This window comes from Streptomyces sp. NPDC004838 (genome assembly GCF_053600955.1).
The window spans coordinates 1-57,477 of record NZ_JBSGAW010000023.1 but is presented as its reverse complement, the minus strand read 5'-3'; the positions used below and the strand labels follow the sequence as shown (position 1 = coordinate 57,477).

Below are 57,477 nucleotides of genomic sequence, written 5' to 3'. Positions count from 1 at the left end.
CCGGCATCCTCTCACCGGGGTGCACCCCGGTGATCGGCAACGGTGTCGTGGTCGACCCGGCCGTCCTGCTCTCCGAGCTGAGTGGGCTCAACGACCGCGGAGTCGACACGTCCAAGCTGCTGATCAGTGGAAACGCTCATCTGATCACCCCGTACAACGTCACGCTCGACAAGGTGACGGAACGGTTCCTCGGGAAGCGCAAGATCGGTACGACGGGCCGTGGCATCGGCCCGACCTACGCCGACAAGATCAACCGTGTGGGTATCCGCGTCCAGGACCTGTACGACGAGTCGATCCTCGAGCAGAAGGTCGAGGCGGCGCTGGAGGCCAAGAACCAGCTCCTCGCCAAGGTCTTCAACCGCCGGGCGATCGAGACGGGCCGGATCGTCGACGAGATGCTCCAGTACGCGGAGCAGCTCCGGCCGTTCGTCGCCGACACCACGCTGGTCCTGAACAAGGCCATCGACGACGGCAAGGTCGTCCTCTTCGAGGGCGGCCAGGGCACGCTGCTCGACGTGGACCACGGCACGTACCCCTTCGTCACCTCCTCGAACCCGACGGCGGGCGGCGCGTGCACCGGCGCGGGCGTCGGCCCGACCAAGATCACGCGGGTCATCGGCATCCTCAAGGCGTACACGACCCGCGTCGGAGCCGGTCCCTTCCCCACCGAGCTGTTCGACGAGGACGGCGAGGCGCTGCGCCGCATCGGCGGCGAGCGGGGTGTGACCACCGGCCGTGACCGCCGCTGCGGCTGGTTCGACGCGGTGATCGCGCGGTACGCGACCCGTGTCAACGGCCTCACGGACTTCTTCCTCACCAAGCTGGACGTGCTGACCGGCTGGGAGCAGATCCCGGTCTGCGTCGCGTACGAGATCGACGGCAAGCGCGTCGAGGAGCTGCCGTACTCCCAGACCGACTTCCACCACGCGAAGCCGGTCTACGAGATGCTGCCGGGCTGGTCCGAGGACATCACCAAGGCCCAGACCTTCGAGGACCTGCCGAAGAACGCGCGGGACTACGTGAAGGCGCTGGAGGAGATGTCGGGCGCGCCGATCTCGGCGATCGGGGTCGGTCCGGGCCGTACGGAGACGATCCAGATCAACTCGTTCCTGTAGGAACCCAGGCGGTGGGTGCGCCCGAGCGGTCGGTCCGATTCGCCGCGCTCGGGCGCACCGCTGTTCGGGCGCACCGCTGTTAGGGCGGGGGCGCTCAGGTGGGGTGCCCGCTGAGCGGGGCGGCCGGTGCGGGACGGCCGGTTCCGGTTCCGGTCTCGGCCGGTTCCGGTCTCGGGCCCGGCCGGTCTCGGCTGCCGGGGCCGTCGGGAGGTGCGGCGGCCGCCACAGCCGGACCGACGCGCCTCCCGGCCCCACCGGGCCCTTCAGACCGGCAGCTCGACCCCGTCGTCCCGGAGGTCCCGCCCGTCATGGGAGGCCGCGGTCGCCCCCGCGGCCGTATGCGCGCCCGTGCCCGCGTCCGTACGCTCGTGTCCCGAGGATCCGTCCTGCCCCCCGTGACCACTGGGCCCGTCGTACCGCGCTTCCGCTTCCGCTTCCGCGAACTGCGTCCGGTACAGCTCCGCGTACCGCCCGTCCGCCGCGAGCAGCCCCTCGTGCGTACCGCGTTCCACGATCCGGCCGCCCTCCACGACGAGGATCAGGTCGGCGGCGCGGACGGTGGAGAGCCGGTGGGCGATGACCACGGCGGTGCGCCCCTCCAGCGCCTCGGCGAGGGCCGCCTGCACAGCGGCCTCCGAGGTGTTGTCGAGGTGGGCGGTCGCCTCGTCCAGGATGACGACGCGCTGGCGGGCGAGGAGCAGCCGCGCGATGGTCATACGCTGGCGCTCACCGCCCGAGAGCCGGTAGCCGCGTTCGCCGACGACGGTGTCGAGCCCATCGGGCAGCGACCGCACCAGCTCGGCGAGCCGGGCCCGGCGCAGCACGTCCCACAGCTCGTCCTCCGTGGCCTCGGGCCGGGCGAGCAGCAGATTCTCGCGTACGGACTCGTGGAACAGGTGCCCGTCCTGCGTGACCATGCCGAGCGTGGCGCGCAGCGAGCGGGCGGACAGGTCCCGTACATCGACTCCGCCGACGCGGACCGCGCCCTCGTCCACGTCGTACAGCCGCGGCAGCAGGCTCGCGATGGTCGACTTGCCCGCGCCGGACGAGCCGACGAGGGCGATGGTCTGCCCGGCCTCGGCGCGGAAGGAGATCCCGCGCAGGACGTCGTCACCGCCCCGCTCGTCGAGCGAGGCGACCTCCTCCAGCGAGGCGAGGGAGACCTTCTCGGCGGACGGGTAGCCGAAGCGGACGCCGTCGAACTCGACGGACACGGGTCCTTCGGGCACCTCACGGGCGTTCGGCTTCTCGTCGATGAGCGGCTCGAGGTCCAGGATCTCGAAGACGCGCTCGAAGCTGACGAGGGCGCTCATCACCTCGACCCGTGCCCCGGCGAGTGCGGTGAGCGGCGCGTACAGCCGGGTCAGCAGAAGCGCGAGCGCGACGACGGCGCCGGGCTCCAGGCTGCCGCGCAGGGCGTAGTAGCCGCCGAGGCCGTAGACCAGGGCGAGCGCGAGCGCGGAGACCAGGGTGAGGGCGGTGATGAAGGCGGACTGCGCCATCGCCATCCGTACGCCGATGTCCCGCACCCTGCTCGCGCGCGCCGCGAACTCCACCGACTCCTCGTCCGGCCGCCCGAAGAGCTTGACCAGCGTGGCTCCGGGGGCGGAGAAGCGTTCCGTCATCCGGGTGCCCATCGAGGCGTTGAGCCGTGCCGCCTCCCGCTGGAGCCCCGCCATCCGCGCGCCCATCCGGCGGGCGGGCACGACGAACACCGGCAGCAGGACCAGCGCGAGCAGCGTGATCTGCCAGGAGAGCGTGAGCATCACGGCGAGCGTCAGCAGCAGCGTGACCAGATTGCTCACCACACCGGAGAGGGTGTTGCTGAACGCGCGCTGCGCGCCGACGACGTCGTTGTTGAGCCGGCTGACGAGCGCGCCGGTACGGGTGCGTGTGAAGAACGCGACGGGCATCCGCTGCACATGGTCGAAGACCGCGCGCCGGAGATCGAGGATCAGGCCCTCGCCGAGGTTCGCCGACAGCCACCGCTGGAGCAGGCCGAGCCCCGCTTCGGCGACGGCGATCACCGCGATCAGCAGGGCGATCCTGATGACCGTGCCCGATGCCCCGCCGGACACGATCGTGTCGACGACCCGTCCGGCGAGGATCGGTGTGGCCACGGCGAGCAGTGCCGTGAGAACGCTCAGAAGGAGGAACTGGGTGATACGGCGACGGTGGGGCCGGGCGAACGCGGCGATACGGCGCACGGTCGCGCGGGCGAAGGGCCGCCGGTCCTGCTGGGCGGTCATGGCGGAGTGAAGCTGGCTCCAGGCGGTGGTCTCCATGCTCATGCGGAGGACCATATGACCTCAAGTTATCTTGAGGTCAAGCGCGGCTGTCTCTTGAGGCCGAGCCCGGCCTGAAAGCTGCCTGAACGCCGTCCGAACGCCGTCCGAAGACCGCAGGAAGACCGCAGGAAGACCGCAGGAAGGCCGCAGGAAGGCCGCAGGAAGGCCGTTCCGAAGACCTTGAAGATCTACCGGCCGTCAGCCGGGCCCGACACAATCACCCGTATGACGATCACCACGGGCGTGCCGCCCACGCGCAGCACCCCCGTCGCCCTCGCCCGCGGGTTCCTGACGGGTGGTGTGATCGGGACGTCGCTGGCCGCTCTCATCGTCGGCGGCGTCGTGGAGAGCGTGCCGCTGTTCGTCACGGGGCTGGGCCTGCCCGCGGTCTACGGCCTGCTCCTCTTCCTGGCCGGTGCGCCGCGGCGGGCACGGGAGGCGGCCGTCGTACCCCGCACGGCGCTCGCGATGATCGAGAGCCTGCACGCCATCGGGGGTGAGTCGAGCGATGTGCCGGTGCGGTTCGACCTCACCGTCGCGCCGGACGGCGGGACGGCGTACCGCGTCGAGATCACGCAGGACATCAACCTCGTCGACCTGCCCGACTACCGGCCGCGCGGCATCGTGGTGGTCCAGTACCCGCCGGACCGGCCGTGGCGGGTGAGAATCGTGAAACGGCCGACACCCGAATGGGAGGACCGGGCGGCCGGGGCCCGCATCGACTCGGTGCCCGGGCCGGCCATGGCGAGCGAGCCTCCCGAGGGCTGTGCCTTCGGCTTCGTCGGGCTCCTCGGCCTGCTGCTCGGCGCGGCGGGGGTGGTCCTGCTGTTCCGCGCCGACCTGTCCGGGCAGGACGCCACCGCGCGGCCTCCCTCATCCGTCGGGCCCTCCGTCGGACCTTCCGTCTCCGCCACGTCGTCGACCACGGTCGTGACGTCGGCGTTCGGTACGGTCTCCCTCGGCCCGGACCAGTCGTTCCTCGACAAGGGCGCGCTGCGTCGGGCCGTCGACTCGCTCACCGAGGGCCAGGGCACGCGCCCCGCCCTCACCGTCGTCGTGCAGGAGCGTCTGCTGTCGGTCGTGTTCGCTCCCATCGGTTCGCAGGCCGGACGGTTCGACCCGGGTTCCCTGCCCTACGAACGGTTCCCCGCCCTGGTCGAGGAGGCCACGACCACGCTCGGTGTCCGCTCCCCGCAGAGCTGGCAGATCACCGCCGAGGACCTCACCGGCTCCCTCACCATCAGGGTCGGCGTGACCGGCCCCGACGGCGCGGCCTCACTCGAGGCGGACGGCAAGGGCAAGGTGGTGCGGCGCACCCCGGCGCACTGACGCTGACGCTGACCGACACCGAGACCGACACCGACACCGAGACCGACACCGACACCGAGACCGACGCCGACCATCGGACGCGGACGGTACCCGCGCGTCATCAGCTGCCCGACGGCGTGAAGGCCGGGGCCGCGAGGCGGTTCGGAATTGCTGCTGAGGCTCCGCCCCCAAGAGACGACAGGAGGAAAGCGCTTGGACTGGCATGGATTTCTGGTGCTGTGGTGCGGGGTGTTCGCGGTCGTGGCGCTGATCGGATACGGCCGGTCGCTGGCCGGGATGACGCGGGCCCAGCGGACGGTCCGCGTCATGGGGCGGATCGAGCGGGTCCGGGAGCCGAAGCACGGAAGCTCCCAGAGGTACGGGATACCCGTGGTCGTCTCCTTCCGTGACCCGTCCACCGGGCAGGAGTTCACCGTGACGAACGACGGTGAGCACGACGAGAGGGTCACCACAGCCTGGACGGGCCGGGAGATCGGCGTCCTCTACCCGCGCGGCAGACCTCATGCCTTCCGGTTCACCAGCGACCTCTGGGGCGGCCGGTACGGACTCGGCCGGCCGAACTTCGCGGTCTTCCTGATCTACACCGGGCTGGTGGTCATCGCCGCGATCGACTGGGGCTGGCCATGGGCCCTGCTCGGCTTCGGGGTGCCCTGGACCGTCCTGGGGGTGCGCTACCTGCCCCAGAACGCACGCGACATGAGCCGCCGCATCGAAGCGCTGACCTCCGCGGCCCCCGTCCGGGGCCGTGTCATCGCCGTACTCAAGGACGTCACCACCGACGAGGACGGCGACACCCGCACCGGCCACACCCCGGTCGTCGCCTTCTCCACCCACGAGGGCACGGCCGTCACCGCGTACTGCGCCTCGGGTCTGCCGGACCCCGTCGGCTCGTACGGCCGGGACGTCGCGATCCACTACACGCCCGACGACCCGGCCGTCTTCACCCCGGACCTCGCGGCCGAACACCGTTCCCGGAGATTCGACATCGTCTTCGGTGTTCTGGCCCTGCTCATCGGAGTGACGGCGGTCGCCGTGGGAGCGGTCGCCCTGTGACGTCCGGTCACCACCACGGCCACCACCACGGCCACCACCACGGCCACGGCGACGGACACGTCAGAACAGTTTGGCGTACCGCAGGGGCGCGCCGCCCGAGCCGACGAGTTCGCGGACGATGGTGAAGTCGTCCGGCATCTCCAGGCGGCTCCACTGGCCGGGCGAGCACTTCCCCGGATCGCCGGAGACGACTCGGGTCGGGCTGAGTTCGAGAGGCGGGCCCGAAGCGCGCAGCGTGGCCGACCACGTGCAGTCGTACGAGGCGCCGGTACCGGTCAGCTCCATGACCGTGGAGCCCTGTGGACCCTGGGTGATGGTCATGACGCGGGTGTTGGCGCCGTCGGCGGTGTCGAAGCTCGCGCGCCAGGTGCCGATGTACTCGTCGGGCACGCCTCCGACTTCGCCCGCCGGGGAGTTCGAGGGGGAGTTCGAGGGGGACTTCGAGGGGGACTTCGAGGGAGGCGGCGATTCGGAGGTCCCCGGAGTGGTCGGAGTGGTCGGAGCCGAGACCGCCGACGTGTTCGGGCCGGGCTTCGGATCGTCGGCCCGGTCGGCGTCCCCGCCGCCGCTGAGGGCGCGGAGCGTGACGCCCGCCAGGACCGCGAGGAGCAGGACGCCGATCCCGATGAGGGCGGCCTTCCGCCCACCGCCGCCCGTGCGCTCGGGTTCCGGCACGGCCGGGTGCGGGTACGGGGGCGGCGCTGCCGGGGTGTAGGGGGCGGGCAGCGGCTGGTATGGCGGCGGCGAGGTGTAGCTGCCGTACGGAGCGGGCGGGGGCTGCATCAGGGTCGGGGGCACGGCATGGCCGGCCTGCGGATGGGCGGGCGGGACCGGCGCGGGTGCGGGTCCTGTTGTCGGCGCGGGTGCCGGTGCGGGTACGGGCGGTGCGGAGGCCGTGGGGGTGGGCGGCAGGACCTGCGTCGGCGGCTCGGGCGGGGCCGGCGCGGGGCGGCCGGGTGTGGGGATGGTCGGCGCGGAGGCGGCCAGCGGGGGGTGGCTCTGTGCGGGGTGGCTCTGTGCGGCGGGCGCGGGCGGTGGGGCCGCGTGCTCGACCTCCAGCAACCGGACCGCGTGCCGTCCCAGTTGAGCGATGAGCGCACCCGGCAGCCAGGGCTCATGGCTCGGCTCCGTGGCGGTGCGCTCCAGGACCTCGGCCAGCTCCGGCCGGTCCGCCGGGGCCTTGCGCAGACATTCCCGTACGAGATCGGTCAGGCCCGCGGGGAGACCCGCCAGATCCGGTTCCTCCTCCGCGATCCGGAACATCAGCGCGTGGCCCGCGGTCTCCGTCGAGCCGAAGGGGAGCCGTCCGGTCGCCGCGTAGGCGAGGACCGAGCCCAGACAGAAGACGTCGGCCGCGGGGGTGACGGACTCCCCGCGGATCTGCTCGGGGGCCATGAAGCCGGGTGAGCCGATGACCGCTCCCGTCCGGGTGAGCCCGCCGTCCGTGGTCGTCTCCAGGGCCCGCGCGATGCCGAAGTCGATGACACGCGGGCCGTCGATGGTGATCAGGATGTTGGACGGCTTGAGATCACGGTGGATGAGCCCCGCGGTGTGGATGGAGGTGAGCGCGTGCGCGAGGCCCGAGCCGAGGATCCGTACCGAACGCTCGGGGAGCGGGCCGTGGTCCCCGGACACGACCGCGTTCAGCGAGGGCCCGGCGACATAACCGGTCGCGACCCAGGGCACGGCCGCCTCGGTGTCGGCGTCCAGGACGGGCGCGGTCCACTCGCCGCCGACCCGCCGCGCCGCGTGCACCTCCAGCCGGAAGCGCTCGCGGAACGTCTCGTGGGCGGCGAGTTCCCGCCGTACGAGTTTGACGGCGACCGTACGGCCCCGTTCGCTGCGCGCCAGATAGACCTGACCCATGCCGCCCGCGCCCAGACGCGCGAGCAGCCGGTACGCGCCGATGTGCCGCGGATCCCCAGGCACCAACTGATCCATCGCCGTACGTCCCCCCGACCCCGGACGACCCATGTTGTCGAACGCATCGAGGATAGGCGGAGTGGGCGGAGACACGCGCGGATCGTCCACCCGGAACCGGGTCCGGACCGCATGCCCACAGGATCATGCCCACCGGATGCCGACCGCGTCGCTCCGGGGTCCCGCCTCCGCCACCGGCCCGGCCTGGCACCCGGCGGGGCCGATACAGGCCCCGCCCGCCCCCGCCCGCCCCGGCCCTCCCTCACTCCGAATCGGCGGATCCGATCGTGTCCAGGGCCTTGGACAGCCGCTCCAGCGCTTCCGCCGTCTCCGCGAGCCGCTTTGGCCCGAGCGTCTCGGTCAGCCGGGCCGCCAGTTCCGCGTGACCGGGCTCGATCCGGGAGATCGCCTCCCGGCCCTCGTCGGTGGGGCGGAGCAGCTTGGCGCGCCGGTGCGCGGGATTGGGCTCGTACGCCGCCAGGCCCCGCTCGACGAGCAGATCCGCGATCCGCTGCACGCTCTGGCGGGTGATGCCCATGTCCCTGGCGATCCCGGCGACGGGAAGGGGCGTACGCAGTACGGCTCCGAGCACCTGCCACCAGGCGGCGGTGAGCCCGGCGGGCTTGGCCAGCACCTCGGAGACCGCGAGGAACTGGCCGTTCAGCCGGAAGACGGCGAGCGCCGTCCGGCTGAGCAACTCCTGCTCCTCGCGGCTCATGACGCGGCCGCGCCTTCGGTGTTCCCCGCGCCCCCCGCAGCCTCCCCGCCATCCGCGCCATCTCCGCCATCCTCGCCTTCGAGGACCGCGAACGCGGACACGTCCGAGTCGTGGAACAGCCGGTACCAGGCGTCCAGCTTCGCGCCCTCGTACACGCCGAGCCGGGCGAAGACCTCGCGGGCGAACGCGACCGGCTCGGTGGGGCCGGCCGTGATCAGATCGCCGTCCGTGACGGCGTCGGCCTCGCGGTAGCGGTCGCCGCCCTTGTAGCCGGTGGCGGCGAGATAGAAGGAGACCGCCCCGGTGTGGTCGCGGTCGTCCAGCAGTCCCTCGCGTGCCAGTCCGGCCGTCGCGCCGCAGATGCCGGCGACGGGCACGCCCGCGCCGAGGAAGGCGCGAGCCTTCGCGGCGAAGGGCGCGAGACCGTCGCCCGTGTCCCACGCGGTCGCGCCCGTGAGGATCAGCAGCGCGCTGTCCTCGGGGCGGAGGTCGGCGAGCGCCATGTCGGGCTGGACACGGAGGCCGCCCATGGTGGTGACCGGATCGGTGGTCAGGCCGACCGTGCGGACCGTGAAGCCGTTCTGCGTCAGATGGGCGGTGGTGTGGCCCGTCTCCCAGTCCGCGTAGGTGTCGTACACGGCGAGATGAACGGTCCTGCTGGTCGTGGCGGTCATCGTGCCCTCCTCGGCTGCCCGGCGACTATGACAGAAGGCTGTCATAATGACAGCCTTCTGTCAACTGAGTCCGGCTTTACAGAACGCCGCAGGAAGCTCGCCGAGGCCAGACAGGATGGTCATATCGGGCTCGGTCATGAGTACATACGCTGTGACGCATGACCCCTCAAGCTGTTGACCCGCAGGCCGGCGCCGCTGTGAAGGCCGCGGACCGTGCGCATGTCTTCCACTCCTGGTCCGCCCAGGGCCTGATCGACCCGCTCGCCGTCGCCGGCGCCGAGGGTTCGTACTTCTGGGACTACGACGGGAAGCGCTACCTCGACTTCACCAGCGGTCTCGTCTACACCAACATCGGGTACCAGCACCCGAAGGTCGTCGCCGCGATCCAGGAGCAGGCCGGGAAGCTGGCGACCTTCGCGCCCGCGTTCGCGGTCGAGTCCCGCTCCGAGGCGGCCCGGCTGATCGCCGAGCGGACGCCCGGCGACCTCGACAAGATCTTCTTCACCAACGGCGGCGCCGAGGCCATCGAGAACGCCATCCGGATGGCCCGGCTGCACACGGGCCGCCCGAAGGTGCTCTCCGCGTACCGCTCGTACCACGGCGGCACCTCCACCGCGATCAACGTCACCGGCGACCCGCGGCGCTGGGCCTCGGACAGCGGCACGGCCGGGGTCGTGCACTTCTGGGGGCCGTTCCTCTACCGCTCGCCCTTCTACGCCTCGACCGAGGCCGAGGAAGCCGCCCGCGCGCTCCAGCACCTCGAGGACACCATCGCCTTCGAGGGCCCCGGCACCATCGCCGCGATCGTGCTGGAGACCATTCCCGGCACGGCCGGCATCATGGTGCCGCCGCCCGGCTATCTCGCGGGCGTACGGGAGATCTGCGACCGGTACGGGATCGTGTTCGTCCTCGACGAGGTCATGGCCGGATTCGGGCGTACCGGAAAGTGGTTCGCCTCCGAGCACTTCGACGTCGTGCCCGATCTGATCACCTTCGCCAAGGGCGTCAACTCCGGTTATGTGCCGCTCGGGGGTGTCGCGATCTCGGCGGAGATCGCGGCGACCTTCGACACACGGCCGTACCCCGGCGGACTCACCTACTCCGGCCATCCCCTCGCCTGCGCCGCGGCCGTCGCCACGATCGGCGTCATGGAGGAGGAGAAGGTCATCGAGCACGCGGCCCGCATCGGCGAGACGGTCATCGGCCCCGGCCTCCGCGAACTGGCCGAACGCCACCCGAGCGTCGGCGAGGTCCGGGGCATGGGAGCCTTCTGGGCGCTGGACCTGGTCCGCGACCGCGAGACCCATGAGCCCCTGGTCCCGTACAACGCCTCCGGCGAGGCCAACACGGCGATGGCGTCCTTCGCCGCGGCCTGCAAGGCCCACGGCCTGTGGCCCTTCGTCAACATGAACCGCACCCATGTCGTCCCGCCGTGCAACATCAGCGAGGCGGACGCGAAGGAGGGCCTGGCGGCGCTGGACGCGGCGCTGGGAGTCGCGGACGGGTTCGCGGCGTAGGCGCGCGACCGACCACGTGGGCTGGGCGGGCCCTGTCGGCGGGGCCCGCCCGTACGGCCGGTCACGCGGGCGGTAACGCGACTGGTCACGCGGCCGGTTCTCCCGTACGAGCGCCGTACGCCCTCCGTGACATCGGCTCCGGCGTCGACATCGGCTCCGGCGTGGCCGTGCCGACGGGTGTCCCTCGGCCGTTCCTCACAGCCCGCGGCCGGGACTCACGCCACGGTTGGGCCCGAGCGGTCCGGCCGATCGGTTCGGCCGACCGGGCTGTTCACGTGGTGCGATCAGACCCCGGGGCGTGGAGTGATCGACCACGGGCCTTCGCCGCGGACGGCCAGCAGACGCGGGCCGCTCTTCAGCCGGACGGTCTGCCGGAACGGGGCGACGGCGCTGGTGAGGATGTGGTCGACATCGCCGAAGTGCCCTTCGTCGTACCAGACGTCGTCGGGGTCCAGGGCCATGGACCGCATCGAGAGGATCCCGCCGATGTCGTGGGAGCCGCGCTGTGAGCCCTTGAACTCCACCTCGAGATCCATGGCCGGACCTGTGTGCGCGAACACCTCGTAGGAGTCGCCGTGGACGGTCGCGGTACCCAGAAGGCGCGCCGCCGACACCGGGCGGACGGTGACCGCCCAGTCGTGGTCCGCCAGGATCTTCAGCCGCAGAGGGTAACCCCGCGGGACGACGGCGGCCGCTCGCCCGTGGAAGTCCGGTGCCATGGAACTGGTGAGCATGTCGCCCGACTCGTGCTTCCTGGTGAGCTGGTACGTGGTCATCCAGGCGTCGCCCCGTTGCGATATCTCCAGGATCACCGGGCCGGGCGGGAGGGGGGCCTCGATGGTGATCTTGGCGTCCTGGTGGCCACGGACCGTGTGCGGCTGGAAGCCGGGGAAGCGGGCGAAGGGGCCGGGGAGTTCGTCCGGCTGAGGGCCGGGCGCGGCGGGCGTCGAGTAGCCGGGGCCGGGATGAGGCGCCTGTGGGTGATGTGCGTACGGCTGGGCGGGTGGCGCGAAGGGGGGCCGCTCCTGGGCCCGGACTCCGGGTTCGACTATGCCGTGCCCCGGGGCGAAGGTCCGGCCCGGCGCGGACGCGGGTGGCTGAAAGGCGACCGGTGCCGGCGCGGGCGGCGGCTGGAACACCGGTGGCTGGGCACCCTGGGCAGGAGGATACGGAACCGGTGCCGGCGCGGGCGGTTCCGCCGGTGCCGACGGCTGTGGGGCGTGCCGGTGGCTGAAGTCCGCCCCCAGCTCCTCGTACCCGGCGTACCCCTGCCCCACCGCCCGGAATTTCCACGCCCCGTCACGCCGGTAGAACTCCCCGAGTGTGTAAACGACTTCGTCAGCCGCGTCCTTCACGTCGTACTGCACGACCGGCGCCCCGTCCGGCCCCAGCGCCTGGATGTACAGCCCGGGAAAGGACCCGAAAGGGATCTCGCCGCTCACCGCGATGATCATCACCTTCTGGATCTCAGGCTCCACGGCGGCCAGCGCGACCTCCACCCACACGCCGAGCTGCCCATTGCCCGACGCCTTCCCGATGTACCGGACCGCGCCCGACGGATGCGGGGTCGCCTTGTAGTTCACCGCGTCCTTCCGCCCCGGACGCGACCTGCCTCCCGCGTCGAGGAGCCCCACCACGAGATCGATGCCCGCCGGTGCCGCGGGCGTCGGCGGATGCGCCACCACCACCTTCAGCGTGGTCGTCGGGACAGGTGTGTTGGCGCCTCTGGGGATGTTCGTCATGCGGCACATGCTGGCATCGAAGCCATAGCGAGGTCGACGGTTGGGGTCTTCAGCACACGGACCGGTACGGGACCCCCGGAAGATGGGTCTCCCACTCCGTACGGTCGAGCCCGCCCCCCGCCCGTACACAGACCTTCTTCGCCGTGCCGCCGGGATCCAGGGAGTAGGAACGGAACGCGACATACGGAGTCGTGACGCGCAGTTCACCGCCGTCCGGAGCGAACGCCAGCGCCAGCACCGGGCCGTCGGCGGACGGGAGGGAGGCGCCGCGGGAGCGGGGGGCGTCGGTCCGCCAGAGCCGTAGGCCGCCGTCGGCGTCCCCGTACGCCAGCGTGCGCCCGTCCCGTGAGAACGCGAGCGCCGGTGCGCGCCAGTCGCTCCGCCGGGCGTCCGTGTTCCTCGGGTTCTTGGGAACGAGGACCGCGAGGAGCTTTCGGCCCCGGCCGTCCCAGAGAGTGGTCCGGCCGTCGTGGTCGCTCATCGCGAGATGGCGGCCGTCGGGGCCGAACGCCACCGACGAGGGCTGGTTTTCGCCGCGCATGACCCGGGTGGCGTCACCGGTTCGCGGATCGATGAGCTGCCGGTGGTCCGTCAGGATGCGGCCGTCCGGGGCGGTCGCGAGGACACGACCGCTGACGCCGGGCCGAAGCGTCGACCAGGCGGGTTCGTACCCGTCGGGTCCATCCGGTCCATCCGAACCGTCCCGTCCGCCCTGCTCGTTCCGGCCGCCGTTCCCTCCCCGCCTGTCCAGGCGCAGTGAGTCGATGGACTTGCGTTCCATCGTCGCGCGCGACACGGCGACCGAGTCGCCACCGGCCGCGACAGCGATCCCGCCGTCGAAATCGGGCGGCAGCGGTACGGAATCGGTCACCCTGGAACGAAGGTCGCGCACGGCCAGCGCGCCCGCCGCATCCGGGTGGGCGAAGGCCCGGCTGTCGGGGCTGAAGGCCATCAGGAGGCACTCGGAGCCGCAGTCGAGGGCGCGGCGGGGTCCGCCGAGCGTGGCGAACAGCTCTCCGTCGCCGCCCCGCAGCTGATACGTTTCACCGCGCCTGGTCGCGAGTACGCCGCCGTCCGGGCTGAACGCGGCCCCGGCGAACGGCTCCCGTTCCCACCGCCGGGGCGTCTCGGTGTCGAAGGCGATGGTCCATACGGTCGTGCCGGGCGCCTGGCCCTCCACGTACCGGATCGTGCCGGCCGACAGATCCAGCCGTGGATCACCGAAGTTCCTGTGCGCGGTGGGAACCCGGAGCACGCTCACGGGAGCGGACAGCCCGCGCGACAGCCGCCAGAGCCGGATCTCGTCGGCCGAGACGGTCGCGGCATGGGTGCCGTCGTCGCTGAACGACACATACGGATACTCCCCGGCGGGGATTCGGGGCCGCTCCTGCCCGGACCGTACGTCCCAGATCCGCACGCCGTCGCCGGTGCTGACCGCGAGGGCCTGCTGACCGGGCAGGAACCGGATCTCGTCCGAGGCGCAGACGTCGGCCTCCGCGGCCCAGGAGGCGGGCAGTTCGCGGCGCTTGTGGATGTCCCAGAGCCGCAGCGGCCCCTGATCCGGGCAGAAGACGAGCAGCCGGTCGTCCGGCGAGATCTGGAACCTCTTGATCTCCCTCGGCTCCCTGCCGGTGCTGAGCAGCGGCCGTCCCGTACGGGTGTCCCACAACTGCACCGGAAGGCCGTCCCGGTGGGTGCCGAACAACCGCCCGCCGGGACCGAACCAGCCGTAGTCGTCACCTTTCTCGGTCGGGGTGGGCCCTTGGGGCCCGAAGGGCGCTCCGGTCGGCTTCCCGGCCGCCAGGTCCCAGATCCGTATCCCGTCGGGTGCCCGGAACGCGGCCTTCAGGGAGTCGGGTTCGAGGTCCATGATGTTCACCGCGTGCTTGCCGAGACCGGGGAGGTCCGGGAGCCCGCGGTGACCGGGAATGTCCCACCGCTTCGTACGGTCCGGCCCGACCTCGACCATCGTGCGGCCGTCTGTGCTCAGCCGCCGCCAGGTGTCGTTCGCGTCCACGTCCGACTCGGTCAGGGGCGGCGCGTACACGTCCACGTTCGACTGTGCCGCGGCGGCGAACAGGGACTCTCGGGTCTCGGCCGTCTCGGCGAGCTTCCACGCGGCGAGGCTCAGCCGCATCGCGGTACGCGGATCGGACGCGCGCAAGGTGCCCGCGACTTCGGCGATCCGGCGGGCCTCGGCCTCGACGGCACGGCGGTCGCTGACACGGCTCTGCTGCCAGGCGGTGAGCCCCGCGACGGCGGCGAGACAGAGGAGTACGGAGAGGGTGACGGTGAGGACACGCAGCCGACGGGCCGTGCGGGCGGCGGCGCGGGACTCGCGCTCATGGGCACGGAGGGAAGCGGCGAGGAAGTCGCGCTCCTGGGAGGTGAGCCCGATGGGTGGGCCGCTGCCGCGGGGGCCCGATCCGGACCGGGAACCGGAACCCGGCCCCAACGAGGCATCAGGGGACGCACCTGCGGCCGAACCGGACGACGCACGGAACAACGAACGAAATGCCCCAAGAACCGACCCGGACGACGCACGGAACGATGAACGGAACGCCCCGAACACCGAACCGTCAACCACACCGAACACCGAACCGCGAACCGCACCGAAGACCGAACCGAACACCGCACTGCCAACCGCACCCAACGACGCACCATCAACCGCACCGAAGGGCATACCGAAGGACATACCGAACGCTTCCCTGGCCGCCTCCAACTGCCCACCGCGATAGAGCGCCCCCGTGTCCCGCCCCAGTTCCTCCCACGTCCGGGCGGCGTCCGTCAGCCGCCGGTGGAGCCGCAGCAGATCGCGGTCGTCCGCGATCCAGCGGCGCAGCCGGGGCCAACCGGTGATCAGGGCTTCGTGGGCGAGGTTCACGGACGTGTCGTCGACGGTCAGCAGCCGGGCGTGTACGAGCCGTTCCAGGACGTGCGCGTACGCGTCGGACAGCACCAGTTCGGCGCGTTCGGCGGGCCGGCGGGTGTCCTCGCTCCCGTCACCGGGCGAGATGAGCCGCAGCAGCACGGCACGGGCCGCGTCGGCCTCGTGCTCCGTGAAAGTGGCGAAGACCTCCTCGGCGGTGTGCGCGATGGCGCCCTGCACCCCGCCGATGGTCTCGTACGCCTCCTCGGTCAGCGTCCGTCCGCGCCGCCTGCGCCAGACCTCCAGTAGGGCGTGCGACATCAGCGGAAGCCCGCCCGGTTCGTCGGCGACCTCGGCGACGATACGGGCGGTGAGCGTGCGCTCCACGATCAGCCGCTCGGCGGTGGCGGGCCCGACGACCGCTTCCCGTAGCTGTTCCCTGGTCATCGGCCCGACGAGGAGGACGGAGTCCTTCAACGCGCCGGCCAGCGCCGGGTGCTCGGCGCACCGCCCGTAGAAATCGGCGCGTACGGCGATCACGACCCCGGCGGGTTCGGTGAGCATCAGCTTGATGAACGCGGCTCGTTCGGCCGGATCGCGGCAGAGGGTGAACAACTCCTCGAACTGGTCGACCAGGACGAGCGCGCCTTCGGTGAACATCCCCTTGTGCGTACGGGCAGGAGTGGGGCCGGGAGTGAGCAGCCGGATCACCGATGGCCCCCCGTCCCCCTCCACCGGAACCGGACCCGTCCCCTGAGCCCCCTTCGTCCCGACTCCCTTCGTCCCGCCCCCCTTCGCCTTCGCCGGGCCGAGCCCTTCCCTCACAGCGGGGACGAGTCCGGCCCGCAGGAGGGACGACTTCCCGCTGCCGGACGCGCCGACGAGCGCGACGAAGGGGCGTCGCCGGATCAGTTCGACGAGTTCGGCGACCAGTTCGTCCCGCCCGAAGAAGTGGTCGCTGTCTTCGGGGCCGTACCGGGCGAGACCGGGATACGGCCCCTGCTCCGCCCGGTCCGGAAGGGGTTCGCGGGTTTCGGCGGTCTCGCGCCAGCGCTTCTCCCAGCGAGCGGCGTCCTCCGCGTCCCCGCCGCAGGCGGCCACGTACGCGAGGGCGACCGGCAGCGAGGGGAGCTTCTCGCCGGCCGCGGCGGCGGAGAGAGTGGGCGCGGAGTACGACGAGGCGCGTGCCATCACACGGTAGGTGGGCCCGCCCGCCGCCCGCCGGAACGCCCGCAGTTCGTACGCGAACCGCTGCACGGGCCCGGCGTCCGGGTCCAACGGTTTCTCGTGCCGCCCCATCGTCGCCTCCCCTTGACCCTTTCCCTCCCTCCGCGTCGAGGGTAGTGAATTGATTGGCAGGGCGTTTGGGGCCTGCCCATCAATGCGGCGGCCGATGGACTCGCTTGATGATCGCCCCCATGCCGCCGCGCGCGCCGTCCGCGCAGGCGCCCCCCGTACAAGAGCCCTCCGCACCGGGGCCCGGCACCCGTGAGCGCCTCATATGGACCCTTTCCGTCGCGAGACTCCCCGCACGGGTGCCGCGGATGCCTTCGGCACCGTCTTCCTCCGGGCCGGTCGCGCGGCGATGGCACCTGTCGGCCGTACTCCTCCCACCGGCCGTGCTGATGCTGGTGCTCGGACTGTGGGGGATCAGGCGCGAGGGAACGCTGTGGGGCGACGAGGCGGTCACATACGAGATGGCCCAGCGCACGGTCCCGGAGATCTGGCGCACTCTCGGCTCGGTGGACGCCGTCCACGGTCTCTACTACCTCTTCATGCACGGCCTGTTCAGGGTCTGGGAACCCGGCCTCGTTCCCCTCCGCCTCCCGTCCGTCCTCGCGATGTGCGCCACGGCCATGGGGGTGGCGATGATCGGCCGGCGACTGGCCGGTCCGCGCGCCGGCCTGCTGGCGGGCCTGGTTCTCCCGCTGCTGCCGGTCGTGCAGCGGTACGCGCAGGAGGGGCGGTCGTACGCGCTGGTGTGCGGACTCGTGACCTGGGGGACATGGCTGCTGCTGAAGCGGTCGTGGGCGGCGTACGCGGTGGTCATGCTGACGGCGTGTCTGCTGCACGAGTTCGCGGTGCTGATGGTGGTGGCGCACGGGCTGACGGTGTGGCGCGACCGTCCGCGCGGCTGGCTGCCGGCCGCGCTCTGCGTCGTCGTGGGCGTGGCTCCGCTGGCGCTCTTCAGCACGACCCAGTCCTCCCAGGTCGAGTGGATCGGCCGTCCCGGAGTTCCCGAGTTCGCCGCGTTCCTCCTGTTCGCCCTCCTGGGCTGGGCATGCGCTCGCACCCCGGCCGGCTCACGGGTCGGCGGGGTCGCGCTCCCTCTCCTCGTACTCCCCATGGGTCTGCTGATAGCCGTCTCCCTGATCCACCCCCTCTTCGTCGACCGCTATGTCCTCCCGTACATCACCGGTCTCGCCCTCCTCATCGGCGCGGCCCTCGACCAGTACTGGTCCCGCCTCCTCGCGATCACGACGGCAGCCGCCGCGCTGATCACCCTCGTCGCCTACGGGCCCCACCTCCGCTCCCCGGACAGCCGCAAGAACGACGTCGGCGCGGTGGCCGCGGCCGTCGCCGAGATCTCCCGCCCCGGTGACGGCCTCCTCTTCACCCCCACCCGCCGCCGCGTCTGGACCCTGGCCCACCCGGCTCCCTTCCGCCCCCTCACCGACCTCTCCCTGGCCCGTTCCCCCCGCGGTTCCAACACCCTCTTCGGTACGGAAGCGTCCCCGTCGGAGATCCGTTCCCGCATGCTGTCCTCCGGCGTCGGCTGGCTCATCGCCATCCAGGACCGCGAGGGCGAGCCACTGGACGCGGTGGAGATCGAGTCCGTGAAGCGTCGGATACTCGACACCGAGTTCGTCCTCTGCGAGGAACGGCTGGTGGGCCAGGCCCGAATCGGCCTCTACGCCCGAACGGCCACGACCACCTGCCCCTGACCCATACCGCCGCCGGCTTTCCTGCCCCCACCCATCCGGCCCCGATTTTCACGCCCCCACGCCCCTTGCGGCAGCGGGCAACCCGCACCCGACAAGCCCCCACACCACCCGCGGCAGCGGGCAACCCGCATCCCACGAGTTCCCGCACCACGTGCGCCTGCCTGGCCCCGAGGGACTCGAGTTTCGCAACTCCGGGAATCCCCGGGGGCGTGCCGTTCTTGTCCGGCCCTGGGAGGGGGTGTGCAGGGTCGTCCCCGCAGGGGATCGGCGGCAAGTCCGGGGTTCGTGACCAAAGCGCCTGTATGCCGCCGACCCCGAGGAGTCGAGCCCGGAGGACCCCCGGACCCGCACCGGACAAGACCCCGCACCCCTTGCGGCAGCAAGCAACCCGCACCGAACGAGCCCCCGCACCACGTGCGCCTGCCTGGCCCCGAGGGACTCGAGTTTCGCGTCTCCGGCGAACCCTGGGGGCGGGGCGTTCTTGTCCGCCTGTGGGAGGGGGTGTGCAGGGTCGTCCCCGCAGGGGATCGGCGGCAAGTTCGGGGTTCCTGACCAAGGTGCCTGTATGCCGCCGACCCCGAGGAGTCGAGCCCGGAGGGCCCCCGGACCCGCACCGGACAAGACCCCGCACCCCTTGCGGCAGCAAGCAACCCGCACCGGGCCAGCGCCCGCGCCCTTGCGGCAGCAAGCAACCCGCACTCGACAAGTGCCCACGCCCCTTGCGGCAGCAGGCCACCCGAACCGAACAAGCCCCCGCACCCCCCGCGCCCGCAAGCAACCCGCACCCCCCCCGCGCGGCCAAGCGCCCCGCGCCCCGCGCCCCGCGCCCCGCACTCACCCCCCTCCCACCTCCACCTCCAAGTACCGCCTCCCCCGCGCCCCGCGATACCGCAGGCACTCCCACCCCGAGGCCGAGTCGAGGGCCCTCACGCACTCGGCCAGGCGAGTCTCCTCCTCATGCGCCGCCCCACTGCCCGCCGGCCCCACCCAGTCGACGCGAACCGCGCCCTCCCGGTCCGCCACCCGGACTCGGTACCCCGTCGCCACCCGCAGGCCCTCCTCGTCCACGGCGGACGCCGGAACCCCCGCCGCCTCCAGCGTCAGGGCGACCGCCCGTACCATCCGGTTCCGCTCCCACTCCGCCGGCACGGAGCCCGTCAGCCGCCGAATCTGCAAGAGCCCGGCGAAGGCCGCACGGACCTCGGCGGCCCGAGCGGCACGGCCGGCCTCATCCATCGGCGCCCCGCCCACCCGCACTTCGTCCCCCGTGGCCGCCTCGAAGACGTCGCCCACACTCAACTCCCTTTCCACAGATCGCCCGTATCCGGGCGCACGGGGTACGTTCCTGCTGGCCTATCGTGTCCGCAACCCCCGGCGAAGGAGACCCCATCGATGCCCGGTCCCGGCAACACCTCTGTCACCCGCAGCACACTGCGGCAGCAGATCGCGGACGCGTTGCGTGACGAGGTGCTGGCCGGTCGCCTCCAGCCCGGACAGGAATTCACGGTCAAGCAGATCGCCGAGCAGTACGGAGTCTCCACGACGCCGGTACGCGAGGCACTGGTCGACCTCTCGGCACAGGGGCTGCTCGACTCCGACCAGCACCGTGGCTTTAGGGTGCATCAATTCTCGGTGGACGACTACCGGGAGATGGTGGAGACGCGGTCGCTGGTCATCGACGGCATCATCCAGCACGCGGAACGCCAGGGCCGTACGCGGGTGAACGCCAAGGCGGTGGTACCGGTCCGCCGCCGCGCCGAAGAGGCGGCGCGCGCGGCACGCTGTGGCGATCTGGACATTCTCATCGGCTATGACCTGCGCTTCTGGCGTGAACTCGGTGCCATTGTCTCCAACCGGTACATCTCCAACTTCCTGCATCAACTACGAGTGCAGAGCTGGGTTTTCGCGGTCCCGCACCTCCGGGCGGACCCGCGGGCGCGCGACTGGCTGTTCACCGGATACGAGGAACTGATCGACGCGGTGGTGCTCGGCGACATGGCCGCGGCCCGGACGGTGATCCTGGCGTACTACGGGAAGTCGATGGCATGGGCGGATCGGCTGAACCCATGAGCGGGGACCAGCCCTCCAATCCCCCCTGAGTACGCCCCAGGACACGGAACCCCGGACGTCCCACCGCCTCGACCGGACCCCGCGTCCGGGTATGACGCCGATCTCTCCGCCTGCATGGCGGAGTTGAAGCAGCTGGCGAAGGAACTCATGGCGCAGGGCGCCCCAGTGATCGCCTGGAGGGAAGAACGAAAGGCGGCCCGGTCACGCGGCCGCGCCCCGAGGTGGGCCGTCCAACCGCCGACCAACCGCTGGCTGATCGCCGGCCAACCGCCGGCTGATCGCCGACTACCCGCCCAGGACGCCCGTGCGGTAGATCGTGCCGGAGCAGGCGTTCGGGATCGTGGTTTCCGCGCTGGGGGCTCCCGGCTCGGCCGTGTGGGTCACCGAGACGCTGCCGTCGGTGCCGGTCTCGGTGGTTTCGAGCTGGGGCTGGACGTTGTTGGGGGCCGATCCGCCCGAGGCGCTGGCGCTGCCCGAAGTGCCGGGCGAGTCGGTGGGGTCGGGGGAGGGACCACCGGTCGGGCAGGTCTCCTTCGGGACCCAGGCGAACCGCACCTCGTACACCGAGTCCGGCTTCAGCAGGAGCGCCGCGGCTTCCTGCGAGGGGTCGGGAAGGCCGGTGGCCGCGTCGCCGGCCGTGTGGTCGACCACCTTGATCTTGGACTCGTCGGCCGCGCCCTTCACCGCGAAACCGATCGTGCCCCGGCCGCTGACCGCGCATTCGGTCGCGGACACGTTGGCGACCCGGAAGGTTCCGTAGACCTTGCCCTCGGAGTCGGGCTGGCCCGCCTGCGCGGAGGTGACGCCGAGCTGCTCGGCAGCGCATTTCGGGGAGTCGGTGGCGACGATGCCGGGCGGGACGGCCGTTCCGCCCGTGCCGTTGCCGCCGGTACCCGTGCCGGACGGGCCGCCGGGCGAGTCGCTCGGCTTGCCGGGGCCCTCGCCCTCCTCGCCGCTCTCCTTGGAGCCGCCCGAGTCGCCGTGGCCGCCGGAGGAGCCCTGCTCCTCGTCCGTGCCGCCCTCTGAGTGCTTGCCGTGGCCCGCGGACACGGATGCGGGGTCGTTGGCGCCGCCGTCGGAGTTCGCCACATGGACGAAGGCGGGGACTCCGGTTCCCATCAGCAGCACCGCGGCGACCGCGCCGATCAGTATCTGCCTCTTACGGGCCTTCCGCGCCGGGACCGCCCTGCGCAGATGGTCGAGGGCGCCGTCGGCGGGCCGCAGGTCCTCCACGGCGCCCTGGAACAATCGGCGCAGTTCCAGTTCGTCCGGGGCCAGTCCGTCGCCGTCCCCGTCGTCGGACTCGTCCGGCCGGTCCGACCCTCCGGGAAAGCCCGGTCCGCTCGGTCCGCCTGTCCCGCCTGCTCCTGCGGGCCCTCCCGGCGTACCCGGTCCGTCCGACCCGTCGACGCGGCCGTTCCACTCGTTCTCCGGCCCGTTGTTCACAATTCCGTTCCCAGTCCGGTCGTCAAACGGCCCGTCCGGCTCGTACCGCTCACGCCTGTGTTCGTGCCCGTTCATGACGTGGCCTCCATCGCGACGCGCAGCGCCGCGATGCCCCGGGAACCGTACGCCTTCACCGAGCCGAGGGATATGCCCAGGGTCTGGGCGACCTGCGCCTCGGTCATGTCCGCGAAGTAACGCAGTACCAGCACCTCGCGCTGGCGGCGCTGGAGTCCGCGCATCGCCTTGATCAGGGCGTCCCGCTCCAGTTGCTCGTACGCCCCCTCCTCGGCGCTCGCCATGTCCGGCATCGGCTTGGAGAGCAGCTTGAGCCCGAGGATGCGGCGGCGGAGCGCGGACCGGGAGAGATTGACCACGGTCTGCCGCAGATAGGCGAGGGTCTTCTCCGGGTCGCGTACGCGGTTGCGCGCCGAGTGGACGCGGATGAACGCCTCCTGGACGACGTCCTCGCAGGAGGCCGTGTCGTCGAGGAGGAGCGCGGCGAGACCGAGCAGTGACCGGTAGTGGGCCCGGTAGGTCTCGGTGAGGTGATCGACGGTGGTGCCCGAAGCCATGGTGTTCTCAGCGCCCTCGCGCTGAGACGGGAACTGGGCCGTCCGGGGCGTGGGCATGGGTGCGATCACCGGCAGGCCGCCGACCGGGCGGGTCTTGCGGACGGGGCGTACCGAAGCACCCGACGCCGATGCCGGTGCCGACACCGGTTCCGGCCCCGGCCGGGTTCTCGATGCCGGAACAGGTCCGGGAATCGAGAACGGAGCCAGGAAGCCCGCACCGCCGCGGCGCGTCGAAGCGCTGCGGGACGGGGCCGCTCCTGCGATGTCGAGTACCTCTGCCACGCCTGTTGGACACGCTTCCCCCCGTCAGGGTTGTACGCGCACGCCACCACTTTTGTGGGTGATTCGTCTGCAGCCATGCGTACTCGCTCTTCCCCAATGCCCCATTGATGACGGCGCCGTACAGAGGCGTCCGCAAAGACGCTTCCCGACCGACTGGCGGTTGCAGACCAGGGGGAAGGGAAATGACGATCATCCTCGCACCCCAGCTCAAATGGTTTGGACCTGCGACTCGCTCACGAGGCGTTCACAGATCCTACAAAGTGCAGGAGGCATCCACACAAGACCGATCACTGAATCGGCTCAAGAAATCCGATCATGGAACAGTCGGCGAGTGCACACGGTGACTCTATGGCCAAGGGACCCATGAGGTGGAGCGGGGAGAGCCGAGGGGGCGGGCGGAGGTTCCGGAGGGGCCCGAGGTACGAGAAGGGCCGGAGGTTCTGGAGGGGCAGGGGGCCGGACCGAGGTCCACCGGGGGCCGGACCCAGGTCCACGTCGGCAAGGGCCCGGACCGGAATGCCCGCGCCGTGGCGGGCCCGCCTGGGCCGTCGCGGGCCCGGACCGTCCGACGGCAGTGTCAGGCCCGGACCGTCCGACGGCGGTGTCAGGCCCGGACCGGTCCGGCGGGAGGCAGCCGCGCGGTTCGCTCACGCCGGGCGTACCGCCCGCTGCCGCCTGCTCCCGGCCGGCCTACAGCCGGAGTTCCGCGGCGACCGCCTCCGCGATCTGCGCGGAGTTCAGCGCGGCCCCCTTGCGGAGGTTGTCGCCGCAGACGAACAGTTCCAGCGCGCACGGGTCGTCCGGGGCCCGCCGGACCCGCCCCACCCAGGTCGGATCCGTTCCGACGACGTCCGCGGGGGTGGGAAAGTCGCCCACGGCCGGATCGTCGTAGAGGACGACGCCGGGTGAGGTCGCCAGGATCTCGTGCGCGCGCTCCACCGAGACCTCGCTCTCGAAGCGCGCGTGCACCGCGAGGGAGTGCGCCGTCAGCACCGGCACCCGTACGCAGGTCGCCGCGACCCGCAGTCCCGGCAGGCCGAGGATCTTACGGGTCTCGGCCCGCAGCCCCAGTTCCTCGGACGACCAGCCGCCGTCCTCCAGCGTCCCCGCCCACGGCACCACGTTGAGCGCGATCGGCGCGGCGAAGGGCCCGAGCCCGTCTCCTGCGGTGTCGCCCACCGCACGGCGTACGTCACCGGGGCCGACGCCCAGTTCCGTACCCGCGACCAGGGACATCTGGGCCCGCAGCGTGGCGACGGCGTCCCGTCCCGCGCCGCTGACGGCCTGGTAGGAGGAGACGACCAGTTCCCGCAGCCCGAATTCGGCGTGCAGCGCGCCCACCGCCGGGATCATGGCGAGGGTGGTGTCGTGCGGGCTCGCGATGATGCCGCGCGGACGGACCCGTACGGCATGGGGGTTGACCTCCGGCACGACCAGCGGGACGTCCGCGTCGAGCCGGAAGGCGGCGGAGTTGTCCACGACCACCGCGCCCTTGGCCGCGGCGATCGGCGCCCACTGCGCGGACACCTCCGCGGGCACCAGGAAGAGCGCGACGTCGACGCCCGCCAGCGCCTCCTCGTCCAGCGCGACGACCTCGCACTCCTCCCCGCGCACGGCCAGCTTGCGGCCGGCCGAGCGCCGGGAGGCGACGAGCCGTATGTCGCCCCAGACGTTCTCGTGCTGGGACAGGATCTGGAGCATCACCGCGCCGACGGCTCCGGTCGCTCCGACGACCGCGAGCGCCGGCTTGCGGGTCATCGCCCGGTGCCGCCGTACACGACCGCCTCGTCGGAGTCGCTGTCGAGACCGAAGCGGGTGTGCACGGCGCGCACGGCCTCGGCGACGTCGTCCGCGCGGGTGACGACCGAGATACGGATCTCGGATGTCGAGATCAGCTCGATGTTCACCCCCGCGTCCGAGAGCGCCTCGAAGAAGGAGGCGGTGACACCGGGGTTGGTCTTCATGCCCGCGCCGACCAGCGAGATCTTGCCGATCCGGTCGTCGTAGCGCAGCGATTCGAAGCCGATCTGATCCTTCGCGCCCTCCAGCGCGTCGATCGCCCTCGTACCGTCCGTCTTGGGAAGGGTGAAGGAGATGTCGGTCAGCGCGGTCGTCGCGGCCGAGACGTTCTGGACGACCATGTCGATGTTGATCTGGGCGTCCGCGATCGTACGGAAGATGGCCGCGGCCTCGCCCGGCTTGTCCGGCACCCCGACAACCGTGACCTTGGCCTCGGAGACGTCATGGGCGACTCCGGAGATGATGGCGTGCTCCACCTGCTGGTCTCCCTGCGGCTCGTTGCTGACCCAGGTTCCGCGCAGTCCGGAGAAGGACGAGCGGACATGGATCGGGATGTTGTATCGGCGTGCGTACTCGACGCAGCGGTGCAGCAGCACCTTGGAGCCGGAGGACGCCAGCTCCAGCATGTCCTCGAAGGAGATCCAGTCGATCTTCCGGGCCAGCGGCACGACGCGGGGGTCCGCGGTGAAGACGCCGTCCACATCGGTGTAGATCTCGCAGACCTCGGCGTCCAGCGCGGCGGCGAGGGCGACTGCGGTGGTGTCGGAGCCGCCGCGGCCGAGGGTGGTGATGTCCTTCTTGTCCTGGGACACACCCTGGAAGCCGGCGACGATGGCGATGTTGCCCTCGTCGAGCGCCGTACGGATCCGGCCCGGCGTCACATCGATGATGCGCGCTTTGTTGTGGACCGAGTCGGTGATCACGCCTGCCTGGCTGCCCGTGAAGGACTGGGCCTCGTGGCCCAGGTTTTTGATCGCCATGGCCAGCAGTGCCATGGAGATGCGCTCTCCAGCGGTCAGCAGCATGTCGAACTCACGCCCGGCAGGGATGGGGGAAACCTGCTCGGCGAGATCGATCAGCTCATCCGTCGTATCGCCCATCGCGGATACCACGACGACCACCTGGTGGCCGTTCTTCTTGGCGTCCACGATCCGCTTGGCGACACGCTTGATGCCATCGGCATCGGCGACGGAGGAGCCTCCGTACTTCTGCACGACAAGGCCCACGTGCGCTCCTCGCTCGGTTCTCCACCGCAGCCATGTACTGCGGTCGGCTCATTTTAACGAGCGGCCGGGTTCCGTCCCCGTGCAGTCACATGGTGAGATGCGCTGTTCAGGAAGTGATCACGGCCACTACCGGATCGACTACTGCCCAGGGAGCGCCCGCCTACGCGGTTTGTGCGCGGCGTCACACGCGGAGCGGGCGCCGTGAGGCCCGGCCTCGACCGCCGCCGTGCGGCCGTACAGAGGGTACGACGCGGTCCGATGGACGGGCGCTGCTTGAGCGCCCGACCGGCCGCCGTACGGCCGTACACGCCGCGGGTCACATCGTCGTACGCAGCCCCAGCGGCACGGCGATCTCCTCCGCCATCACCTTCCCCGCCTCCTCCGCGAGCAGGTCGTCCGCCAGGTCCTCGTCCGTGTCCAGCCCGTCCAGCGCCGGGAGCGGCTGGTCGAGCCGGACATGCGAGACGAGTGACTGAAGGGCACGCAGAGTCGCCGACGCGGTCGAACCCCAGTTGGAGAAGTACGAGAACTGCCACCACCACAGCGCCTCGGTGGTCCGCCCGGCGCGGTAGTGGGCGAGGCCGTGCCGCAGATCGGTGATCATGTCGGCGAGGTTGTCGGAGATACGGAAGGCGACCGGCGCCTTCCGCGGCTCGTACGGGTCGAAGACCTCGGAGAAGACGTCCACCGGGTCCAGCAGCGCCGCGAAGCGCTCCCGCAGGTCGTCCACGTCCGGCTCGGGGCCCATGTCCGGTTCGTACCGCTCGTCCGGAAGGATGTCCTCGTGCGCGCCCAGACGGCCGCCGGTGAGCAGCAGTTGGGAGACCTCCAGCAGCAGGAACGGCACCGCGCTGTCCGGCTCGTCGCCCTTCGCGACCTCGGTGGTCGCGACGATGAAGGACTCGATCGAGTCGGCGATCTGGACCGCGAAATCGGCCGGGTCCCGGTTCACTGCGTGCAGCATGGCGTCAGACATCGAGAAGTCGTCTCCCCTCGAAGGCACGCCCCAGCGTGACCTCGTCGGCGTATTCCAAGTCTCCCCCCACGGGCAGACCGCTGGCCAGCCGGGTGACCCGCAGGCCCATCGGCTTGATCATGCGCGCGAGATACGTGGCGGTGGCCTCGCCCTCCAGATTGGGGTCCGTGGCGAGAATCAGCTCCGTGACCGTGCCGTCCGCCAGGCGCGCGAGCAGTTCACGGACGCGCAGGTCGTCGGGGCCGATGCCCTCGATGGGGCTGATGGCACCGCCGAGCACGTGGTAGCGGCCACGGAACTCCCTGGTCCGCTCGACCGCGACCACGTCCTTCGACTCCTCCACCACACAGATGACGGAGGGGTCGCGGCGCTGATCGCGGCAGATGTTGCACTGTTCCTGCTGGGCGACGTTTCCGCAGACCGAGCAGAAGCGGACCTTGTCCTTCACCTCGAGGAGGGCGTGGGCCAGGCGGCGGACGTCGGCCGGCTCGGCCTGCAGGATGTGGAAGGCGATCCGCTGCGCGCTCTTGGGACCGACGCCGGGCAGCCTGCCCAGTTCGTCGATGAGGTCCTGAACCACGCCTTCGTACAACGGACTGCCTTCCCTCTGCGTGTAAGGCCGTGTGCACGGCCGCCTTCCCGGCCGGCGGCTGAGCGAGCCGACCGCGAGACCGGCTCCGAGACCCGTTCCCGTTCCGGCTCCGCGACCCGTTCCGGCTTCGGTTCCGAGACCCGTTCCGGCTCCGGCTCCGGAACCGAGACCGGGGCTGGCTCCGACACCGCTTCCGAGACTGCCACGGCTGCCACAGCTCGTACGGTAGTGGGTGAGCCGCCGTCTCAGAAGGGCAGGCCGGGCATACCGCCCAGGCCCTGGGCCAGCGGGCCCAGTTTCTGCTGCTGGAGCTGCTGCGCGTTCTCGTTCGCGGCCTGCACGGCGGCGACGACCAGGTCGGCGAGGGTCTCGGTGTCCTCGGGGTCGACGGCCTTGGGGTCGATGACCAGTCCGCGCAGCTCGCCGGAGCCGGTCACCGTGGCCTTCACCAGTCCACCGCCCGCCTGACCTGCGACTTCGGTCTGCGCCAGTTCCTCCTGAGCCCGGGCGAGATCCTGCTGCATCTTCTGGGCCTGCTGGAGCAGCTGCTGCATATTGGGCTGGCCACCACCGGGAATCACGGTCACTCCTGGCACTTCGACGACGGTTGTTTCGGTATGCCGAGCCTACGTGTTCACCGGGCCGCCCGCCCCACCCTGAGGCGACAACTCTTTCGAGGGACTAAGCTGCGGGTCCTCTACCTGATCAAGACGTACTTGTGGACGGAAATACTGGGATTTCCACCACACGGCCCACCATTCGGCGGTAGGAAGAGCATGCGCATCGGTGCAAATCAGCCAGCACGCGGTGCACCCAGGTGTACGTACGCACCGCCAGCACTACCTGTCACGCAGCACGCATCGTGTGCCACGGAACCCGTTTCCTGGTCCCTGCACGAGGCAACCTGCGCGACGCACCCTGCACCACGCACACGATGCATGACGCACCGGACGCACCGAGCACGACGTACCACGCGCCACGCACCACGTTTCACACCGAGTCGAAGAGGAGTGCCCCGGTGAGCCAGCCGGAGATGCAGCCCGGGGGGCCGGCCCGGGAGGAGCGCGGTGAGGTGCCGCGCGGTGATCTGACCGGAGGGCAGTTCCCGCTCGGCGACTGGGGAGAACCGGCCGAACGCCTCGACGAGCTGTACCGCTGGGTCGAGACGTCCGCGCTGCGCACGGTGGACTGGTACCTGGCGGATCGCGTCTGGAAGCGGCGTACGGGCCGGATACTACGGCTCGGCACGGCCCTGGGCACCATCGCCGGCGCCACCCTCCCGCTCCTCGATCTCACCGGTCTCGCGGACGGCGCGGCGGGGTGGGGATATCTGTCGCTGCTGCTGGGCGCGGCGTGTCTGGCGTGCGACCGGTACTTCGGTGTGACGTCCGGCTGGATGCGGAACATGGCGACGGCGCAAGCGGTGCAGCGCAGGTTGCAGGCGCTGCAATTCGACTGGGCGTCGGAGAGCGTACGGGAGATCCTTGGCCCCACCGAGGGCACCGCGAGCGAGGCGGCCGAGCGGTGTCTGCGGGTGCTGAGGCAGTTCTCCGAGGATGTGCAGGAACTGGTGCGGTCGGAGACGGCCGACTGGATGCGGGCGTTCCACGGGGGCCTGGACGCGCTGGTCCTCCAGGCGACGCCGCTGCCGTCGGCCGGCGGTCACGCACGGGGTTCCGAACCGGGTTTTCCGGGCAGCCGTACGTCGCTGCCGCCGGGCACGCGCCCGAACATGCCCCGGCAGCGGCCGCCGGAGCCGCCGAGGTAGTCGAGGCAGTCAGCGGCAGGCCGCGGTGGCCAGTGGCAGGCCGCGCCGACCGGGGCTGACCCGGGGGCGTCGGCCGGGCTGATCCAGGGGCGCCGCGCCCCGCACGGCCACGGCCGCGCCGGCACAACGCTCGGCCCGGACGTTCAAAGACGGCGAGGCGAAGGCGGCGGGGCGAAGAGGGCGAGGTGAAGCCGCCGCCCGCGCAGGGGAGCGCACCGGCGGCCGGGGCGTCCGAAGGCGGCGGGCGAAGGCGGCGAGGCCCCGCGGGAGCCCGGCCGCCGTCCCTTCTTGGATCGCGTCAGCCTTGGACCGCGTCAGCTGAAGACGATCATCGACCCCTGCCCGAGGCTGCGCGTCGCCGCGGCGTGCAGTCCCAGCCATACGTACCGCTCGCGTGCGAAGGGGCTCTCGTCGTGCGGCATCGGCCCCGCCGGCTCCTCCAGGGACGTCGGCCGCTCCGGTGCCTGCGGCGCGGCGGGCGGATTCGCGTGATCGATCCCGATCGTCGGCGCGACGAACTCCAGTTCCCGCAGCAGCCCCTGTGTCGAACCCAGCGGCCCCCCGCCCGCGAGCAGTTCATCGTTGAACAGCGGCGACGGGAAGTCGACCGGGACATACGCCCCGGCGTGGTCGTAGTGCCAGACCAGATGGGACTGCTGGGCGGTCCCCTCGAACATCTCCAGCAACTGCTCGTAGTCCCCGCCCAGTTCATCGACGGGCGTCACCGCGAGCCCGCACAGCTGGAGCAGATACGCCCGTCGCAGAAAGTGCAGGGCGTCGTAGTCGAACACGGCCACCGGAGCGACTTCTCCGGATAGTCCGGGCATATAGGCGAATACGGGTACGGTCGGCAGTCCGGCGTCCGTCAGGGCCTTGTCGTAGGAGGCGATCTCTTCGGCGAAGGGATTGTCGGGGCTGTGGCACAACACATCGACGAGGGGGACCAGCCACAGGTCACAGGCCAAGGGAAGGCTCGCTCTCCAACGGGATCGGACACGGTCGTAACGGCGGTCGGAACAGCGTAGTTGCACGTCCCCGCGGGTCGAACGGTGCGTGGGTACCGCCGGGTACGGGGTGCGGGCTCCACCGTCGCACACGAAGCCGCGTCATGGCACCGCGCCGCCGTCGGGCCGCGAGCGGGCCCAGGGCCGACGCGGGGCCGGCCAGGGGGCCGCTTGCGGGGCCGAGGCCGGTGTGGGAGGTCGGCGCGAGGCCGGTACGCGGTGCGGGGCCGGTAGGGGCGGTACGGGGTCGGTCAGGGCAGCGCGGAGGTCGGTACGGGGTTCGGCAGGGGCAGCGCGGTGCGGGGCAGGTTCGCGCCGCGGTTTCATGCCCTGGTAATCACGCCCCAGTAATCACGCCCCGGTTTCACGCCCCGGTCCGGGCGAGGCCGCCAGGACCGGGTTCGGGTCCGGCTCAAGACCCAGTGCGCGATCCTTCGCCGTCTCCACCTCGCGCCGGAACAGACGGAACCACATGAACAGGATGAACGCGACGCCCGCGAACCACTCCCCGCTGTAGCCGAGGTTCTGGAACGCCTTGAGGTCCAGCCCGCTGCCCTCCGGGAGGGCGGCGGGCACCGCCACCAGACCGGTGTCGGCCTTGCTGAGGGTGACCCAGGCGTCGTACACGTCGTCCGGGACGACGTTGACCAGCGTGGCCGCGCTGATCATGCCCAGCTGCCCGCTCGGGAGGCCGCCCGATGTGTGCACGCCGTCCGTGCCCGTCGTCTCGGACGCCTGGAGCGCGCCCGTCACCGTGACCTCGCCCTCGGGGGCCGTGGGCGAGGGCTTGCCATCGGCCAGCCAGCCACGGACCACGGGGAGCGTACGGCCGCCGTCGGTCTTCAGCAGCGTCAGCACATAGGAGCCGCGCTTGCCGTCCACCTCGCGGTCGGGGACGAGGAACTGCTCGCCGTACCGGCCGGTGGCCGTCGCCGTCCGGCCGGACGTCTCCTTGTCGACGGGCAGCAGCTCGTCCAGCGGCACCGCTCGCCGCTCCTCGGCGCTGGGTTCCCGCTCGGCCGCTTTCTGGGTGTCGACGCGGTCCTCGAACCTCCCGAGCTGCCATGTCCCCATGAAGACGCACAAAGGGATCGCCAGCACGACGAAGACGTTGATACCCCACCAGCGGGGCGTCAGCAGGAACCGGTACACCCCTCCACGGTACGGAACGCGTCCCGGCTACCGGGTCCCGGCCCCCTCTCCCGCCGCCGCCGGAGGCCCGACGGGCGCGCCCTGCGGCGTCCCGAGGTGCGCCGCGGCGAAGGCGATCTCCTTGGCGACCTGCTTGATCCGCTCCTCCACCACCAGCGAGCCGTGGCCCGCGTCGTACCGGTACACCTCGTGGACCGCACCGCGCGCCGCCAGGCGGTCCACATAGTTCTCCACCTGGCGGATCGGGCAGCGCGGGTCGTTGACGCCCGCCGAGATGTAGACGGGTGCCCGGACCGCGTCCACATACGTCAGGGGCGACGACGCCTCGAACCGCTCCGGCACCTCCTCCGGGGTGCCGCCCAGGAGGGTGCGGTCCATCGCCTTCAGCGCCTCGATCTCGTCGTGATACGCCGTCACATAGTCCGCGACCGGGACCGCCGCGAGCCCCAGCGCCCACGCCTCGGGCTGGGTGCCGAGGCCGAGGAGCGTCAGATAGCCGCCCCATGAGCCGCCCGCCAGGACCAGCTTTTCCGGATCGGCGAGACCGGAGTCCACCGCCCAGGCGCGGACCGCCGCGATGTCCTCCAGCTCGATCAGCCCCACCCGGTGCTTGAGCGCGTCCGTCCACGCCCTCCCGTACCCCGTGGAGCCGCGATAGTTGACCCGGACCACCGCGTAACCGTGGTCGAGCCAGGCCGCGGGGCCGGCGGCGAAGGCGTCGCTGTCGTGCCAGGTCGGGCCGCCGTGGATCTCGAAGACGGTCGGCAGCGGACCCGTCGTCCCGGCCGGGCGCTGCACGAGCGCGTGGATCGGCCCCCCGGGCCCCTCCACCCACGCGTCCTCCACCGGCACGGACTCCGGCGCCTTCAAACCGGGCGGGTCGAGCACCACCCCGCCCGCCGTCGACCGCACCTGCGGCGGCAGCGCGGCCGACGACCAGAGGTACTCCACCTCCCCGCCGGGCCTGGCGGTGGCGCCCGACACCGAACCGGGCGGTGTCGCGATCCGCACCAGCGCGCCGGTCGCCAGGTCGTACCGCCACAGCTCGCCGCGCGCCTTGAAGCTGTGCGCGACCAGCAGCCCCGAACCGTCCGGATACCACTCCGCGTTCACATCGCCCGGCAGGTCGATCGCCAGAGCTGTCTCGTCACCCGAGACGACATCCCAGATCATCGGCTCCCAGCGGCCCCGGCGCTGATGTCCCACGAGCAGCCGGGTGTCCCCTTCCACGGGCGCGAATCCGAGGACTTCGAGCCCCAGCTCCTTCGTGCCCCCCTCGGTGTCGTCCAGCTCCGCGACCGTGCTGCCGTCGAGACGGACGACGCGGAGCGCGGAGTGCATCGCGTCGCCGTGCTCGGTGTGCTCGATCGCGATCAGCGTGCCGTCGTGCGACAGATCGCCGACACCCGCGGACTGCCGGTGCCGATAGATCTCGACCGGTCCGGCTCCCACGCCCGGTCCGGCTCCCGCACCCGTACTGGCTCCCACGCCCGCACCGGCCCCCGCACCCGCACCGGAACCCGTACCGGCCCCCGCACCCGCACCGGAACCCGCACCCGCTCCGACCACGTGGATCGTCGTCCCGTCCTCCTCGGTGGACCGGCCGACGACCGACACACCGTGCCGGCCGATCGCGAGGCCCGCCGGATACGAGGGCTCCAGCCCTTCGGCGGCGGGCACGTCCTCCCCGCCGTCGAAGGGCTGCCGCATCCATATCCCGAACTCGTCCCCGTCCGTGTCCGAGAACCACCAGATCGACGCTCCGTCGGGCGACAGCACCCCGTCCGTCGTGCCGTTCGGCCGGTCGGTGATCTGCCGCTGGCCGCCGGTCGCGCGATCCCATGCGTACAGCTCGTACGTCCCCGTGGCGTTCGACACGAAGAGCGAGCGGTCGGGCGCGTCCTCCGCCCAGTCGGGGAGGGAGACGCGCGGCGCACGGAAGCGCTTCTCCCAGTCGGGCATCGAGTCGGTGATCTCAGTCATGACCCCATTCTGCTCCGGGCCCGCGACAATCCGTTCGCATCGTCCTCAGCCTGTGGATAACTTCGGGTGCATGGACTCCTCACCACCCTCCGACTGGCGTGACGCCAATCGTTCCAACTGGGACGAACGCGTCCCCATCCATGTCGCGAGCGACTTCTACGACCTCGGCTCCTTCCGTGCGGGGAAGGACTCCCTGCGCGACTTCGAGATCGCCGAGGTGGGCGATGTCAGCGGGCGTACGCTGCTCCACCTCCAGTGCCATATCGGCCTGGACACCCTCTCCTGGGCCCGGCGCGGCGCCTCGCAGGTCGTGGGGCTGGACTTCTCCGAACCGGCCGTCGACGCGGCCAGGTCGCTCGCCGCGGATCTCGGGCTCGGGCCGGAGCGGGCCGCGTTCGTCGCCGCCGATGTGTACGACGCGGCCGAAGCCGTGCCGGACCCCTCGTACGACATCGTCTACACGGGTGTCGGCGCGCTGAACTGGCTTCCGGACATGACCCGATGGGCCGAGACCGCCGCCTCGCTCGTCGCGCCCGGCGGGTTTCTGTACCTCGCCGAGTTCCACCCGCTGACCGACGCCCTCGACGACGAGACCGGCTCACGGGTCGTCCACGACTACTTCTCGCGTGCGCCATGGGTGGAGGAGATGTCCGGCAGCTACGCGGACCTGAACGCCGAGACCGTCAACAACCGGACCGTGGAGTGGCAGCATCCGATCGGCGAGGTCGTCTCCGCGCTCGCCGGGGCGGGGCTGCGGCTGGAGTTCCTGCACGAGCACGATGTCTCGTTGTTCGACCGGTTCGAGCAGCTCTCGCGGTCCGGCGACGGCTACTACCGCTTCCCGGCGGACCGGCCGAGGATTCCGTTGATGTACTCGCTGAAGGCGTCCAAGGGCTGAGCCCGGCGGTGCGGGGGCAGGGGGCGGGGGAGGGCCGGGCCCGTTCTCAGCCGCTCTTCGGCCGGCTCTCCGGTGCCGCCGGCAGCCGCACGACTGCCAGACCCCCGTCCAGATCCACCGTGGAGCGATGAGGCGGCGCGCCGTCCTCGTCGTCGTCCTTGAGCACCAGCGCGCTCTGCCGCTCCTTCAGCTCGTTCTGCTTGCCCGCCGAGAACGTCGCGTGCAACTGCTCGAACCCGGTCGCGGACACCTGCCCTCTCCGCTTGCCGCGGCCCGTCGCGCGTAGCAGGTGATCGGCGAAGGCCACCACCGTCAGCAAGATCACGAGACCGGGGAGAGTCATGAAGACGATGAACTCCATTCCCGCAGTCTCCGCTACGGCCGGTCCGTTCGGCCAGTGTCCGGCGCGTATCACGATCCCGGCCGTTCGCCGCCGGGCCGGTTCCGGCGACGCGGCGGTCTTCGGCTCACAGACCTCTGAGGCTCACGGACCTCCGAGATGCATCACGGACCTTCGAGGCGTACGGCGACGGCCGCCGCGTAGCCGGGATCGACCGGCAGATCGGTGAGCGACCAGCCCGTGTCAGCGGCGGGCCGGGGGCCGGCCCCCACATAGACATGGGACAGATCGCCGCCGATTCCGGCACCGGTCGCCTTCAGCAGGGACTCCTTCCGGGTCCAGCAGCGAGTGAAGGCGAGGGCCCGGTCGGCGGTCGGCAGCGCGGCCAGCTCCGTACGCTCCCGTGGGTGGAGCTGGGACGAGACGTCGGTGATGGTCCCGGCGCCGGGTACGGCTTCGACGTCCACGCCGACAGGGGCCGGGGCCAGGGCGATCACCACCATGCCGTCGGCGATGCGGCTGGTGTGCGAGAGCGAGAAGTGCACCGCGTCTCCGGGGACGACGGGCCGGCCGTGCGGGCCGCCGCAGTGGACGCACGGGTCGCGTTCCAGCGTGACCGCTTCGGGGGACTGTCCGAGACGGTCGCCGAGGAGTCGGCGCAGGGCCACATGGGCGACGGCGAAGGCGTCCCGGTCGGCGGGCCGGCGAAAGGCGTCGAGGCGCGCGGACTCCTCGGCGTCGAGCAGGTGGCGGTGCGCGAGCGCGTCCTCGGCGAGAACGCCGACCCGGCCGGTCCACACCACCTCTACACCGGGGGGCGGGGAACCCGGCGAGGCGCCGCTCTCGGAGCCGGAGCCGGAACCGGAGCCGGGGTCGTGACCGGTGGCGGGGCCGGAGCCGGACGCATGGCCGACGGCGGTGGATCCGGGATCGGGCCGGAGCCCGGAGCCGGACACATGGCCGGGGGTGCGGTCGGGGCCGGAGCCCCCGGGAGCCTCGGTCGCCATGGTTGCCCTTTTCGTGGGGGAGGGTACGGGCGTCGGATCCGGACGTACGGCCCAAGGGTAGCCGGGGGTCCCGCGGCTCGCCGGGCCTACCGGGACCGGGCGCGACAAGGGCCCGCCCTGGCGGGGACGGGCCCTTGCGCGAACGTCAGGCGACGGCTCGTCAACCTGCCCCTGAGCCGGACGGGTTGACGAGTCGGTTGGCGAGCCGGTCGGCCGCTTGGCGGACGATCAGATGTTGACGCCGAAGTCCTGCGCGATGCCGCGCAGGCCGGATGCATAACCCTGGCCCACCGCGCGGAACTTCCACTCCGCGCCATTGCGGTACAGCTCGCCGAAGACCATCGCGGTCTCGGTCGAGGCGTCCTCGCTCAGGTCGTAGCGCGCCAGCTCGGCGCCGCCGGCCTGGTTGACCACGCGGATGAACGCGTTCCGCACCTGGCCGAAGGACTGGCCGCGGCTCTCGCCCTCGTGGATGGAGACCGGGAACACGATCTTCTCGACCTCGGCGGGCACGCCCGCGAGATTGACCTTGACCTGCTCGTCGTCGCCCTCACCCTCGCCCGTGAGGTTGTCGCCGGTGTGCTCGACGGAGCCTTCGGGGCTCTTCAGGTTGTTGAAGAAGACGAAGTGCTGGTCGCTGAGCACCTTGCCGTTGCCGTCCACCAGCAGGGCGCTGGCGTCCAGGTCGAAGTCGGTCCCGGTGGTGCTGCGAACATCCCAGCCCAGGCCGACGACGACCGCGGAAAGGCCCGGGGCCTCCTTGGTGAGCGAGACGTTGCCGCCCTTGGAAAGGCTGACACCCATGGAAATCCCCTGCGCAATCCGGCGCGGGCCGCGCCTCTTGACGATTCCTTTGCCCACTGAGGTCAACGAGGCACCCGTGGCTCCGGTTCCCGCACCGGGGCACTCCATTGCCTAAGTTTTGACTTATATAAGCGGCGATTGCATAATGGTGGCGTGCACGCATTCGACGTTCTGGGAGATCCGGTACGACGCCGGATATTGGAGCTGCTCGCCGAGGGCGAGCAGCCGTCGGGCGCGGTGAGCGCGGTGATCCAGAGAGAGTTCGGGATCTCACAGCCCGCCGTCTCGCAGCATCTTCGAGTGCTGCGGGAGTCGGGGTTCGCCTCTGTACGGGCCGAGGGCGCCCGGCGGCTCTACGCGGTCGACGCCGAGCCCCTGCGTGAGGTGGATCGATGGCTGGAACGGTTCCGGGGCTTCTGGGAACAACGCCTGGACGCGCTCGGCACCGAACTGGCACGCGGCAAGCGCGAGCGCCGCGCGCAAGAGCCGCGCGAACGGCCACGACACCGTTCACAGCAGGACGGGCCGGAGCCACCACGGCGACCGGTGTAGAGCCCACGGGAACGACCTCGATCACACGAACGACCCCAACCTGACGAACGGACCTGATCACACGAACGGGCCCGACCACGAACGGCCCCGGCTGCGCGAGCGCCCCGGCCACACGGACAGCAACGACACGCGGCAGCGGCAGAGGAGCAGCGATGAGTGAGTTCGTCGACCAGATCAATGACATCCACCGCCAGGTCGGCACCCGACCCGTGGGGGACGAGGAGGCCCACACCATTCTGTTGCGGCGTACCTACGACGCGACCGCCGAGGACGTGTGGGACGCCTGCACGGACCCGGCGCGGATCAGCCGCTGGTTTCTGCCGGTCAGCGGCGATCTCCGGCTCGGCGGGAGCTACCAGCTGGAGGGCAACGCGGGCGGCGAGATCCTGCACTGCGAGCCGCCGAAGCGGCTCAGGGTGAGCTGGCTCTTCGGCCCGAACCCCGGTTTCAGCGAGGTCGAGGTGCGGCTGACGCCCGAGGGCGACGGCCGGACCGTGTTCGAGCTGGAGCATGTCGCGGTCGTACCGCCCGAGATGTGGGACCAGTTCGGACCGGGCGCGGTGGGTGTCGGCTGGGACCTCACGGTGCTCGGCCTCGGCCTGCATCTGCGAGGCGGCTCGATCGACGATCCGGCGAAGTGGCAGGTCTCCGATGAAGCGCGCGAGTGCATGACCCTGAGCAGCGAGAAGTGGGGAGCGGCGTACGCGGCGTCCGGCGCGCCGGACGATGTCGTCGCGGCGGCCGTGTCCGGGACGACCGCCTTCTATGTGCCGGCGAAGGAGACGGGCCAGACGGACCAAGGCGAGGAGTGAGGAGTAGGGAAGAACGGGAAGGGGTCGAGGGGCCCGAGGGGGCCGGGGCGGAGGCGGCGGGCGGCCCGGCTTTCAGGCCAGGCGGCCTGGCGCTTCCGCCCCGGGCGGCCAGGCGGCCTGGCGCTTCCGCCCCGGCCTTCCGGACCGACCGGTCCCCCCTCTCAGGGCCGCCCGCGAGGCCGCTCCAGAAGCTGCGCGGTGACGAAGCCGACGACCGCGCACACGGTGATGAGCGGCATCTGATTCACCGCGTCGGGCCCGAGGAGCAGAGCGGCGAGTACGGCGCTGGTGACCGGCAGCCGGGTGACCACCGCGGTCGCGGCAGCCATCCCGAGCGCCAGTCCCGGTGTCGTACCGAGCCCCGGCAGCCCCGAAAAGGCGATGCCGATCGCCGCCCCCAGCAGCACCGACGGAAAGATCGGGCCGCCCCGCATGCTGCCCAGGCTGATGCCCCAGGCGAGCCCTTTGCAGAGGATGAGCACGACCAGGGACACGACCGACCAGGCGTGCGGGTCCGCGGCGAGCGCTCCCAGCGTCGTCTGCCCCGACAGCGCGGCTTCGGCCGGGGAGCGGCCGGTGATCAGGGCGTACGCGGAGATGAGGACGCCCACGGCGACCGCGCACACCACGGTACGCAGCGCCGGTCGCCGCTCGGCCCAGGACGCCGTCGGACCGCCGAGGCGGTGCGCGGCAGACAGGACCACCCCGATGAGCACGGCCGCCGGAATCCCCCACAGGAAGTCGCCGGCGTCCGGCCCGGTGTTCGGCGGAACGGTGGGCAGCGAGAGCGCTCCGACGGAGAAGCCCGTCCACTGTCCGAAGCCGGTGAAGACCAGTGCGCCCACGCCGCTGGCCAGCAGACTGGGCAGCAGCAGGATGACCAGCTGCGGCCCCGCGAGGCCCGCCGCCTCGACCATCATCACGGCGGCCACCAGGGGCCCGCCGAGGATGGTGGAGATCGCGGTGGTGGAGCCGGCGGTGCCGAGGACCATCGCCGCCTCGGGCTTGTCGGCGCGCTTCGCGGACCGTACGGCGAGCAGGGCGAGCCCGCCGCCCATGGCCATGAGCGGCGCCTCGGGGCCCAGCACCACACCCAGTGGCAGTGTCGCGAGGGCGGCGAGGACCACGCCCGGCAGCTCCTTTGGGCTGGTGGGCGGGCCGCCGAGCCCCTGCACGGGCAGATGGCCGCCACCGCCGGGGGCGCGGGTGACGATCGGCGCGAGCAGCAGACCGGCCAGCAGCAGAGCGGGCAAGGGCCACCACCACGGTGGTACGTCGTAGCCGACGGCCTCGGGCAGGGTCTCCCACACGCTGTGCTGGAGCCAGTGCTGGAGGCTCACGAAGAGGAAGCAGGCGAGCGCGATGGGCACGCCGATGACGGCCGAGAGCAGGAGCAGCTTGACGTAGCCGCGGCTGCGGAGGACGTCGCGGAGGGGAGCGGCGCTCGCGGTACCGGGAACGACCGCCGACTGAGTCTCCGTTCCGGTTTCGGTTCCGGTTCCGCTTCTGGCCTGGGGGTCGGGTCCGGCGCCGGGCTCACTCATTCGGCGCCGCCGATTCCGCCTTTGCTCCAGGATCGTCCGACAGTGCCCATATGCCCGGGACTTCGGGTCGCGTACGGCCCCTCGGCGATCTGGTTCCTGTTCCTGTTCCGGTTCCGTTTCCTGTCCTGTTCTGTGGGGGACTCGCGGCGGCGGAGGAACTGGGCGTACGCATGCCCCCATGCAAAGCCCGCGAGGGAGTGCCTGCGCGTGGACGGGACCGAATGGGTGAGGGCGGCCCGGCCCGCTCGCACCGACCACCCGTACGGGGCAACGCGGCTCGCACGCCCCGCCCGGCACGGGTTCGCTGGCTTCAGCGAGCGGGGTCACGTACCGCGCATCACAGCGGCCGGTCCATGGCGGCTGTTCGCGGCGGCGCGGAGGTGGCGGTCATGGCGGATGCGACAGACGGCGGATTCGGCAGTGAGGACAGCGCGGACGGGACGGGTGGACCGGGTGGACCGGACGGCCCTGGCCGTACGGCCGGTCCGGACGCGGGCACGGAGGGGAACGACGCGGGCACGGAGGGGAACAGGGAGAAGCGCACGGAGGGGAACACGGCGAGGGACAGGGAGAACGGCGCAGAGCTGGAGCGGCTCCGCTCCCGCGTCGCCGCGCTGGAGGGCGTCCCGCGCCCGGCCCGCCAACGGGCCCGAGCCATCTGCTCCGCGCTGCTCATCGTCATCGGCTGCGTACTCGCCCCGCTGAGCGTCGTCGCCGCCTGGGCCTCCCAGGAAGTGGCGAACACCGACCGCTATGTCTCCACGGTCGCGCCACTCGCCTCCAACCCGGACGTCCAGTCGGCCGTCGCGAACCGGGCGACGAACGCCCTGATGCAGCACATCGATCTGAACTCCCTGCTGTCGGGCGTGGCCCCCGCCGACCGTCCCCGGCTGGCGGAGGCACTCGGCAGACTGGGCGGCACGCTGGAGAACTCGGTCAGAAGCTTCGTCCACGACAGAGCGCAGGACGTGGTCGCGTCCGACGCCTTCAAGAGCATCTGGACCGAGGCCAACCGGAAGGCCCACGCCTCCGTGGACAAGGCCCTGACCGGCAGCGGCGGGGGTGCGGTCAAGCTCACGAACGACGCCGTCCAGATCGACCTCGCCCCGGTCATCGACCAGGTCAAACAACGACTGGTGGCCGACGGCCTCACAGTGGCCGGGAAGATCCCCGAAATCCACACCCAGTTCACGGTGATCCGCTCCGAGGACGTCGGCAAGGTCAAGACCGGCTTCCGGATCCTCCAGCTCGCCGGCTTCTGGCTCCCCGTACTGGCGCTGCTCCTCGTGGCGGGCGGAATCCTGCTCTCCGTCAACCGCCGCCGGACGTTCGTCACCTCGGCGCTGGGCGTCGCCTTCGCCACCGCGCTGCTCGGCCTGGCGCTCACCGTGTTCCGGGCGATCTACCTCGACGCCCTGCCGGCCGACGTCTCCTCGCCCGCCGCCGGGGCGGTGTACGACGCGATGGTCCGGCTGATGCGGACGACGGTACGGATGGTGGTGGTGCTCGGGGTGGTGGTCGCGCTCGCCGCGTGGCTGACCGGGAGGGGCGAACGGGCCGTCTTCGTACGACAGCTGTGGCATTCGGGCATCTCGGCGGTCCGGTCGACGGCGGACCGCGCGGGTATGCGGACCGGGCCCGTCGGACCGTGGGTCCACCGGTACCGGCCATGGATCACCTGGGTGCTGGTGGCCGCGGCTCTTCTGACGTATCTGCTGTGGAGCTTTCCCACCGCCTGGGTCGTGGTCGGTCTGGCGCTGACACTCCTCTTCGCCCTGGCCGTCGTCGACTTCCTGGACGAGAGTCCCGGCGGCGGAGGGAAGCCGGGGGCGGGCGAGGTGGCGGGCCCGGACCAGGACCGGGGCCCGGACAAGGGCCCGGACAAGGGGCCGGACCAGGGCCCGAGAACGGGCAGGGCGCCGGGGACGGCGAGCGGTCCGGTGGAACGGGGGCATCACTCGAACGGGTGATCACCGATGGCGGAGCCACGAGACGGGACCGAGGCTCAAGACACCGTCCGTATCAGGCGTACGGGATGACGAGAAGGGAAGTCCCCATGACCCAGGCATCGCAGCCGATCGGGACTCCGCAGCACAGGACCGCAACCGGCCCCGGCACGGACCGGAACAGCGGCTGGGCGGTGGGAGGGGTCGTCTTCGCGGGCGTCCTGATGCTGTGCAACGGCGTACTCGCCATTCTGCAGGGCATCGCCGCGATCGCCGAGAACGATGTGTACGGCATCGTCGGCAACTACGTCTACCGGATCAGCCTCACAGGCTGGGGCTGGATCCATCTGGCCATCGGTGTCTGTCTGGTGGTCACCGGCTTGGGCGTGCTGAAGAACATGGCCTGGGCGCGGTACACGGGCATCCTGATCGCGGCCATCGGCCTCGTCATGCAGTTCCTGTTCCTTCCGTATCTGCCGATCTGGTCGGTGATCATGATCGCCATCAACGGTTTCATCATCTGGGCCCTGGCGGTCTACCGGCCGGAGAGCAAGGAGCCGCTGTTCTGAGGCGCACTCCTATCCAGGGGGCCGGTCCACGACGGTGGATCGGTCCCCTTCGCTCTGTGCCGTCAGATCCGATCGGGCAGTTCGACGCGGAGGACGTTGGGGTCGGTGAGCGTGTACTGGGCGGCGCTCGCGATGGAGACGGTGGAGCCGTGGCGGGCCAGCGAGGTGGGGTTCTGGAGGCCGTCCCGCTCGGTCAGCAGACGGGTACGGGTGCCGTCGTCGCGTACGAGGTCGATACGACTGTCGGTCACCCCGGCCACGAGGAAGGTGTTTCCGCGCCCGGTGAACAGCAGATCGTCGATTTCGCCGAGCCCCTCGGCCACCGTCCGCGGCTTCCCCGCGGCGGCCGTGGACGCGTCGGCGGCGAGGGGGAAGCGCAGGACGGTACCGCGGTCGTGATTGGTGACCCAGAGGGAACCGTTGTGCACCTTGATGCCGTTGACGCCCAGGAAACCTCCGTCCGGGCCCGCTGCCGGGTCGAGCGCGGGGTCCTCGCTCCAGCGCACGGCCGTACCGCCGGACAGGGGCGCGCGCCAGATCGTGCCGCCGACGGAGTCGGTGGCGTACAGCTGCCGTGAACGGGGGTCGAGCGCGAGGCCGTTGGGCAGTCCGTCGGCGGGCAGCGGAGTGATGCGGCGGGGGGTGCCGGAGCCGGGGGAGAGCCGCCAGATGCCGGTGAGTTCGGGGGTGCCGGTGGCGTACAGGAAGTACAGAGTGCCGTCGTCGGCACGGACGATGCCACCGAGGAAGGGCTCCCCGAATGCCGGTGTCTCGGCTTCCGGGGGCGGCGCGGGAACGGTGGCGAGGACGCGCACGGTTCCGTCCGGCGCTATCCGGGCGATTTGGCGGGCCGTGGCGAAGGTGACGAGAACGGATCCGTCGGGGTCGGCCGTGATGTTCTCCGGCTGCTGCCCGGAGTCGATGTCGAGCTGGGCGACCACGCGCGGGGCGACTTCCAGCGGGCATTCCTCGGCCGTGTCGGTGCCAGTGCCAGTGCCAGTGCCGATGCCGGTTTCGGGTGCCGTGCCGGCGGACGAATTGGCAGCGACGGCCAGTCCGTTGCCTCGGACGGATTCGTCGGCGACGGCTCCGGACTGGGCACCGGACAGCCCGGTGATCGCGAAGACGGCGAACACGGCGACGGCGGCCCTTCTCCGCGAGAACCCGGATAGGGGCTTGGGCGAGGAGTTCGACATGTCGTATCTCCTGAGGGGGAGCGCACGCTTGGGGGGCGGTTGGCGCGGAATCCAACCTAACGAGCCGGGCCAGCCGAGGGTATGGGTGTTCACGAAGCTGAAGGTGTGGTTCCTGGGAATTCCCTGACACGGAGACAACCGGAATGGTCCTCCGCTCGTGGCCCCGCGGTCGCCTGGTCGGATGATGCCCTCCACTTGTGGTTACGTGATATGACAAATGACCCAAGGGGATGGCCGGGCGGGGATGCGTGGGGGTGCTGTGGCATGGCGGAACTCGACAAGGGTGGGAACACGGTCGTGGGCACCGGCCGTATCACCGCCGAACTGCACAGCGTTGGTGACCCGGTCGACCTCAGCGCCCTGCTGGTCGGCGCGGACGGCAAGGTCAGGTCCGACGACGACATGGTCTTCTACAACCAGCCCGACGCCGAATCCGGCGCGGTGCGGCACCTGCCCGCCGCCGCCGACGCCCTTGAACGCATCGAGGTGAACCCGGCTGCCCTGCCCGCGGACGTGGACCGGGTGGTCCTGGTCGGAAGCTGCGACCCCGACGACCGGACTCGCAGCTTCCGTACGGTGAAGGACCTTGCGGTACGCGTAACGCAGGACGGCGCCGAGCCGATCGGATTCCGCCCTCCGCCACTCACCGACGGCGAACGCGCCGTGCTCCTGGTGGAGATCTACCGCCGGGGTCCCGCGTGGAAGCTCCGAGCCATCGGACAGGGGTACGCCGAAGGTCTGGCGGGTCTCGCCGTCGATTTCGGCGTACGTGTGGAGGAGCCCGAGAAACCCCCCGTATCCGGGCCGTCCGGGCTGTCGTCCGTACCGAACCACACGAACGCAACCGACACGGACGGACCCGCGTACGGCACCCCCACCGCGCCGAAGGCCACCGCACCCACCGCGCCGGTGTCCGCTCCCACACCCCCGGTCGATCTGATCAAGCCGCCGCTCGGCAGCATCAGCCTCGACAAGGGCGGCCAGGCATCGATCAGCCTGGACAAACGAGACCGCGAACTCGTGGTCACCGCGTCGCTCGAATGGGACGGCGGCAGCGAGCAGCGCCGCAAAAAGGGGGCCGACCTCGATCTGTACGCGCTCTTCGTGCCCGCCACGAAGGCGCTGCGCGGCGCGACGGCGCCCGGAACCCTCGTCAAGTCCGGCCATATCCCCCAGGGCGACCCGCTCTCGGGCGTCGGCGGCACAACTCCGGACACGGCTGATGCCAAACGCGGGGACGTCATCTACTACAAGCACCTCGGCTCCCTGAAGAATCAGCCCTTCATCTGCCTGGACGGCGACTCCCGCCTACCGGGCAGAGAAACCGTGCGCATCGTCCGCCCCGACGCTCAGGGCTACGTACTGCTGTGCGCGTACTCCGCGGTCAGCAACGGATTCGGCTCCTTCCGCAGCTTCGGCGCGAAGGTCGTCGTCACGGACGGCCGGGGTTCCACCGTCACCGTCCCCCTCTTCGAGAACACCAAGACCCGCTACTGGGTCGCCATCGCCCTTGTCGACTTCACTTCCCCCGACGGCGCGGCCATCCGGCACATCGAGGCGTACAGCGCCCGCATGACGGAACGCCGCCCGGTCTTCCACCCGGACGGTGCCATCGAGATGAACGGAGGCCCGGTGGAGTTCAAGAGACGATGACCCACTCTCCTCTGCTCCGCCCCTGAGCTTTTTGTTTAACCTCGCCTGCGTTTCTGCTGGTTGAGGGCGTGGTCTTGATTGGACAGGAGGAACGGCCGTCCTTCACGCTTCGAGATGTCGAGTAACGGAGCGTGAGAGGACGGTCGCTGTGACGAGTCTGCCCGCTGAGCCTGCGAAGGTCGATCCCTTCACGGTGCTATCCCGCTTTCGGGTCGCTTTCTACGACTGTCTGTACACCCGTGCGGACGCGCTCTTCGAGCTGACCGATGCGGTGCTGTGCTCGGACGGGCCGGTCACCTCGCTGCCCGAGCTCACGCTCACGGCGGAGATGCAGCGCGGTCACGGTGCGATGTACAACGCGCTGAACACCGGATGGCTCGAGCCGGCCCGCTTCCGTAACCTGCTCGCCTCGATGCCGCTGCCCCGCGCGGCCGACGGGCGGATCGTGCTCGCTGTTGATGTCTCCCCGTGGCTGCGTCCCGACGCTGTCACTAGTCCGGAGCGCTTGTTCTGCCACGTGTACGGACGGTCGGGCCGCAGCAGTGACCAGTTCGTGCCCGGCTGGCCCTACTCCTTCGTCGCTGCCCTGGAATCGGGCCGGACCTCCTGGACAGCCCTGCTGGACGCCATCCGGCTCGGCCCCGCCGACGACGCCGCCGAAATCACCGCAACCCAGCTGCGCGAGGTCGTCACCCGGATCACCGACGCCGGACACTGGAAGACCGGGGATCCCGACATCCTGATCGTGACCGACGCCGGCTACGACGCACCCCGACTCGCCTACCTCCTGGCCGGCCTGCCCGTCGAGCTGGTCGGCCGCCTGCGCTCCGACCGGGTCCTGGCCCGCGACGCCGGTCCGGCCCGCTCCACTCCGAAGGGCGGCCGCCCCCGCCTGCACGGCACCCCGTTCACCCTGTCCAAGCCCGACACCTGGCACACACCCGAGAGCGCCACCGTCACCGACACCGCCCGCTACGGCAAGGCGACCGCGCAGGCATGGGACCGCCTCCACCCCCGCCTCACCCGTCGAAATGCCTGGATCGCCCAGCTCGACGAACTCCCCATCCTGCACGGCACCTTGATCCGCCTCACCGTCGAGTACCTGCCCGGCGACCGGAACCCGAAGCCGGTCTGGCTGTGGTCCTCGGCCACTGGCCTGAGCGGTGATGACGTCGATGTCCGCTGGCAGGCGTTCCTCCGCAGATTCGACCTTGAACACACCTTCCGCATGCTCAAGCAGACCCTGGGCTGGACCCGCCCCAAGGTCCGCGACCCGCACTCAGCCGACCTGTGGACCTGGCTGATGATCGCCGCCCACACCCAACTCCGTCTCGCCCGCCCGCTGGCCGAGGATCTCCGCCGCCCCTGGGAGAAACCCCTGCCACCACACCGGTTGACCCCGGCCCGAGTCCGGCGGGCGTTTCGCCACCTCCGAGCGAAGACGGCCCGTCCGGCCAGCGCACCCAAACCCTCCCGTCCCGGCCCTGGGCGCCCCAACGGCTCGAAGAACCGCACGACCGCACCCCGTCACGGGGTGGGCAAAACCGTCAAACGCGCCGAGTCACTCGAAGAGCACTACGGGCGCGCCGGTTAAACAAAAAGCTGAGCGGACACCGTGAAACCTGTGATGGAGCGGACAACCGGCGCGTACGTCACCAATGGCGAGTTCATCGCCACCGCTCTCATCGCCGACTACAGCTTCAGGTATGCATAGCCGAATGTGCTGTTCGGCATGAGCGCCCGGGACCTGAAGCGGATGAACTCAGCGTCCCAGCGGGGATCGCTCCAGCCGGTGTGCTTGGCAGCAACGGCCGGAAGAGTAAGGGCGTCTGACGGAAGATCCCCGGTTGTGACGACCTCATTCCTGGACGTCAGACAATGAGCGACGCGCAGCGGCAGAGCAAGTTCGCCTGAATCTCAGGCAGGGGCGCGTCACTCACCGAACAGGCTGTCCTGCACGTACTGGACGACCTTCCGCTCCGGGTAGAAGACAGCCAGCGGCATGAAGGTCCTGGGATGAGCCGCGATGTTGCCGACAAAGAAGTGGACGGCCCGGTTCGGAGCGCACATCGGTCGTACCAAGTCTCGCGCAGTGCCTCACGGACCCCGCGCTCACCGTACTTGCGCAGGAACCTGCGGTACGACTGGCCGGCCTCCCAGTCCTTCAGCCCCATGTCGTGGGTGGGGCAGTCGTCGTCGGCGCAGCGGAAGCCGTAGCGGAGGTCGAGCGGTACCCACTCCAGCGGGTTCAGTTCCTGCTCGAACAGGTCGAGTTGGTCGGCCAGCGCGGCCTTGGAGACGGACCAGGGCTCGGCGGGCTCCAGCCGGAAGCGGGTGATCTCGGCGGGTCGGAAGACGCCGAGGGACGGTGCGACCAGCGGCTCCACATATCGGTAGTGCTTCTTCCAGCCACCGTCGGATGGCACCTCCCCCACGATCTCCAACGTGTCGAGGTGAGGCCGGAGACTTTCCGGGCGTGAGTCCCGCTCCGGACGGTGCGGTTCGACGTCGACTTCGGTGATCGAATACTTGGAGAACCGGGCCTCCTCGCTCAGGAGCCGGAAGGGCACCGGGAAGAGCCGTACGTGCTGCGGCTCGTCCTGGTCCAGGCGTATGTCGGCCACACAGCTGGTCTCGCGGTACTTGTTGGACGGCTCCGGATACGTCTTGACCGTGATCAGGATCCGTGCGCGCTGCCGCTTCCCGAATGCCGACGACGCCATGGCGTGCCCCCTCCATCGGTCTCCCCGGGGGCGAAGTCAGACCAGGGGATTCACCGGGACCGAGACCCGGCTGCGGACCGTCTCCAGGACGACCTGCCGGTGACAGCGGCTCTCGTCCTTCTCGAAGCACAGCACCGCTACCCGCGACGCTTGGGCGTGCTCCGCGAGGCGGTCAAGGTCGGCCTGGGCTTCCTCGGACCGCAGGATGCCACGGAAGCGCGCCCGCCCCACTTCGACGCGGCCGTCCCAGAAGGGCTCGCGATTGTCCTTCGGATTGCCCAGGCCACGCAGGTGTGTGTACTCGATGCCGGCCTCGGCCAGAGCCTCTCCGAGGCGGGTCCTGCTGAAGCCCTTCTTGCGACTGATCGGGGTGAGCCGTACATCCGCCACGACACCGATGCGGCTGTCGACGAGCGAGGCGACGAACGAGTCGATGTCCCGCCCTTCGTATCCGGCTGACCAGAGGCCGGGCGTGACGGGCGGGGCCTGGGCCGCCTCGAACAGATCATCGAGGGAGATCGCAAGAGCCTTGGCGACCGCGCCGACGGTGAAGAAACCTGGCTGGATAGTTCCCTCGCTCTCCAGACGGCCCAGCGTCCCTACGGCGATGCCCGCCTCCTTGGCCAGCCGTTCCCGCGTCCACCCCCGACCCTCCCGCAACGCACGTACGTGCTGGGCGAGCGTACGGGCATGGTCGTGGGAAGACGCTGAGCGATGACCTGCCATATGCGGTGTTCCTCACGACCGTTGGGGGCGGCCCGCCGCGATGTGCCTGGTCAGCTACGGGCCCTGGATTCGCGAACGCGCAGGTCCGAGGGCGCGTAGGCGCCGCTCTTCCTGCGGCACTGGAGACTGCTCCTGGGGGAAGCCGACCAAGATCTTCTCCCAGTTTCCACCCAAGCGATCTCCAGGAACCACTCAGGGGCCTGACCCGCTGTGCGGATCAGGCCCCTGACCTGGTACTTCTCTGTCGGGGTGGCGGGATTTGAACCCACGACCTCTTCGTCCCGAATGAGGTTCGGTCGGGATCGACATCAGCGTGTATGGCATTTTCCCTGGTCAGGGCCTTGGTGTCGGTGGGTGCGGAGTGGTCTCACGCGGGCTTGGGCAGCGAGTCGGCTCCCCGAATGGCTCCCAGGTGCCACGCTTTGCAGCTACGCGTGCCGGTTGCAAGTAGGGCTCCTTCGTGAACCTCCACATCCATCTCGGCGTCCGCCGTCGGCCTCGACCGCCTGGCGTCTGGCCTCGCTCACGAGGGTGCCTCTGTAGACGCGGGCTGACTGGTCGGGTGCGGGTCTCCTGCGAGGCTTGCTGTGTACCGTTGTCAGTGCTGGCCTCTAGGGTCCCGGTATGGCGATATTCCGGTCCAGCTTCTCACTCAAGATCATGGTCGAAGAAGCGCGAAAGCTTACCGATCACGCTGCCGTACATGAGCGGATCGACGCGGTGCTGCGGATCATGGGCAATCGCTTCGGCGGAACGTACGGCAAGGGAAGACCGCTGGTGGATGCTCTAGAGGATGTTGCCCAAGAGTGCCTGCTTCATGAGGATTTCGCGCTTGCCCTGCGCTTCCAGAGATTCGCCGGGTATGCGGGCGGCAAACTCTTCCTCGACACCCTTGAGAATTACTACGACGCAGGGGCGCGCCAGCGGAGCGAGGGGTACATGCGGCGGATGGCTGCCATGGGCTCCGATCGAGCCGTGTCCGCCCTTGAGGCGCTGCGCGCCGAGAATCCTGATGCGAGTGTCACCGACGCCCTTGCTCTCTTCCGTGGCATCGCCCGGTCCATCGATCATCTGGGTATCGGGGATGGCGAAGGCGGAATCCAACTGCCCGCCAAGTACCTCAAGCGCCTTCAGGAGTACGGGCACATGGAGCTGATCCTGCGGGACCTGCCTCGGCCGGCCTCCGCCGAGACCGCCCGTATGATGAGCGAGTTCCTGGAAGACGCGGATGCTGGAATGCTGGCCCAACTGCTGGAACTGAGGGCCAGACGGGCGGGCCTTGCCTCTCTGCGTGCCGAAGTGGACCGCCCTGATAGTTCTGAGCATGCCCTGCACGCCTGTCTTAAGAATCAAGAGTGGATCTTTGGTGGTGCCTTCGTGTCTGAGCTGGCACGCCGCCAGTACACGGAGGACACCATTCTCGACATTCCGCTGCTGCGAGGGGATGGCTCCTTGCACGTTGTGGAACTCAAGCGCGCCAATATCGAGAAACTGGTCATCCGGCCCAGCGGCCAACTCATGCTGGGTGCCCCTGTCCACCATGCGGTTTCACAGACGCAGAACTACCTACGGATCTTGGACGAGGGTCGTGAAACCATCCTTGCGCGGTACGGGGTCGATACACGCAGAGCTTCCGCAACTGTCGTGATTGGGCATCCACAATACGTGAATGCGGGGGTCACACCGCAGGAGGTCGCTGACACGCTGCGGACCTACAACACGCACCTGGCACGCATAGAAGTCATCACCTACGAGACCTTGCTGGAGTCTGCGGAACGGATGCTGGCGCTTTCGTCGGCCGAGCACACCTCCGGACAAGATGAGGGGCACATGGCATGAATGGCGATTCTCCCGCGATCGAGCCGCTTCTGGCGAGGCTCTGCGGTGGCACCATCAGTGACAAGGATTACGTCGGCTACTTCATGAACGAACACGGCGAGGAAATTGTCTTCGCCCAGCGGCGGGGCGACAAGACCGCCCGGCTTTGGCACAGCGACGCGGACTGGGAGATGGCCCGGGTCGGCGATCATTCGATACGGTTCGACGGAGACATGGAAGGGATGATCACTGTGGCCGACTTGATCATCAATCGGTCTGAGGCGACATGGCTGTCTTCCTGCCTGGCAGCCTCCCGCCATCTGCGCCCAGAGCGCGCCTGAGGCGTACAGAAGCAGGTCGGGGACCTACTGGATCCAGGAGGTCTCCGACCTGGTTACACCCAAGAACTCAGGCCAGCGAACCGCGTACTGCCTTTGCCAGCGCTGTCGCTCGAATGTCGTCTGGCCCACCGATGATGTGGTTCATGACGTAGCCGAAGGCGATGCCGTGCTCCGGGTCGGCGAAGCCGAGTGAGCCCCCGCGGCCTGTGTGACCGAAGGCAGCCGGTCCGGCCATGGAAACGTCGTCGGTGGGCAGCATGAATCCGGAACTGAAACGGCTCGGCACCAGCATGACCTCGTCCCGCCCGTCGGCCTGCTCGTCGGTCGCCGACGCCAGCGTCTCCGGGGTGAGCAGGCGGACCCCGTCCACCTCGCCGATCAGCGCGGCGTACATGCGCGCCAGGGCGTGCGCGGTGCCGATGCCGTTGGACGAGGGGAGTTCCGCGGCCTGAACCTCAGGGGAGTCGAAGTCGATGTTCGCCGGGTCGGTAACCGCGAACGCCCTGTTGCTGAGCGAGTTCGGGTCGCGCCAGGCGGCGACGAGGTCACGGAGGTCTTCGGGGACCGCCTCCTCGGGCACGGTGGTGAGGTCGATGTCCGGCTTCCGGTACACCATGCCGCTGACCCGGTCGCGTTCACCGGGCGGTAGCCCGATGAAGAAGTCGAGACCGAGCGGTGCGGCGATCTCCTCGGCGAAGAAGCGGCCCGGCGTGCGGCCGGACACCCGGCGGATTACCTCGCCGACCAGCCAGCCCCATGTCCGGCCGTGGTACCCGTGTGCAGTGCCTGGAGTCCACTGCGGGCACTGGGCGGCCAGGGCCGCCGTCATCGGGTGCCAGGCCAGGGCTTCCGCCATCGGTACCGGCCGGTCGAGGGCCACCAAGCCGGCTTGGTGGGACAGCAGCCAGCGCACCGGGATCTCCGCCTTGCCGTTCGCAGCGAACTCCGGCCAGTAGTCGGCCACCGGGGCGTCCAGGTCCAGCGCGCCGCGCTGGGTCAGCAGATGTGCCGCCGTGGCTGTCGCTCCCTTGGTCGCTGAGTAGACGAGTTGAAGGGTGTCCCGTTCCCACGGGCGGCCGGTGTTCGGGTCGGCGACACCGGCCCACAGGTCCACTACGGGGCGGCCGTCCTGGTAGACGCAGACCGCCGCGCCGATGTCTTCGCGATGGGCGAAGTTCGCCGCGAACGCCTCCCGTACCGGTTCGAACCCTGCCGCGACCTCACCGTTGATCACCGTCATGCCGCCCATCCTGGCATTCACGGACGCTCGTTCCGAGGGGCAAGTATCTGAGCAGCGGCGATCAGGCCGCCACGGGCACTGCCTGGAGACGCTCGCGGAATTCCCGCACGGACGGGACGGCCCGATGGGGTTCGAGCTGCAAGGAGAACTCCTTCAAGCGGTCCAGCGCCCGCACGGAGCCGACCTTGTCCTCCAGGAGCGCAGCGCCGTAGTTCGCGGCGTCCAGCGCTCCGTCCAGGTCACCACCGGCCAGCCGGGCCTCGGCCAGTCGACTGGAACGGACGGCCTTGTCCCGGGGTGCCGCCCGCTCGACGGAGGTCTCCAGGGAACGTGTCGCCCGCTCCACCTGCCCCGCGCGGAGCAGCACCTTGCCCTCTGTCGACTTCACCTGTGCCTCGCCGAACCAGTCGAGCCAGTCGGGGGCGTCGCCCGCCGTCTGGCGCTCCCAGAGGGAAGCGGCGCGGTTGAGGGCTGTGCCGGCTCTCTGGTGATCGCCGTCGCGCGACAGCGCCTCTGCCTTGTGCAGGTAGAGAAAGCACTGGGCGGAGGGTGACAGGGTGCGGGGAGCGTTGTCGATGCCGGTCGAGATCAGGTCGACCCGCTCGGCCGTGAGTCCGGCTTCGGAGACGTGGACGCCCATCTCCGTCAGGATGAAGGCGCCGAAGGCGTCGTCCCCGCCGGTACGGGCGCTGCGAAGCGCCCCGACGTAGTACCGCTGGCCCGCGGACCGCAGCCCCGCGTCGTACGCCATCCAGCCGGTCAGGTGCGAGGTCCGGGCGGCCAGGGGCCGCGCCACACGGCGCGGCCCCGACCTATGGAGGCACAACACAACATGACCGAGACGCCGAAGCGCGCCCAGCGGGCCGGGCACGGTGCGGACACGATCTACTGGGATGCCGCGAAGAAGAGCTACGTAGGGGCGGTGTCCCTTGGCTACGCGCCCAACGGCAATCGCCGTCGGCCGAAGGTGTACGGCAAGACGAAGACCGAAGTCCGCCAGAAGATCCGTGACTTGAAGAAGGAGTTGCAGACCGGCGTCAAATCACCTGCCAACTACACCGTGGCCGACGCGGTGAACGACTGGTTGGAGCGCGGACTCAAGGGACGCGACGAGAAGGGCACCATCGGCAAGAACCGCTCGATGGCGAACAAGCACCTGATCCCGTTCATCGGCAAGGCCAAGCTGAAGGAACTCAGCGCGGACGATGTCGATGACTGGTTGGACGACAGGGCCGAATTCCTCGCGACGCGCAGCCTGCGTGACCTGCTCGCCATCCTGCGCCGCTCCGTCGCGCACGCTCAGCGCAGGGACAAGGCCGCGCGGAACGTCGCCCTACTCGTCACCGCACCCGAAGGACGTCCGGGCCGACCGAGTAAGGCACTCAACCTGGAGCAGGCGAAATCCGTGCTCACCGCCGCGCGCCCGTCGCGGCTGTACGCCTATCTCGTGGTCTCGCTCCTCAGCGGTGTCCGCACAGAAGAGGCACGGCCCCTCACCTGGGACCATGTCTTTCTGGAGACGAAAGACGGCATTCCGCCTCACGTCGCGGTGTGGCGTTCGGTCCGTAAGCGCCGGTGAGACCAAGACCAGGAAGAGCCGCCGGACCATCGCTCTGCCCAAGCAAGTGGTCGACGTCCTCGAAGAGCACCTGCGGTGGCAGAAGCAGGAGCGGGCATCGCGAGGGATGGAGTGGAGTCCCACCGGTCGTGTCTTCACGATCCGGAGCGGCGAGCCGCTCGACGCTGCCAACGTCCGACGCGACTTCAAGGCGATCGTGAAGAAAGCCGGGCTGAAGCCGGAATGGACGCCTCGGGAGCTCCGGCACAGCTTCGTGTCCCTGCTCTCCGACCATGGCATCCCTCTGGAGCGCATCGCGCTCTTGGTCGGCCACAGCAGCCAGGCCACCACAGAAGCGGTCTACCGGAAGCAGCTCCGACCTGTGATCACGGAGGGGGCCGAAGCGATGGACGACATCTTCGCCGAAGATCAGGAAGGGGAGGGTACGGAGGACCAGGAAGAGGGCGACGCGGTGGCCTGATCAAAATCGTTTGGCCCCCTGTTTGGCCCCCCGGGCATGACAGCGGGCCATTCGCGATCATGCGAATGGCCCGCTGACCAGCGTCGGGGTGGCGGGATTTGAACCCACGACCTCTTCGTCCCGAATTTGCGGCCAGAGGGGCGGGGAGGTCTCCCGCACTGGTCAGTGGAGTGTTCAAGGCTCCTGACGGGCACCCGAGGTTGGCCCGGTTGCGGTACTTCGCTGCTGTACTTCAGCGCTGCCTACCGGGTGATTCCGGCTGCCTGTAGCGTCGTTGTATGACTTCGGGCGCTGAGGGCGGAAGCGGGTTCACGGCGGAAGCGGCGGGGGTTGTGCTCGCGCAAGCGTGCCGGGTGGCCGGGGTGGACTCCGCCGGGGCGGAGTTGCTGCGGCTGGGGTCGAACGCTGTGTACCGGCTGGGGGCTTCGCCGGTGATCGTGCGGATCGCGAGGGCCCGGGATGCGCTTCCCGATATGGAGCGGGCCGTACGGGTGGCCCGGTGGCTGGAGGCGGAGAGTTTTCCCGCGACTCGTGTGCTGCCCGGGGTGGAACAGCCGCTCGTTGTCGGTGGGCGGGTGGTGACGTTCTGGGTGAGTGCTCAGGACGAGACGGAGTACGCGGGGCTCGGGGAGCTGGGCGACATGCTGCGGCGGCTCCACTGGCTGGAGGAGCCGGATTCGCTGGGGCTGCCGTACTACGACCCGTTCAGCGAGATGTGGGAATCGCTGCGGGACATGCCGGGTGTCGGCCGGGAGGATCTGGAGTTCCTGGAGGAGCGGGCCGGGCGGATCCAGAAGGAGTACGACCGGCTTGACTGGGTCCTCGACTTCGGGATGATCCACGGCGACGCCAACGTCGGCAACGCCCTCCGGGACCGGCACGGCAAGCCCCTGCTCATCGACCTCGATGACTTCTCGCTGGGACAGCGGGAGTGGGATCTCGTGCTGACCTCGCTCTACTACGAGCGGTTCGGCTGGCACACCCGTACCGAGTACGAGTCGTTCGTCCGTTACTACGGCTTCGACCTGATGAACTGGCCGGGATACCCGGTGCTCGCTGATCTCCGCGAGCTGAAGATGACGCTGTGGATGGGGCATCGGGTGTCCACCGATCCGCCATCTGCTGAGGAGTTCGCGCGCCGGGTCCGGGCGCTCAGGACGGGTGGCAGCCGGAAGGACTGGCGGCCCGTCTGAGGTGCGTCAGACGGTCGTGTGCTGTTCCGTCGCGAGCCAGAGGCGGTGTTCGGCGGCCTGCTCGTGGAAGTCGCGTACGGCGGCTGTCTGGGATGCCCGTGCGAGGTTGCGGCGGAACTCGGCGAGGTAGCTGACGCACCGGGCTGACTTCAGTTGCTCGCCGAGGTCGAGGGCGTCCGCCGCGACTCGGCAGGCTTCCTCCGGGTCTCCGGCGTGCATGTGTGCGTCGGCGAGAACCATGGTGGCGAAGAAGTCGCTGCGTACGTGGTTGCCGCTCATCGCGCTCTCCCCGTAGACGACGGCTTGGCGGGCGCTGCTCGTATCGCGGAAGCAGTGGGCGGCCTCGGCGGCGAGTTCGGTCTCGTCGAAGTAGGTGATCCACTCCGGTTCGTCGTCGCTGTTCCGCCGCTCCAGTGCGCGGGTCGCATCCGCGAGGGCGAGTTCGCAGGCGCGGGTGTCGTCGGTACGGGCGAGCGCGCGGGCCTCCATGGCGTGGAACTGGGCGAGCAGGGTCGGGGTCGCGACGCTGGTGATGCCCATACGGGCGGCGCGGGCGAGGGTGGCCGCTTGCGTGTAGCGGCCGAGGAAGGTGGCCTGGTGGCTCATGGCGGAGAGGATGCTCCCGGCGAGTCGCTTGTCCTCGCCGTCCTGCGCGAGCCTGAGGGCCTGGACGAAGTACCGCTGGGCGAGACCGTGGTGGCAGGCGTCGTACGACATCCATCCGGCGAGGAGCGTGGCCTCGGCGACCGTCGAGAAGAGGGCTCGGCCTATGGCCTGGGTGTACCGGCCGGACAGGAGCGGGGCGACATCGCGGCTGAGGTACTGGATCAGACTCTGTCTGGCGTGGTCTCCGCCGAACCGGTCGTCGAGCTGGGCGAACATGTCGGCCGTGGATTTGATCATCGCGACATCCGCGAGCCCGACCCGTGGGCTGTCGCCACCCGGCTCGGCGGGGAAGGCTCCTGCGGGGGCGACGAGCCAGCGGAGCGAGGCTTCGTTCCACGCGGGTTCCGATGGCTCGGAGGTGAGCAGGGGTTCGTAGCCGTTGAGGTCGGCGCGCCATAACCGGTCGACGGCGGTGAAGGCGGCTTCGGGAGTGTCGGGGTAGCCCGTGTCCAGAAGGGAGACGTCCTGCGCTGCCGGTTGGGTGAGCCCCAGTTCGGCCGGGCTCAGGGCGAGGGCTTCGCACAGAAGCGGACCGTAGAAGTCGTCCGGGACGCCGTGGCCGTTCTCCCAGCTCGCGATCCGGCGCTTCACGCTGGCGTCGGACGGCAGGGTCTGCCCCCGTCGAGCGGCAACGGTCCGCAGTTCCCGGATGAGCCGTGGCTGACTCCATCCCCGGTTCGTTCGAGCGTCGAGCAGTACCGCGCCGATCCGCTGTGTGCTGGTCGTGGTCTCCGCCTCCCCCGGCTGGAGTTCCTGACAAGGGTCTTTACCTTCCCATGAAGTATGGGTAGTTGGGGCGCTCGTGTCTCACCTGGCAGGCGGCATTCCCTCGATGTGGGGGTGACGAGCGGTGCCGGGCCGGCGGGTGTACGTCACCCCTCGTCACCTGTCGTCATCTGCCCTGACCTGGTCCTTCGTCGCAAGGCTGGTCGTACGACGGCCCAACCGGTCGCCGTAGGACCGACCGAGGTGAAACGACGTGCAGACGATGACGAGACGCGGCATCGAGTGGCTGTCCGCCGCCGCCGATGATCCGGCGGCCTGCCGGGCCCGGTGGAAGGGCGACCCCCGGGCCCCTCACACGTTCTCGACCGGCCGCTACTTCGACGTGGTGGCGGTTGACCAGCGGACGGGACTGGAGGTCTTCGATCAGTTGAGGCGGCGGGAGATGCCGCTCGGCCCGGCCATGGTGGACATGGGAGCCCGACAGGTCGGATTCTTCCTCAGCCCGGGGTCCCGGGAGCGCTTCGAACGCGTTCTCGGCAGGGAAGCCGAGAACGGCTCGGTACCGGTCTTCAAGTACCTGGACGCCGGATCCTGCGTCGTGGCACCCGGACCGCTGCCCCTGGCCGGGGACCGCTACCAGTGGCTTGCCGCTCCGGCACACCGTCCGGAGGCTTCCCCGCTGAGGGTCGTGGCCCTGGCCGTGATGCTCGTCGCCGCGAACAACCTGATCGAGCGGATCAACCGGTACGGCGAGCAGTACCCGACGCACGAAGCGGCGGCCCGCGAGGAACTGGCGGAGGCACGGCCCGATGCAGGATGACGCCGCACGCTGGTCACCCGCCGACAGCGAGCCCTGGTACGCCGCACGGAACGCGACAGCGGCCCTGCGTGACGCCCTCGTTTCCGCCGGACTGGAGAAGGACTTCCCCTACCTCCAAGCGCAGATGAACGCCTTCGGTCACGGCCTCGTCGAACTGGGCCGCGTATCGCCCGAAACGGCAGACCGCCTCGCGGCGCTGCTCGACCGCGCTCTCTCGTGCGAATGGCCCGTCGACGCCGTGTGCACCCGCCAGGCTGCCCCGGTCATCGACGCCCCGGATCAGGAGCGTGAAGCATGACCGACCGCAGAGGCGTCATCAGGAGGCGCGCGGAAGACCTCCTGCCCGGGGTCGCGTACGTACGGGGCTGGTCGCACGCGCACGGCAGTGCCGGGGCCTTGGCGGACAGGCTGCGGGCGCTCGGCCTGGACGCTGACTTTCCCGGGCTGAAGGCGGACGTGAACGTCGATGGTGACGGCCTGGTCTGCCTCGGAGCCGTACGCCCCGAAGCCGCCCAACTCCTCGCACAGGCCCTGATGACCGCCCTCGCCCTGGACATCGCCGACCAGGCAGCGGGCCCGGACATCCAGCCCGCACACCTTCCCGCCCCACTCGACAAGACGCCCCGGTGGACCGCGTAGGACCGGACCACCGGGGCTCGCCGACCAGCTTCTAGGGAGCTGACCAACGTATGCCCAAGCCTATTGCCCGACTCCTCCGGCGTGCCCTCAGAAGACGTTGTCCTATCGATCTTGAGTGCGGTGTGATCGAAAGTGGCCCTCGGGGCGGGTGATTCTGTCGTGGCTGTGCATGAAGACAGGGCCT

General features: G+C 70.3%; 46 protein-coding genes and 2 pseudogenes (1 of these 48 only partly in view). 21 read left to right on the top strand and 27 right to left on the bottom strand.

The genetic code is table 11. The features are described 5' to 3' along the window. A protein-coding gene (locus ACWEFL_RS24550; RefSeq protein ID WP_451716418.1) for an adenylosuccinate synthase crosses the window boundary here: on the top strand, positions 1-1,115 show its 3' portion. The gene continues 169 nt to the left of window position 1, outside the view; 1,115 of the gene's 1,284 nt are visible here — the last part of the coding sequence; its start codon lies beyond the left edge, outside the window; the stop codon is at positions 1,113-1,115. Between the two features lie 263 nt (positions 1,116-1,378). Here the strand turns inward: ACWEFL_RS24550 and ACWEFL_RS24545 are convergent, their stop codons facing one another. Beyond that, positions 1,379-3,406, bottom strand: a complete 2,028-nt coding sequence (locus ACWEFL_RS24545) for an ABC transporter ATP-binding protein (RefSeq protein WP_451716417.1) — start codon at positions 3,404-3,406, stop codon at positions 1,379-1,381. A gap of 222 nt (positions 3,407-3,628) precedes the next feature. On the opposite strand from ACWEFL_RS24545, the gene ACWEFL_RS24540 reads away from it, so the two are divergent. Together ACWEFL_RS24540 and ACWEFL_RS24535 are read left to right on the top strand one after the other, a co-directional pair. Further along, positions 3,629-4,732: a hypothetical protein gene (locus ACWEFL_RS24540; protein WP_451716414.1), complete on the top strand. Its 1,104-nt coding sequence runs from the start codon at positions 3,629-3,631 to the stop codon at positions 4,730-4,732. A 192-nt stretch (positions 4,733-4,924) separates the two neighbouring features. Continuing rightward, positions 4,925-5,785, top strand: a complete 861-nt coding sequence (locus tag ACWEFL_RS24535; protein ID WP_451716412.1) for a DUF3592 domain-containing protein — start codon at positions 4,925-4,927, stop codon at positions 5,783-5,785. 60 nt (positions 5,786-5,845) lie between these two features. On the opposite strand, the gene ACWEFL_RS24530 is transcribed toward ACWEFL_RS24535, so the two are convergent. From ACWEFL_RS24530 to ACWEFL_RS24520, 3 genes are all read right to left on the bottom strand, one after another. Continuing rightward, positions 5,846-7,726: a serine/threonine-protein kinase gene (locus ACWEFL_RS24530; protein WP_451716410.1), complete on the bottom strand. Its 1,881-nt coding sequence runs from the start codon at positions 7,724-7,726 to the stop codon at positions 5,846-5,848. Positions 7,727-7,967: 241 nt separating this feature from the next. Further along, positions 7,968-8,423: a MarR family winged helix-turn-helix transcriptional regulator gene (locus ACWEFL_RS24525; RefSeq protein WP_451716407.1), complete on the bottom strand. Its 456-nt coding sequence runs from the start codon at positions 8,421-8,423 to the stop codon at positions 7,968-7,970. Continuing rightward, complete coding sequence (locus ACWEFL_RS24520) at positions 8,420-9,097, bottom strand: type 1 glutamine amidotransferase family protein (RefSeq protein WP_451716405.1); 678 nt, start codon at positions 9,095-9,097, stop codon at positions 8,420-8,422. The genes ACWEFL_RS24525 and ACWEFL_RS24520 overlap by 4 nt, the downstream gene beginning before the upstream one ends. A gap of 158 nt (positions 9,098-9,255) precedes the next feature. Here ACWEFL_RS24520 and ACWEFL_RS24515 point away from each other — a divergent pair, with 158 nt between their 5' ends. After that, a complete protein-coding gene (locus ACWEFL_RS24515; RefSeq protein ID WP_451716402.1) occupies positions 9,256-10,614 on the top strand; it encodes an aminotransferase class III-fold pyridoxal phosphate-dependent enzyme in 1,359 nt (452 codons plus the stop codon). 284 nt (positions 10,615-10,898) lie between these two features. Here the strand turns inward: ACWEFL_RS24515 and ACWEFL_RS24510 are convergent, their stop codons facing one another. Together ACWEFL_RS24510 and ACWEFL_RS24505 are read right to left on the bottom strand one after the other, a co-directional pair. Then, on the bottom strand, positions 10,899-12,356 hold the full coding sequence (locus ACWEFL_RS24510) for a TerD family protein (RefSeq protein WP_451716400.1): 1,458 nt from the start codon (positions 12,354-12,356) through the stop codon (positions 10,899-10,901). Positions 12,357-12,405: 49 nt separating this feature from the next. Further along, the gene (locus ACWEFL_RS24505) at positions 12,406-16,524 is read right to left on the bottom strand and encodes an nSTAND1 domain-containing NTPase (protein WP_451716397.1); all 4,119 of its coding nucleotides are present in this window, start codon (positions 16,522-16,524) and stop codon (positions 12,406-12,408) included. A gap of 245 nt (positions 16,525-16,769) precedes the next feature. Here ACWEFL_RS24505 and ACWEFL_RS24500 point away from each other — a divergent pair, with 245 nt between their 5' ends. Next, positions 16,770-18,170: a glycosyltransferase family 39 protein gene (locus ACWEFL_RS24500; protein WP_451716394.1), complete on the top strand. Its 1,401-nt coding sequence runs from the start codon at positions 16,770-16,772 to the stop codon at positions 18,168-18,170. Positions 18,171-19,004: 834 nt separating this feature from the next. On the opposite strand, the gene ACWEFL_RS24495 is transcribed toward ACWEFL_RS24500, so the two are convergent. Further along, entirely contained in the window at positions 19,005-19,406 is a 402-nt protein-coding gene (locus ACWEFL_RS24495) for a hypothetical protein (protein WP_451716563.1), read from the bottom strand. 156 nt (positions 19,407-19,562) lie between these two features. Here ACWEFL_RS24495 and ACWEFL_RS24490 point away from each other — a divergent pair, with 156 nt between their 5' ends. After that, positions 19,563-20,240, top strand: coding sequence for a GntR family transcriptional regulator (locus ACWEFL_RS24490; RefSeq protein ID WP_451716391.1), 678 nt, complete (start codon positions 19,563-19,565; stop codon positions 20,238-20,240). Positions 20,241-20,525: 285 nt separating this feature from the next. Here ACWEFL_RS24490 and ACWEFL_RS24485 read toward each other — a convergent pair whose 3' ends face one another. From ACWEFL_RS24485 to ACWEFL_RS24455, 7 genes are all read right to left on the bottom strand, one after another. Continuing rightward, entirely contained in the window at positions 20,526-21,761 is a 1,236-nt protein-coding gene (locus ACWEFL_RS24485; RefSeq protein WP_451716388.1) for a hypothetical protein, read from the bottom strand. Then, positions 21,758-22,540, bottom strand: coding sequence for a SigE family RNA polymerase sigma factor (locus ACWEFL_RS24480; RefSeq protein WP_451716386.1), 783 nt, complete (start codon positions 22,538-22,540; stop codon positions 21,758-21,760). Before ACWEFL_RS24480 ends, ACWEFL_RS24485 begins: the two co-directional genes overlap by 4 nt. A 690-nt stretch (positions 22,541-23,230) precedes the next feature. After that, entirely contained in the window at positions 23,231-24,298 is a 1,068-nt protein-coding gene (locus ACWEFL_RS24475; protein ID WP_451716383.1) for an aspartate-semialdehyde dehydrogenase, read from the bottom strand. After that, the gene (locus ACWEFL_RS24470; RefSeq protein ID WP_451716381.1) at positions 24,295-25,566 is read right to left on the bottom strand and encodes an aspartate kinase; all 1,272 of its coding nucleotides are present in this window, start codon (positions 25,564-25,566) and stop codon (positions 24,295-24,297) included. Before ACWEFL_RS24470 ends, ACWEFL_RS24475 begins: the two co-directional genes overlap by 4 nt. A gap of 316 nt (positions 25,567-25,882) precedes the next feature. Next, positions 25,883-26,542, bottom strand: a complete 660-nt coding sequence (locus ACWEFL_RS24465) for a DUF5063 domain-containing protein (protein ID WP_451716378.1) — start codon at positions 26,540-26,542, stop codon at positions 25,883-25,885. Then, positions 26,535-27,134, bottom strand: coding sequence for a recombination mediator RecR (recR, locus tag ACWEFL_RS24460; RefSeq protein ID WP_451716375.1), 600 nt, complete (start codon positions 27,132-27,134; stop codon positions 26,535-26,537). Before recR ends, ACWEFL_RS24465 begins: the two co-directional genes overlap by 8 nt. A gap of 245 nt (positions 27,135-27,379) precedes the next feature. After that, positions 27,380-27,715, bottom strand: a complete 336-nt coding sequence (locus ACWEFL_RS24455; protein WP_451716562.1) for a YbaB/EbfC family nucleoid-associated protein — start codon at positions 27,713-27,715, stop codon at positions 27,380-27,382. 437 nt (positions 27,716-28,152) lie between these two features. Between ACWEFL_RS24455 and ACWEFL_RS24450 the strand changes: the two genes are divergently transcribed. Beyond that, on the top strand, positions 28,153-28,902 hold the full coding sequence (locus ACWEFL_RS24450) for an SLATT domain-containing protein (RefSeq protein ID WP_451716372.1): 750 nt from the start codon (positions 28,153-28,155) through the stop codon (positions 28,900-28,902). A gap of 314 nt (positions 28,903-29,216) precedes the next feature. On the opposite strand, the gene ACWEFL_RS24445 is transcribed toward ACWEFL_RS24450, so the two are convergent. The 3 genes from ACWEFL_RS24445 to ACWEFL_RS24435 all read right to left on the bottom strand — a co-directional run bounded on the left by ACWEFL_RS24445 (position 29,217) and on the right by ACWEFL_RS24435 (position 33,041). Then, on the bottom strand, positions 29,217-29,867 hold the full coding sequence (locus tag ACWEFL_RS24445; RefSeq protein ID WP_451716370.1) for a hypothetical protein: 651 nt from the start codon (positions 29,865-29,867) through the stop codon (positions 29,217-29,219). 390 nt (positions 29,868-30,257) lie between these two features. Next, the gene (locus ACWEFL_RS24440; RefSeq protein WP_451716368.1) at positions 30,258-31,058 is read right to left on the bottom strand and encodes an SURF1 family protein; all 801 of its coding nucleotides are present in this window, start codon (positions 31,056-31,058) and stop codon (positions 30,258-30,260) included. 27 nt (positions 31,059-31,085) lie between these two features. Continuing rightward, positions 31,086-33,041 (bottom strand): prolyl oligopeptidase family serine peptidase, encoded by a 1,956-nt coding sequence (locus tag ACWEFL_RS24435; protein ID WP_451716365.1) that lies wholly within the window; start codon positions 33,039-33,041, stop codon positions 31,086-31,088. Positions 33,042-33,111: 70 nt separating this feature from the next. On the opposite strand from ACWEFL_RS24435, the gene ACWEFL_RS24430 reads away from it, so the two are divergent. Continuing rightward, the gene (locus ACWEFL_RS24430; RefSeq protein ID WP_451716362.1) at positions 33,112-33,939 is read left to right on the top strand and encodes a class I SAM-dependent methyltransferase; all 828 of its coding nucleotides are present in this window, start codon (positions 33,112-33,114) and stop codon (positions 33,937-33,939) included. Positions 33,940-33,985: 46 nt separating this feature from the next. Here ACWEFL_RS24430 and ACWEFL_RS24425 read toward each other — a convergent pair whose 3' ends face one another. From ACWEFL_RS24425 to ACWEFL_RS24415, 3 genes are all read right to left on the bottom strand, one after another. Further along, entirely contained in the window at positions 33,986-34,300 is a 315-nt protein-coding gene (locus ACWEFL_RS24425; protein WP_451716361.1) for a DUF6191 domain-containing protein, read from the bottom strand. 143 nt (positions 34,301-34,443) lie between these two features. Then, positions 34,444-35,286, bottom strand: coding sequence for a 4'-phosphopantetheinyl transferase family protein (locus ACWEFL_RS24420; RefSeq protein ID WP_451716358.1), 843 nt, complete (start codon positions 35,284-35,286; stop codon positions 34,444-34,446). Between the two features lie 228 nt (positions 35,287-35,514). Continuing rightward, positions 35,515-36,090, bottom strand: coding sequence for a TerD family protein (locus ACWEFL_RS24415; RefSeq protein ID WP_451716356.1), 576 nt, complete (start codon positions 36,088-36,090; stop codon positions 35,515-35,517). Positions 36,091-36,243: 153 nt separating this feature from the next. Between ACWEFL_RS24415 and ACWEFL_RS24410 the strand changes: the two genes are divergently transcribed. Both ACWEFL_RS24410 and ACWEFL_RS24405 read left to right on the top strand, forming a co-directional pair. Further along, a complete protein-coding gene (locus ACWEFL_RS24410) occupies positions 36,244-36,642 on the top strand; it encodes an ArsR/SmtB family transcription factor (protein ID WP_451716353.1) in 399 nt (132 codons plus the stop codon). Between the two features lie 152 nt (positions 36,643-36,794). Then, on the top strand, positions 36,795-37,454 hold the full coding sequence (locus ACWEFL_RS24405) for an SRPBCC family protein (protein ID WP_451716350.1): 660 nt from the start codon (positions 36,795-36,797) through the stop codon (positions 37,452-37,454). 161 nt (positions 37,455-37,615) lie between these two features. Here the strand turns inward: ACWEFL_RS24405 and ACWEFL_RS24400 are convergent, their stop codons facing one another. After that, a complete protein-coding gene (locus ACWEFL_RS24400) occupies positions 37,616-38,998 on the bottom strand; it encodes a chloride channel protein (protein ID WP_451716349.1) in 1,383 nt (460 codons plus the stop codon). 389 nt (positions 38,999-39,387) lie between these two features. On the opposite strand from ACWEFL_RS24400, the gene ACWEFL_RS24395 reads away from it, so the two are divergent. Both ACWEFL_RS24395 and ACWEFL_RS24390 read left to right on the top strand, forming a co-directional pair. Then, a complete protein-coding gene (locus ACWEFL_RS24395; RefSeq protein WP_451716346.1) occupies positions 39,388-40,968 on the top strand; it encodes a hypothetical protein in 1,581 nt (526 codons plus the stop codon). Positions 40,969-41,054: 86 nt separating this feature from the next. Further along, positions 41,055-41,513, top strand: a complete 459-nt coding sequence (locus tag ACWEFL_RS24390) for a DUF7144 family membrane protein (RefSeq protein ID WP_451716343.1) — start codon at positions 41,055-41,057, stop codon at positions 41,511-41,513. Between the two features lie 62 nt (positions 41,514-41,575). Here the strand turns inward: ACWEFL_RS24390 and ACWEFL_RS24385 are convergent, their stop codons facing one another. After that, positions 41,576-42,709, bottom strand: a complete 1,134-nt coding sequence (locus ACWEFL_RS24385; protein ID WP_451716342.1) for an SMP-30/gluconolactonase/LRE family protein — start codon at positions 42,707-42,709, stop codon at positions 41,576-41,578. A 264-nt stretch (positions 42,710-42,973) separates the two neighbouring features. Between ACWEFL_RS24385 and ACWEFL_RS24380 the strand changes: the two genes are divergently transcribed. Both ACWEFL_RS24380 and ACWEFL_RS24375 read left to right on the top strand, forming a co-directional pair. Then, positions 42,974-44,362: a TerD family protein gene (locus ACWEFL_RS24380; protein ID WP_451716340.1), complete on the top strand. Its 1,389-nt coding sequence runs from the start codon at positions 42,974-42,976 to the stop codon at positions 44,360-44,362. A 148-nt stretch (positions 44,363-44,510) separates the two neighbouring features. Continuing rightward, positions 44,511-45,956 (top strand): NF041680 family putative transposase, encoded by a 1,446-nt coding sequence (locus tag ACWEFL_RS24375; RefSeq protein ID WP_451716337.1) that lies wholly within the window; start codon positions 44,511-44,513, stop codon positions 45,954-45,956. 277 nt (positions 45,957-46,233) lie between these two features. Here the strand turns inward: ACWEFL_RS24375 and ACWEFL_RS24370 are convergent, their stop codons facing one another. Further along, a complete protein-coding gene (locus ACWEFL_RS24370; protein WP_451716334.1) occupies positions 46,234-47,085 on the bottom strand; it encodes a hypothetical protein in 852 nt (283 codons plus the stop codon). Positions 47,086-47,121: 36 nt separating this feature from the next. Further along, positions 47,122-47,811, bottom strand: a complete 690-nt coding sequence (locus ACWEFL_RS24365) for a DUF488 family protein, N3 subclade (RefSeq protein WP_451716333.1) — start codon at positions 47,809-47,811, stop codon at positions 47,122-47,124. A 624-nt stretch (positions 47,812-48,435) separates the two neighbouring features. Here ACWEFL_RS24365 and ACWEFL_RS24360 point away from each other — a divergent pair. Together ACWEFL_RS24360 and ACWEFL_RS24355 are read left to right on the top strand one after the other, a co-directional pair. After that, a complete protein-coding gene (locus ACWEFL_RS24360; RefSeq protein WP_451716330.1) occupies positions 48,436-49,650 on the top strand; it encodes a Shedu anti-phage system protein SduA domain-containing protein in 1,215 nt (404 codons plus the stop codon). Continuing rightward, positions 49,647-49,970 (top strand): hypothetical protein, encoded by a 324-nt coding sequence (locus ACWEFL_RS24355; RefSeq protein WP_451716327.1) that lies wholly within the window; start codon positions 49,647-49,649, stop codon positions 49,968-49,970. The genes ACWEFL_RS24360 and ACWEFL_RS24355 overlap by 4 nt, the downstream gene beginning before the upstream one ends. Positions 49,971-50,037: 67 nt before the next feature. Here ACWEFL_RS24355 and ACWEFL_RS24350 read toward each other — a convergent pair whose 3' ends face one another. Together ACWEFL_RS24350 and ACWEFL_RS24345 are read right to left on the bottom strand one after the other, a co-directional pair. After that, positions 50,038-51,210, bottom strand: coding sequence for a serine hydrolase domain-containing protein (locus tag ACWEFL_RS24350; protein WP_451716325.1), 1,173 nt, complete (start codon positions 51,208-51,210; stop codon positions 50,038-50,040). A gap of 61 nt (positions 51,211-51,271) precedes the next feature. Next, a pseudogene (locus ACWEFL_RS24345) lies at positions 51,272-51,994 on the bottom strand (transcriptional regulator); the annotation flags it as partial. Positions 51,995-52,042: 48 nt separating this feature from the next. Between ACWEFL_RS24345 and ACWEFL_RS24340 the strand changes: the two are divergent. Both ACWEFL_RS24340 and ACWEFL_RS24335 read left to right on the top strand, forming a co-directional pair. Next, positions 52,043-53,249, top strand: a pseudogene (locus ACWEFL_RS24340) (site-specific integrase). 278 nt (positions 53,250-53,527) lie between these two features. Beyond that, positions 53,528-54,442: a phosphotransferase enzyme family protein gene (locus tag ACWEFL_RS24335; protein WP_451716322.1), complete on the top strand. Its 915-nt coding sequence runs from the start codon at positions 53,528-53,530 to the stop codon at positions 54,440-54,442. 6 nt (positions 54,443-54,448) lie between these two features. On the opposite strand, the gene ACWEFL_RS24330 is transcribed toward ACWEFL_RS24335, so the two are convergent. Next, positions 54,449-55,699, bottom strand: coding sequence for a hypothetical protein (locus ACWEFL_RS24330; protein ID WP_451716319.1), 1,251 nt, complete (start codon positions 55,697-55,699; stop codon positions 54,449-54,451). Positions 55,700-56,096: 397 nt separating this feature from the next. Between ACWEFL_RS24330 and ACWEFL_RS24325 the strand changes: the two genes are divergently transcribed. Genes ACWEFL_RS24325 through ACWEFL_RS24315 form a run of 3 tightly spaced genes read left to right on the top strand, consistent with a single transcriptional unit; the run spans position 56,097 to position 57,293 of the window. Beyond that, positions 56,097-56,654, top strand: a complete 558-nt coding sequence (locus ACWEFL_RS24325) for a bifunctional DNA primase/polymerase (protein ID WP_451716560.1) — start codon at positions 56,097-56,099, stop codon at positions 56,652-56,654. After that, a complete protein-coding gene (locus tag ACWEFL_RS24320; RefSeq protein ID WP_451716316.1) occupies positions 56,644-56,952 on the top strand; it encodes a hypothetical protein in 309 nt (102 codons plus the stop codon). The genes ACWEFL_RS24325 and ACWEFL_RS24320 overlap by 11 nt, the downstream gene beginning before the upstream one ends. After that, complete coding sequence (locus ACWEFL_RS24315; RefSeq protein ID WP_451716313.1) at positions 56,949-57,293, top strand: hypothetical protein; 345 nt, start codon at positions 56,949-56,951, stop codon at positions 57,291-57,293. Before ACWEFL_RS24320 ends, ACWEFL_RS24315 begins: the two co-directional genes overlap by 4 nt. Positions 57,294-57,477 lie beyond the last annotated feature (184 nt).

Bases quoted from the DNA above. Each gene is read 5' to 3' on its own strand.
- ACWEFL_RS24405 (WP_451716350.1), top strand. From the start codon at position 36,795: ATGAGTGAGTTCGTCGACCAGATCAATGACATCCACCGCCAGGTCGGC.
- ACWEFL_RS24505 (WP_451716397.1), bottom strand. From the start codon at position 16,524: ATGGGGCGGCACGAGAAACCGTTGGACCCGGACGCCGGGCCCGTGCAG.
- ACWEFL_RS24390 (WP_451716343.1), top strand. From the start codon at position 41,055: ATGACCCAGGCATCGCAGCCGATCGGGACTCCGCAGCACAGGACCGCA.
- ACWEFL_RS24420 (WP_451716358.1), bottom strand. From the start codon at position 35,286: ATGGCGACCGAGGCTCCCGGGGGCTCCGGCCCCGACCGCACCCCCGGC.
- ACWEFL_RS24515 (WP_451716402.1), top strand. From the start codon at position 9,256: ATGACCCCTCAAGCTGTTGACCCGCAGGCCGGCGCCGCTGTGAAGGCC.
- ACWEFL_RS24325 (WP_451716560.1), top strand. From the start codon at position 56,097: ATGACGAGACGCGGCATCGAGTGGCTGTCCGCCGCCGCCGATGATCCG.
- ACWEFL_RS24370 (WP_451716334.1), bottom strand. From the start codon at position 47,085: ATGGCGTCGTCGGCATTCGGGAAGCGGCAGCGCGCACGGATCCTGATC.
- ACWEFL_RS24350 (WP_451716325.1), bottom strand. From the start codon at position 51,210: ATGACGGTGATCAACGGTGAGGTCGCGGCAGGGTTCGAACCGGTACGG.
- ACWEFL_RS24545 (WP_451716417.1), bottom strand. From the start codon at position 3,406: ATGAGCATGGAGACCACCGCCTGGAGCCAGCTTCACTCCGCCATGACC.
- ACWEFL_RS24495 (WP_451716563.1), bottom strand. From the start codon at position 19,406: ATGGATGAGGCCGGCCGTGCCGCTCGGGCCGCCGAGGTCCGTGCGGCC.
- ACWEFL_RS24355 (WP_451716327.1), top strand. From the start codon at position 49,647: ATGAATGGCGATTCTCCCGCGATCGAGCCGCTTCTGGCGAGGCTCTGC.
- ACWEFL_RS24520 (WP_451716405.1), bottom strand. From the start codon at position 9,097: ATGACCGCCACGACCAGCAGGACCGTTCATCTCGCCGTGTACGACACC.
- ACWEFL_RS24395 (WP_451716346.1), top strand. From the start codon at position 39,388: ATGGCGGATGCGACAGACGGCGGATTCGGCAGTGAGGACAGCGCGGAC.
- ACWEFL_RS24540 (WP_451716414.1), top strand. From the start codon at position 3,629: ATGACGATCACCACGGGCGTGCCGCCCACGCGCAGCACCCCCGTCGCC.
- ACWEFL_RS24430 (WP_451716362.1), top strand. From the start codon at position 33,112: ATGGACTCCTCACCACCCTCCGACTGGCGTGACGCCAATCGTTCCAAC.
- ACWEFL_RS24465 (WP_451716378.1), bottom strand. From the start codon at position 26,542: ATGTCTGACGCCATGCTGCACGCAGTGAACCGGGACCCGGCCGATTTC.
- ACWEFL_RS24425 (WP_451716361.1), bottom strand. From the start codon at position 34,300: ATGGAGTTCATCGTCTTCATGACTCTCCCCGGTCTCGTGATCTTGCTG.
- ACWEFL_RS24510 (WP_451716400.1), bottom strand. From the start codon at position 12,356: ATGACGAACATCCCCAGAGGCGCCAACACACCTGTCCCGACGACCACG.
- ACWEFL_RS24530 (WP_451716410.1), bottom strand. From the start codon at position 7,726: ATGGATCAGTTGGTGCCTGGGGATCCGCGGCACATCGGCGCGTACCGG.
- ACWEFL_RS24500 (WP_451716394.1), top strand. From the start codon at position 16,770: ATGCCTTCGGCACCGTCTTCCTCCGGGCCGGTCGCGCGGCGATGGCAC.
- ACWEFL_RS24415 (WP_451716356.1), bottom strand. From the start codon at position 36,090: ATGGGTGTCAGCCTTTCCAAGGGCGGCAACGTCTCGCTCACCAAGGAG.
- ACWEFL_RS24525 (WP_451716407.1), bottom strand. From the start codon at position 8,423: ATGAGCCGCGAGGAGCAGGAGTTGCTCAGCCGGACGGCGCTCGCCGTC.
- ACWEFL_RS24485 (WP_451716388.1), bottom strand. From the start codon at position 21,761: ATGAACGGGCACGAACACAGGCGTGAGCGGTACGAGCCGGACGGGCCG.
- ACWEFL_RS24315 (WP_451716313.1), top strand. From the start codon at position 56,949: ATGACCGACCGCAGAGGCGTCATCAGGAGGCGCGCGGAAGACCTCCTG.
- ACWEFL_RS24385 (WP_451716342.1), bottom strand. From the start codon at position 42,709: ATGTCGAACTCCTCGCCCAAGCCCCTATCCGGGTTCTCGCGGAGAAGG.
- ACWEFL_RS24335 (WP_451716322.1), top strand. From the start codon at position 53,528: ATGACTTCGGGCGCTGAGGGCGGAAGCGGGTTCACGGCGGAAGCGGCG.
- ACWEFL_RS24320 (WP_451716316.1), top strand. From the start codon at position 56,644: ATGCAGGATGACGCCGCACGCTGGTCACCCGCCGACAGCGAGCCCTGG.
- ACWEFL_RS24490 (WP_451716391.1), top strand. From the start codon at position 19,563: ATGCCCGGTCCCGGCAACACCTCTGTCACCCGCAGCACACTGCGGCAG.
- ACWEFL_RS24475 (WP_451716383.1), bottom strand. From the start codon at position 24,298: ATGACCCGCAAGCCGGCGCTCGCGGTCGTCGGAGCGACCGGAGCCGTC.
- ACWEFL_RS24365 (WP_451716333.1), bottom strand. From the start codon at position 47,811: ATGGCAGGTCATCGCTCAGCGTCTTCCCACGACCATGCCCGTACGCTC.
- ACWEFL_RS24400 (WP_451716349.1), bottom strand. From the start codon at position 38,998: ATGAGTGAGCCCGGCGCCGGACCCGACCCCCAGGCCAGAAGCGGAACC.
- ACWEFL_RS24380 (WP_451716340.1), top strand. From the start codon at position 42,974: ATGGCGGAACTCGACAAGGGTGGGAACACGGTCGTGGGCACCGGCCGT.
- ACWEFL_RS24435 (WP_451716365.1), bottom strand. From the start codon at position 33,041: ATGACTGAGATCACCGACTCGATGCCCGACTGGGAGAAGCGCTTCCGT.
- ACWEFL_RS24360 (WP_451716330.1), top strand. From the start codon at position 48,436: ATGGCGATATTCCGGTCCAGCTTCTCACTCAAGATCATGGTCGAAGAA.